The organism is Micromonospora sp. NPDC049060, assembly GCF_040649055.1.
In the GTDB taxonomy this organism is placed as follows: Bacteria; Actinomycetota; Actinomycetes; order Mycobacteriales; family Micromonosporaceae; genus Micromonospora; species Micromonospora reichwaldensis.
On sequence record NZ_JBEZEV010000043.1, the window covers coordinates 1 to 45,947 of the forward strand.

At 73.3% G+C, this 45,947-nt stretch carries 36 protein-coding genes and 3 pseudogenes; 15 read left to right on the forward strand and 24 right to left on the reverse strand.

Annotated elements, in window-relative coordinates:
* Nucleotides 1–180 (reverse strand): transposase (locus AB0B83_RS17225; RefSeq protein ID WP_357579021.1); only part of this gene is annotated, 180 nt, incomplete at its 3' end.
* A gap of 390 nt (nucleotides 181–570) precedes the next feature.
* A complete protein-coding gene (tnpA, locus tag AB0B83_RS17230) occupies nucleotides 571–1,005 on the reverse strand; it encodes an IS200/IS605 family transposase (RefSeq protein WP_357579022.1) in 435 nt (144 codons plus the stop codon).
* 25 nt (nucleotides 1,006–1,030) lie between these two features.
* On the opposite strand from tnpA, the gene AB0B83_RS17235 reads away from it, so the two are divergent.
* On the forward strand, nucleotides 1,031–2,266 hold the full coding sequence (locus tag AB0B83_RS17235; RefSeq protein ID WP_357579023.1) for a transposase: 1,236 nt from the start codon (nucleotides 1,031–1,033) through the stop codon (nucleotides 2,264–2,266).
* Nucleotides 2,267–2,800: 534 nt separating this feature from the next.
* On the opposite strand, the gene AB0B83_RS17240 is transcribed toward AB0B83_RS17235, so the two are convergent.
* Entirely contained in the window at nucleotides 2,801–3,979 is a 1,179-nt protein-coding gene (locus AB0B83_RS17240; RefSeq protein ID WP_357579024.1) for an acyl-CoA dehydrogenase family protein, read from the reverse strand.
* A gap of 140 nt (nucleotides 3,980–4,119) precedes the next feature.
* Here AB0B83_RS17240 and AB0B83_RS17245 point away from each other — a divergent pair, with 140 nt between their 5' ends.
* On the forward strand, nucleotides 4,120–4,626 hold the full coding sequence (locus AB0B83_RS17245; protein WP_357579025.1) for a DinB family protein: 507 nt from the start codon (nucleotides 4,120–4,122) through the stop codon (nucleotides 4,624–4,626).
* Between the two features lie 46 nt (nucleotides 4,627–4,672).
* Here the strand turns inward: AB0B83_RS17245 and AB0B83_RS17250 are convergent, their stop codons facing one another.
* The 5 genes and pseudogenes from AB0B83_RS17250 to AB0B83_RS17270 form a co-directional block, all read right to left on the reverse strand.
* Nucleotides 4,673–5,455 (reverse strand): alpha/beta hydrolase family protein, encoded by a 783-nt coding sequence (locus AB0B83_RS17250; RefSeq protein WP_357579026.1) that lies wholly within the window; start codon nucleotides 5,453–5,455, stop codon nucleotides 4,673–4,675.
* Nucleotides 5,456–5,477: 22 nt separating this feature from the next.
* Nucleotides 5,478–6,668: pseudogene (locus AB0B83_RS17255) on the reverse strand (spore photoproduct lyase family protein).
* 43 nt (nucleotides 6,669–6,711) lie between these two features.
* Entirely contained in the window at nucleotides 6,712–7,128 is a 417-nt protein-coding gene (locus tag AB0B83_RS17260) for a DUF4180 domain-containing protein (protein ID WP_357579027.1), read from the reverse strand.
* Nucleotides 7,121–7,576 (reverse strand): helix-turn-helix domain-containing protein, encoded by a 456-nt coding sequence (locus tag AB0B83_RS17265; protein ID WP_357579028.1) that lies wholly within the window; start codon nucleotides 7,574–7,576, stop codon nucleotides 7,121–7,123. The genes AB0B83_RS17260 and AB0B83_RS17265 overlap by 8 nt, the downstream gene beginning before the upstream one ends.
* 94 nt (nucleotides 7,577–7,670) lie before the next feature.
* Entirely contained in the window at nucleotides 7,671–8,270 is a 600-nt protein-coding gene (locus AB0B83_RS17270; RefSeq protein WP_357579029.1) for a DUF6058 family natural product biosynthesis protein, read from the reverse strand.
* Nucleotides 8,271–8,721: 451 nt separating this feature from the next.
* Here AB0B83_RS17270 and AB0B83_RS17275 point away from each other — a divergent pair, with 451 nt between their 5' ends.
* The 4 genes from AB0B83_RS17275 (at nucleotide 8,722) to AB0B83_RS17290 (ending at nucleotide 13,639) form a co-directional block, all read left to right on the forward strand.
* Complete coding sequence (locus tag AB0B83_RS17275; protein ID WP_311411120.1) at nucleotides 8,722–9,921, forward strand: RtcB family protein; 1,200 nt, start codon at nucleotides 8,722–8,724, stop codon at nucleotides 9,919–9,921.
* A gap of 120 nt (nucleotides 9,922–10,041) precedes the next feature.
* Nucleotides 10,042–11,139, forward strand: a complete 1,098-nt coding sequence (locus AB0B83_RS17280) for an SRPBCC family protein (protein ID WP_357579030.1) — start codon at nucleotides 10,042–10,044, stop codon at nucleotides 11,137–11,139.
* 222 nt (nucleotides 11,140–11,361) lie between these two features.
* Nucleotides 11,362–13,011, forward strand: a complete 1,650-nt coding sequence (gene abc-f / locus AB0B83_RS17285) for a ribosomal protection-like ABC-F family protein (protein ID WP_357579031.1) — start codon at nucleotides 11,362–11,364, stop codon at nucleotides 13,009–13,011.
* A 148-nt stretch (nucleotides 13,012–13,159) separates the two neighbouring features.
* Nucleotides 13,160–13,639 (forward strand): hypothetical protein, encoded by a 480-nt coding sequence (locus AB0B83_RS17290; protein WP_357579032.1) that lies wholly within the window; start codon nucleotides 13,160–13,162, stop codon nucleotides 13,637–13,639.
* A 10-nt stretch (nucleotides 13,640–13,649) separates the two neighbouring features.
* On the opposite strand, the gene AB0B83_RS17295 is transcribed toward AB0B83_RS17290, so the two are convergent.
* The 4 genes from AB0B83_RS17295 to AB0B83_RS17310 all read right to left on the reverse strand — a co-directional run bounded on the left by AB0B83_RS17295 (nucleotide 13,650) and on the right by AB0B83_RS17310 (nucleotide 17,305).
* Complete coding sequence (locus AB0B83_RS17295) at nucleotides 13,650–14,537, reverse strand: Gmad2 immunoglobulin-like domain-containing protein (RefSeq protein WP_357579033.1); 888 nt, start codon at nucleotides 14,535–14,537, stop codon at nucleotides 13,650–13,652.
* Nucleotides 14,534–15,937, reverse strand: a complete 1,404-nt coding sequence (locus AB0B83_RS17300) for an ATP-binding protein (RefSeq protein WP_357579034.1) — start codon at nucleotides 15,935–15,937, stop codon at nucleotides 14,534–14,536. The genes AB0B83_RS17295 and AB0B83_RS17300 overlap by 4 nt, the downstream gene beginning before the upstream one ends.
* Before the next feature lie 13 nt (nucleotides 15,938–15,950).
* Nucleotides 15,951–16,631, reverse strand: coding sequence for a response regulator transcription factor (locus AB0B83_RS17305; protein ID WP_357579035.1), 681 nt, complete (start codon nucleotides 16,629–16,631; stop codon nucleotides 15,951–15,953).
* Between the two features lie 95 nt (nucleotides 16,632–16,726).
* Nucleotides 16,727–17,305, reverse strand: a complete 579-nt coding sequence (locus AB0B83_RS17310) for a hypothetical protein (protein ID WP_357579036.1) — start codon at nucleotides 17,303–17,305, stop codon at nucleotides 16,727–16,729.
* 271 nt (nucleotides 17,306–17,576) lie between these two features.
* On the opposite strand from AB0B83_RS17310, the gene AB0B83_RS17315 reads away from it, so the two are divergent.
* On the forward strand, nucleotides 17,577–18,782 hold the full coding sequence (locus AB0B83_RS17315) for a snapalysin family zinc-dependent metalloprotease (RefSeq protein WP_357579037.1): 1,206 nt from the start codon (nucleotides 17,577–17,579) through the stop codon (nucleotides 18,780–18,782).
* A gap of 140 nt (nucleotides 18,783–18,922) precedes the next feature.
* Nucleotides 18,923–19,603, forward strand: coding sequence for a hypothetical protein (locus tag AB0B83_RS17320; protein ID WP_357579038.1), 681 nt, complete (start codon nucleotides 18,923–18,925; stop codon nucleotides 19,601–19,603).
* A gap of 151 nt (nucleotides 19,604–19,754) precedes the next feature.
* On the opposite strand, the gene AB0B83_RS17325 is transcribed toward AB0B83_RS17320, so the two are convergent.
* From AB0B83_RS17325 to AB0B83_RS17340, 4 genes and pseudogenes are all read right to left on the reverse strand, one after another.
* Nucleotides 19,755–20,405 (reverse strand): C39 family peptidase, encoded by a 651-nt coding sequence (locus tag AB0B83_RS17325; RefSeq protein WP_357579039.1) that lies wholly within the window; start codon nucleotides 20,403–20,405, stop codon nucleotides 19,755–19,757.
* A gap of 909 nt (nucleotides 20,406–21,314) precedes the next feature.
* Entirely contained in the window at nucleotides 21,315–24,140 is a 2,826-nt protein-coding gene (locus tag AB0B83_RS17330) for an ATP-binding protein (RefSeq protein ID WP_357579040.1), read from the reverse strand.
* Nucleotides 24,141–24,757: 617 nt separating this feature from the next.
* Nucleotides 24,758–25,144: pseudogene (locus AB0B83_RS17335) on the reverse strand (hypothetical protein); the annotation flags it as partial.
* Nucleotides 25,145–25,328: 184 nt separating this feature from the next.
* On the reverse strand, nucleotides 25,329–25,688 hold the full coding sequence (locus tag AB0B83_RS17340; RefSeq protein ID WP_357579041.1) for a hypothetical protein: 360 nt from the start codon (nucleotides 25,686–25,688) through the stop codon (nucleotides 25,329–25,331).
* Between the two features lie 190 nt (nucleotides 25,689–25,878).
* Between AB0B83_RS17340 and htpG the strand changes: the two genes are divergently transcribed.
* From htpG to AB0B83_RS17365, 5 genes and pseudogenes are all read left to right on the forward strand, one after another.
* Nucleotides 25,879–27,807 carry a molecular chaperone HtpG gene (gene htpG / locus AB0B83_RS17345; RefSeq protein ID WP_357579042.1) on the forward strand — a complete coding sequence of 643 codons (1,929 nt, stop codon included), beginning with the start codon at nucleotides 25,879–25,881 and terminating at the stop codon, nucleotides 27,805–27,807.
* Between the two features lie 606 nt (nucleotides 27,808–28,413).
* On the forward strand, nucleotides 28,414–29,685 hold the full coding sequence (locus AB0B83_RS17350) for a cytochrome P450 (RefSeq protein ID WP_357579043.1): 1,272 nt from the start codon (nucleotides 28,414–28,416) through the stop codon (nucleotides 29,683–29,685).
* Between the two features lie 58 nt (nucleotides 29,686–29,743).
* A pseudogene (locus AB0B83_RS17355) lies at nucleotides 29,744–29,950 on the forward strand (ABC transporter); the annotation flags it as partial.
* 371 nt (nucleotides 29,951–30,321) lie between these two features.
* Nucleotides 30,322–31,131: a methyltransferase domain-containing protein gene (locus AB0B83_RS17360; protein WP_357579044.1), complete on the forward strand. Its 810-nt coding sequence runs from the start codon at nucleotides 30,322–30,324 to the stop codon at nucleotides 31,129–31,131.
* A 176-nt stretch (nucleotides 31,132–31,307) separates the two neighbouring features.
* Nucleotides 31,308–32,240: a diacylglycerol kinase family protein gene (locus tag AB0B83_RS17365; RefSeq protein ID WP_357579045.1), complete on the forward strand. Its 933-nt coding sequence runs from the start codon at nucleotides 31,308–31,310 to the stop codon at nucleotides 32,238–32,240.
* 3 nt (nucleotides 32,241–32,243) lie between these two features.
* On the opposite strand, the gene AB0B83_RS17370 is transcribed toward AB0B83_RS17365, so the two are convergent.
* Nucleotides 32,244–35,183: a glycosyl hydrolase family 28-related protein gene (locus AB0B83_RS17370; protein WP_357579046.1), complete on the reverse strand. Its 2,940-nt coding sequence runs from the start codon at nucleotides 35,181–35,183 to the stop codon at nucleotides 32,244–32,246.
* A 344-nt stretch (nucleotides 35,184–35,527) separates the two neighbouring features.
* Here AB0B83_RS17370 and AB0B83_RS17375 point away from each other — a divergent pair, with 344 nt between their 5' ends.
* Complete coding sequence (locus AB0B83_RS17375; protein ID WP_357579047.1) at nucleotides 35,528–36,583, forward strand: LacI family DNA-binding transcriptional regulator; 1,056 nt, start codon at nucleotides 35,528–35,530, stop codon at nucleotides 36,581–36,583.
* Here AB0B83_RS17375 and AB0B83_RS17380 read toward each other — a convergent pair.
* The 7 genes from AB0B83_RS17380 to AB0B83_RS17410 are packed head-to-tail and all read right to left on the reverse strand — an operon-like array spanning nucleotide 36,576 to nucleotide 44,003.
* On the reverse strand, nucleotides 36,576–37,271 hold the full coding sequence (locus AB0B83_RS17380) for a putative N-acetylmannosamine-6-phosphate 2-epimerase (protein ID WP_357579048.1): 696 nt from the start codon (nucleotides 37,269–37,271) through the stop codon (nucleotides 36,576–36,578). The genes AB0B83_RS17375 and AB0B83_RS17380 overlap by 8 nt on opposite strands.
* Nucleotides 37,268–38,227, reverse strand: coding sequence for an ROK family protein (locus AB0B83_RS17385; RefSeq protein WP_357579049.1), 960 nt, complete (start codon nucleotides 38,225–38,227; stop codon nucleotides 37,268–37,270). Before AB0B83_RS17385 ends, AB0B83_RS17380 begins: the two co-directional genes overlap by 4 nt.
* Complete coding sequence (locus AB0B83_RS17390) at nucleotides 38,224–39,066, reverse strand: carbohydrate ABC transporter permease (protein ID WP_132239790.1); 843 nt, start codon at nucleotides 39,064–39,066, stop codon at nucleotides 38,224–38,226. Before AB0B83_RS17390 ends, AB0B83_RS17385 begins: the two co-directional genes overlap by 4 nt.
* Entirely contained in the window at nucleotides 39,056–40,003 is a 948-nt protein-coding gene (locus tag AB0B83_RS17395) for a sugar ABC transporter permease (protein WP_311411094.1), read from the reverse strand. Before AB0B83_RS17395 ends, AB0B83_RS17390 begins: the two co-directional genes overlap by 11 nt.
* A 12-nt stretch (nucleotides 40,004–40,015) precedes the next feature.
* The gene (locus AB0B83_RS17400) at nucleotides 40,016–41,299 is read right to left on the reverse strand and encodes a sugar ABC transporter substrate-binding protein (protein ID WP_132239792.1); all 1,284 of its coding nucleotides are present in this window, start codon (nucleotides 41,297–41,299) and stop codon (nucleotides 40,016–40,018) included.
* 23 nt (nucleotides 41,300–41,322) lie between these two features.
* On the reverse strand, nucleotides 41,323–42,918 hold the full coding sequence (locus AB0B83_RS17405) for an FAD-dependent oxidoreductase (protein ID WP_311411092.1): 1,596 nt from the start codon (nucleotides 42,916–42,918) through the stop codon (nucleotides 41,323–41,325).
* Nucleotides 42,919–42,950: 32 nt separating this feature from the next.
* Complete coding sequence (locus AB0B83_RS17410; RefSeq protein WP_357579050.1) at nucleotides 42,951–44,003, reverse strand: LacI family DNA-binding transcriptional regulator; 1,053 nt, start codon at nucleotides 44,001–44,003, stop codon at nucleotides 42,951–42,953.
* Between the two features lie 496 nt (nucleotides 44,004–44,499).
* On the opposite strand from AB0B83_RS17410, the gene AB0B83_RS17415 reads away from it, so the two are divergent.
* A complete protein-coding gene (locus AB0B83_RS17415; RefSeq protein ID WP_357579051.1) occupies nucleotides 44,500–45,858 on the forward strand; it encodes a hypothetical protein in 1,359 nt (452 codons plus the stop codon).
* The last annotated feature ends 89 nt before the right edge of the window (nucleotides 45,859–45,947 follow it).

Here is a 45,947-nt window from a genome sequence, read left to right on the forward strand (position 1 = left end):
ACTGCCGGCCGTCCCCGGCTTGGCATCGGCGTCGATGTCGGCCTGGCGAAGCCACTTGAACAAGGTCATCGGGTGCACCCCGAAGTCTTTGGCGATCTGCTCGACCGTCACTCCCGCCTCGCGGTCACGAGCGACACGCACGACGTCATCGCGGAACTCTCGGGGGTAGGGCTTGGGCACAGCGACATCCTTCCAGCCCGCCCACAGGGCAAGCCATCTCAGATGTCACCTATCGGTGCAGCAGACCCGACGTTCTTCGAAGCTTCTCAAAATATGGGTCCCTGCCGTTCGGCAGGACCTCCATCCCCCATCAGGAGACAGACTTGATCAGGCATTCGCTTTCGGTGGTCGCAGCCGCCGTCCTCGGCCTTTCCGCCGTGGCCGCACCCGCACAGGCCGCCCCGGCGTCGGCCCACGCGGTGGCGCTGTCGGGCTTCGGCGTCCAGGTCGCCCCCACACCACCGGCTGCACGACGTGGGTGCAGTGGGTGCAGGAGGGCAACAGCTACCGGGATGCGGGCCAGTGCTCCGGCCTTCAGGCCGGGGGTGAAGGCCCGCGCTGGGAGGGCCGCTAGGCCCGAGCAGTGTCTGATCCGGGACGGTTCTGTTGCTCGATGTACTGCTTCACGACGCTCAGTGGCGCCCCGCCGACGGAGCCCGCGAAGTACGAGCCTGACCAAAGTTTGTTGGCCCGGTAGTAGTGCCGCACAAGGTCGGGGAACTCCTGCCGAAGTCGGCGTGAGGACACTCCCTTCAGGGAGTTGACCAGCCGGGCCACCGCGACCTTGGGCGGGAAGTTGACCAGGAGATGCACGTGGTTGTTCTCGCCGTTGAACTCGACCAGCTCGGCTTCGAAGCTCTGGCATACGTCCCGCATGATGGTCTCCATGCGGGTCAGGTGCCGGTCGGTGAACACCTCGTGCCGGAGCTTCGTCACGAAGACCAAGTGGACGTGCATCGCGAAAACGCAGTGTCTGCCAGTGCGGATGCCTGCAAGTTCTGCCATAAACCAAGATGGTACAGTGCTTGTCGTGCAGTTCCGTTACCAGTTCCGCGTGTATCCCACGCCCGGTCAGCAGATCGAGCTGGCGCGGGCGTTCGGGTGCGCGCGGGTGGTGTTCAACGACGGGCTGCGGCTGCGCCAGCAGGCCCGGGAGGCGGGTGGGAAGTACCTCTCGGACGGGGAGCTGTCCCGGCGTCTGATCACCGAGGCCAAGCGGACTCCCGAGCGGGCGTGGCTGGGCGAGGTGTCGGCGGTGGTGTTGCAGCAGGCCTTGGCGGACCTGAACACCGCGTACCGGAACTTCTTCGCCTCGGTCACCGGCAAGCGCAAGGGCCGGAAGCTGGCCGCGCCCCGGTTCCGGTCACGGAAGGACAACCGGCAGGCCATCCGCTTCACCAAGAACAGTCGGTTCAAGGTTCTCGACAACGGCCGGCTGCGGCTGCCGAAGATCGGCGACCTCACGGTCCGCTGGTCGCGGACGTTGCCGTCGGAACCGTCCAGCGTGACGGTCATCCGGGACGCGGCGGGCAGGTACTTCGCGTCGTTCGTGGTGCAGACCGCCGAGGACGAGATGCTGCCGCCGGTCGACGCCGAAGTGGGCATAGACCTGGGCCTGACGCACTTCGCGGTCCTCTCGGATGGCACGAAGGTGACCACCCCGAAGTTTTTGCGCCGGGCGGCCCGCAAGCTACGCCGGTTGCAGCAGGATCTCTCCCGCAAGCAGCGGGGCAGCGCGAATCGGAAGAAAGCCGTCGTGAAGGTTGCCCGCGCGCATGCGCGGGTGACCGACACCCGGCGGGACTGGCAGCACAAGCTCTCGACACGGATCATCCGCGACAACCAAGCGGTGTACGTGGAGGACCTTGCTGTTGCTGGCCTCGGCCGCACGAGGCTGGCCAAGTCGGTGCACGACGCCGGGTGGGCCCGCTTCATCGCCATGCTGGAGTACAAGGCCGCCCGGTACGGCAGGGCGTTCGGCCGGGTGGACCGCTGGTTCCCGTCCACCCGCATGTGCTCCGACTGCGGCCGGATCGGCGAGAAGATGGCGCTGAACGTCCGGGAGTGGGACTGCCCATGCGGGGCTGTCCACGACCGGGACGTCAACGCCGCGAAGAACATCCTGGCCGGCGGACAGGCGGACAGGCTAAACGACCGTGGAGCGCAGGTAAGACCGGCATTCGTGCCGGCAACGCGCAGAGAAGCGGTAACCCACCCGGACGTTGCGCTTTCCACGCGCAGCGTGGAGGGAATCTCCGTCCTCTAGGGCGGAGAGGATGTCAAAGCGGTAACGTCGCCGAGGGCGTCTACCCCGTCGAGGACCCACTGCCCACGGCCGGCGTCACCGGCTGCGTCTCCTGGGCGGAGTGGGTCCACCAGGGGAGCAGCCACTACTACGGCCGCGGCACCGCCCAGTGCGACACCGGCACCTACCGGGTCCAGATCCAGTGCCGCAACGCGCAGACGGGCCAGCGATACGTGGTCTACGGCCCGGTGGTCACCGCCCCCAGCATCTCCACCACCACCTGCTACCAGGGCAACGTCGCGGACGCCGTGGCGGGCGTGCCGGCGTGACGGCTGCCGTGGCTGCGCCGCACCACGCCGCCTACTTCTGTTCACGGATCGTGACTGGCCGCGCCGGGTCTCGGCGGCCGGCGGCAGTCCCTGATCCGGCCTCGGCGTGCCGCTGATCGACGGACGGCGAGGTCTCCGGTAGCTGGCTCCTGGAAGGGCCCGTTACCGGAGACCTCGTGGCCCCCTGGCCGCCGACGAGGCGACAGGACGTGCCCGCGCGGCCCGCTCACTTGAAGGCGGCGTGACCCGTCAGCACCTGCCCGATGATCAGCTGATGCACCTCGGACGTGCCCTCGTAGGTGAGCACCGATTCGAGGTTGGCCGAGTGCCGGATGACCGGGTAGTCGAGGGTGATCCCGGCCGCGCCCAGGATGGCGCGGCACTCGCGGGCGATGGCGATGGCCTCCCGCACGCTGTTGAGCTTGCCCAGGCTGATCTGCCGGTGGTCGAGGGTGCCGGCGTCCTTCAGCGCGCCGATCTGCAACGCCAGCAGCATCCCCTTGCCCAGCTCCAGCCCCATGTCGGCGAGCTTGAGCTGGGTCGCCTGGTACGCGGCGAGCGGCTTGTCGAAGATCTGCCGGCTGCGGGCGTACGCGATCGTCGTCTCCAGGCAGTCGTGGGCCGCGCCCAGCGCCCCGAAGACGATGCCGAAGCGGGCCTCGTTGAGACACGTCAGCGGCCCGGACAGGCCAGCGGCCTCCGGCAGCATCGCGTCGGCGGGCAGCCGCACGCCGTCGAGGACGAGTTCCGAGGTCACCGAGGCGCGCAGGGAGAGCTTGCGGGTGATCTCCGGGGCGGTGAAACCGGGGGTGCCGGCGGGGACGAGGAAGCCGCGTACGCCCTCGTCGGTGCGGGCCCACACCACGGCGACATCCGCGACGGAGCCGTTGGTGATCCACATCTTGGTGCCGTCGAGCACCCAGTCGTCCCCGTCGCGGCGGGCCCGGGTCCGCATGCCGGCCGGGTCGGAGCCGAAGTCCGGTTCGGTCAGGCCGAAGCAGCCGATGGCCTCGCCGGCCGCCATCCGGGGCAGCCACTGCTGCTTCTGCTCCTCGGAGCCGAAGCGCCAGATGGCGTACATGGCGAGCGATCCCTGCACCGAGACCAGGGAGCGCAGCCCCGAGTCGCCCGCCTCCAACTCGAAGCAGGCCAGCCCGTACGCGACGGCGGAGGTGCCGGCGCAGCCGTAGCCCCGCAGGTGCATGCCGAGCACGCCGAGTTCACCGAGTTCGCGGGCGAGTTCCCGTACGGGCAGGCGGCCCTGCTCGTACCAGGTGGCGATCTCCGGGCGGATCCGTCGGTCGACGAAGCCGCGCACGGCGGCCCGGAGGTCCCGGGTGTCGTCGTCGATCAGGGCGTCGACGCCGAAGTACGCGAGCGCGGTCGCGGGGGTGGACAGGGTCACGGTCGGTTTCCTCCCGGGGCGTGCGGCTGCGTGCCCACGCTACGCGCGCCGGCGACGTCGGGCATGATCGGACGTTCCGGCTCGGAGACGACCGACCGTCGGACGGCGGGTGTGCCGTCACGCGAGGAGGGGAGTGGGTAGTGGCCACCGAACGGATCGGGCCGCCCGTCACCGGGGACGAGCGCGAGATGCTGCGCGCCTTCCTCGACTACCACCGGGCGACCCTCGCGATGAAGTGCGACGGGCTGTCCGACGAGGACCTGCGCCGGCAGTCGATGCCCCCGTCCACGCTGTCGCTGCTCGGCCTGGTCCGGCACATGGCGGAGGTGGAGCGGGCCTGGTTCCGCCGGACCATCGACGGCGAGGACGTGCCGCTGGTCTGGTCGGACTCCGGCGACTTCCAGGTGGCGTACGACGCGAGCGGCGCCACCCGCGCCGAGGCGTTCGACGCCTGGCAGCGGGAGGTCGCGCACTCGCGTCGCATCGAGCGCGAGGCCGGGTCGCTCGACGTGACCGGCCGCCACGCCAGATCCGGCGAGGACGTGTCCCTGCGCCTGGTGATGCTGCACCTGATCCACGAGTACGCCCGGCACAACGGCCACGCCGACCTCCTGCGCGAGGGCGTCGACGGCACCGTCGGGGCCTGAGCGCCGGGCCGCCCCGAGCACCGGCGCCGCTCAGCCGGCCGCCGGGTCAGGCGCCGGTGCGCAGCGGCAACCAGGCCAGCACGTCCTGGATCTTCGCGTCCCAGTACGCCCAGTCGTGCGCGCCGGGGGAGAAGTCCACGGTGAGCGGGACGCCGCGCTCGCGGGCCGCCGTGACGAAGGTCAGGTTGTCCTCGTACAGGAAGTCCTCGGTGCCGCAGGCGACGCGCAGCGCGGGCAGGTCGTCGCCCGTGGTCCTGCCGAGCAGGGCGAGGAGATCGTCGTCGCTGCCTCCGACGGTGCGCTCGCCGAAGGCGGTGTGCCAGACGGCGGGGTCGAGGGGCGCGGTGGTGGCGTGGCGGCGGGCGGCCACGTCGAGCGCGCCGGAGAGGCTCGCCGCCGCCGCGAACCGGCCCGGGTCGCGCAGCGCCCACTTCAGCGCCCCGTAGCCGCCCATCGAGAGCCCGGCGACGAAGGTGTCCTCCCGCCGTGCCGAGAGCCGGAAGAACCCGTGGCACAGCCGGGGCAGCTCGTCGGTGAGGAAGGTCCAGTACCGGTTGCCGTGCTCCTCGTCGCTGTAGAAGCTGCGCCCGACCTGGGGCATCACCACGGCCAGGCCGAGCGGCGCCACGTACCGCTCGATCGAGGTGCGGCGCAGCCAGATCGTGTCGTCGTCGGACAGCCCGTGCAGCAGGTAGAGCACGGGCGGGTCGCCCTGCGGGGCGGCACCGGACATGCCGACCTGCGAGGAGGTGCGCTGCGGCAGGATCACGGTCATGGAGGTGCCGAGACCGAGCACCTCGGAGTGGAAGTCGACGCGCATCAGGGCCACGGTCGTCGACCGTAGCCGATCCTCACGTCCAGTAGAGGACCCGGCAGGCCGGCAGGCGGGCGGCCAGCTCGCGGTCGAACCAGGTGCGCAGCTCGGCCATCGTGTCGCGCGGGTAGACGTACTTCACCGCGCCGAACCTGCCGTACCTGCGGCTGCGGGCGGACTCGTCCATCTCCAGCCTCGTACGCGGGTACCAGCCGAGCAGCACCTCCTTGCTGCCCGGGGTGAACCGGTGGGTGATCAGCTCGGCGGTCAGGTCGAGCCCCGGCACCCCGGCGACCGCGCCCGCGACCGCGTCGAGCAGCTCGCCGTAGTGCTCCCGCCAACCGGGCAGCGGCATGATCGGCGCGACGGTCAACCCCACCGGGTAAGCGTCGAGGGCGAGCCGGCGCAGCGCCGCCAGCCGGTGCGGCACCGACGCCGTGCCGCCCTCCATCCGCTCGCTGACCGGGCGGCAGTTCACGCTGAACCGGACCCGGGTACGCCCGGCGTGCGGCAGCCCCACGAACGTGCCCACGTCGGCGTACTTGGTGGTCCAGCGCAGTTGCACCGGGGCGTCCCAGCCGGCGAAGTGCTCCACCGCCCGGCGCCAGCTGCCGGTGAGGTGCTCCAGGGCCAGCGGGTCGGTGTAGCAGGACGCCTCGAAGGTGGTGCCCTCGGCGGCCCGCCCGGCGCTGCGGCTGGTCACCGTGCCCCGTCCGGCGTAGTCGGCCAGGCCGGCGAGGATGTCGTCCAGGTCGGCGTACACCCGCGTCACCGGCGGCCCCGACAGCGAGCCGGCGAGGTAGCAGTACTGGCAGTGCGCCGGGCAGCCCTCCGCCAGGTCGAAGCGCCAGTCCGCGCTGGGCGCGATGGGTTACAGCTTCCGGCGCGACGGCGGGCTGACCACGAGCGCCATGGTCGCCTTCGCCCGCGCGTACGTCTCCCGCTCGGTGGCCCCGCGGATGCCGGTGAGCCGGTTGGCGCGCAGCCGCTCGACCTCGATGCCCAGGGCCTCGACGCGCTGGACCACGCGCCGGCCGTGCGGGTGGTCCAGCGCGGCCGGCGTGGCGACCACCCGGCGCGGCAGCCACCGCCGCGCCGGGCGCGCCGGCGGTGCCAGCCCGGCCAGGTCGCGGGTCGGCGCGCGCTCGCCGCTGGCGTCGTGCGGCGCGGGCGGTACGTCGACGGCCAGCGGCTCGTTGACGTCCACCGGCTCGGCCTCCGGCCTCATCCGCGCCGGTTACCCGTCCCGCGCGCCGGCAACCCCGGGGCGGTCAGCCGCGCGTCGGCGCCCCGCCCGACCTGGTGGCGGCCCCACCGGATCCCGACGGCGGCGCCAGGCGGGCGTCGAGGGCGTCGAGGTCGGGGACGAACCACACGTGGCTGGAGCGGTTCGACTCGTGCACGAGGGCGCGCAGGGCCGAACTGGCCGCGAGGTGCGGCCCGATGTCGCCCACGACGGCCAGGCGCAGCCGGTAGTTGACGAACTTCTGCATGACCTCGCCGGCGAAGCGGGTGCCGAGGGAGAAGAAGGAGGCGTCGAGCCGGCTCACCGGCACGGCCACCACCTGGGCGCCGAGGAAGGCCGAGCCGATCAGGTCCAGCGCGTCCTGCTCGGTGGCCACCGGCGGGCCGTCCGGGTCGCACACCAGCACCGGCACCCCGGCCCGCTCCTGGATGACGTCAGGCACCGCCGGCCTCCCCGGTGAGCAGGCCGTTGTCGCCGTCGAGCACGGCGTCGACCAGGTGCAGCAATTCGGCGGTGGCCGAGGCGCCGCCCAGGATCACGATCTTCATGCGGTTCCGCTCCTCGTCGTGGACGGTCTGGATGCGCAGCGGGTGCGCGGGGTGGTGGGTGGTGTTCGCCGCGGCCAGGACGAGCGTGGCCAGCCGGTCGGCCGCGGCCCGGTCGACGCCGTCGATCTGCAGGATGCTCGACACCTCCACCGCCGTGCCGCCGACGGGACGGGCGGGGGCCTGCCGACCGGTCAGCGCGTCGAGGTCGGCGCGGGCGATCCGGTACTGCTTGCCGATCCGCACCGCCCTGAGCCGACCGGCGCGGATGTAGCCCCGCACGGTGCGCACGTGCAGGCCCAGCCGCTCGGCCACCTGCTCCACCGAGTACATTTCCTCACTCATCGTTCCCTAATCTAGTCACAACAGGGAAGGATGGGGAAGTCGATGTGATGCTTACGTCGGTTCCCGCCCGGGCCGATGACAGCCGCGGTCGCCGTCAGGGGCGCTCACGCAGGCGGGCCCGCACCGCGTCGACGTGGGTGTCCCGGGAGGTCGGGCCGCCGAAGCGCAGCCGGTCGTACGCGGTGAACGCCGGCGCCAGCGCGTCCAGTTCGTCGACCAGCGCGGACAGCCGCAGCGCCGTGGCGTCGTCGGTCGGGTCGGCGTCGAGGTCCGCCTGCGCCGCCCGGATGGCCGCCACCAGCTCGTCCTTGCGCCGGATCGTGACCGGGCCGACCGACCGCAGGCAGACGTACCGGCCGCTGAGATAGGCGTCCCACTCCGCGGCGCCGGCGTCCTCCTCGGCCCAGTGACCGGTGAACCACGCCTCCAGCGCGTCCGTCCCGCCGGCCTGCTCGGTGAGCGCGAACAGGTCCACGGGCACCATCTCCGCGCCGTCGGAGCGCAGGTATCCCGGTAGCGGAAGCCGCCGGTCGAGCATCAGCCGGCGTACGTCGTCCGCGTCGCACCCGCGTGCGGCGCACAGCTCGTCGAGCACCGCGAACTGCGCGCTGACGTACGCGTCGTCCGCCTCCGTCATCGGGTGGTCGCCGTTGACCTGCCGGTACCTTTCGGCCACCCGCCGCTTGAGTTGCATCCGAACCCTCATCTGCCGCGTCGTCGGGGCGCAACGGTAGTGGCCGGACGGTTCGGTGCCGGCCGAACGGAACGCGAATATCCGTTGCGGTCACCGTTCCGGCCGGCCTACCGTCATCGGCGCAAGGTCAAATGGACGACCCAGGGGAGTACGCCGTGTCGCAGCGCGCCCGCACCGACGCCGTGTGGCCGACGCCGCGCGGTGGTGCCCCGCTAGCCACGGGCACACGATCCTGTGGGCGGCGACGTCCCGGACAGGGGCGGCAACGGGGGCGGCGGCGCGTCTAGCGCCGGCGCGTACGCGCAGCCGCCCACCCCACCGGGGCCGGGCGGCTTTTTCGTCCCCCCGATCGCCGCCCACCTCCGTCCCGGCCGCGCCCCGGCGACGTCACCCGATCCCTTCCGGTCCCGCCGCGACGGCGGCGACCAGCCCCCGACACGAGGAGACGACGATGAGCTACACCCCGCTCGCGGGCACCCGCGCGCCGGTCCGGGTCTGGACCGACCCGTACGGCATCGAGCCGCAGGCCGCCCAGCAACTGCGCAACATCGGCGCGCTGCCGTGGGTGGAGGGCGTCGCCGTCATGCCCGACGTGCACTTCGGCAAGGGCGCCACGGTCGGCTCGGTCATCGCGATGCGGCAGGCCGTCTCGCCGGCGGCGGTCGGCGTCGACATCGGCTGCGGCATGTCCGCGGTGCGCACCTCGCTGACCGCCGCCGACCTCCCGGACGACCTGGCCGGGCTGCGCTCGGCCATCGAGGCCACCATCCCGGTCGGGTTCAACCAGCGGGAGAAGCCGGTCGACCCGCGCCGGGTCCGGGGCCTGGAGCAGGCCGGCTGGGACGACTTCTGGCGCCGGTTCGCCGGCCTCGACCGGCGGGTGGCGCAGTTGGAGACGCGGGCCCAGCGGCAGATGGGCACGCTCGGCGGCGGCAACCACTTCATCGAGGTCTGCCTGGAGCAGGGCGGCGCAGACGAGGGACGGGTGTGGCTCATGCTGCACTCCGGCTCGCGCAACATCGGCAAGGAGCTGGCGGAGCGGCACATCGCGGTCGCCCGGCGGCTGCCGCACAACACCGACCTGCCCGACCGCGACCTCGCGGTGTTCCTCGCCGGCACGCCGGAGATGGACGCCTACCGCCGGGACCTGTGGTGGGCGCAGGAGTACGCGCGGCGCAACCGGGCGGTCATGCTCGCCCTGCTCTGCGGGGTGGTACGGGAGCAGTTCCCGCACGTCGGCTACGACGAGCCGATCAGCTGCCACCACAACTACGTGGCGGAGGAGAGCTACGACGGCGTCGACGTGCTGGTCACCCGCAAGGGGGCGATCCGGGCCGGTCGGGGGGACCTGGGCATCATCCCGGGATCGATGGGCACCGGCTCGTACGTCGTGCGGGGCAAGGGGAACCCGGACGCGTACTGCTCCGCCTCGCACGGGGCGGGGCGGCGGATGTCGCGGGCGCAGGCGAAGCGCACGTACAGCACCGCCGACCTGGCCGCGCAGACCGCCGGCGTGGAGTGCCGCAAGGACGCCGGCGTGGTCGACGAGATCCCCGGGGCGTACAAGGACATCACCCAGGTGATGGCGCAGCAGGAGGACCTGGTCGAGGTGGTGGCGCACCTCAAGCAGGTGGTCTGCGTGAAGGGATGACCGCCGACCGGCGCCCCGGAGGGGTGGGCGCCGGTCGCCCACCCCCGGCGGCCCGCCCGGCGCACAGTGGGGATCCCCCCGTCCGGGGCGGGCCGCGATCGATACCCGTAGAGTCGCGCCGTGATCGAGATCGACGTGCAGGTGGACCTGTTCCACCCGGCGGACCGGGTGTGGCACGCATTGACGGATCGCGCTCTGCTCGCCCGCTGGTTCACCGAGGTCGAGCCGATGGCCGGGTCGCGCGGCCGGCTGCTGCTGTTCACCGCCGGCCTGCCCGGGTTCGACGCCGCCGTCGACGCGGAGGTGACCGACCGGCGGGAGCCGGAGCTGATCGCGTTGCGGTGCCTCGAGGGCGGCCGGCGGAGCCGGCTGTCCTGTGCCGTCGCCCCCACCGCCGAGGGGTGCCGGCTGTCGGTCCGCGAGGTGCTGGAGCACGGCAGTTGGAGCGACGAGCAGCGCGAGCGCCGCGAGGAGTCCTACCGGCAGGCGTTGACGGGGCGCCTGCCGGCGATCCTCGACTGGCTGGCCTTCCAGCAGGTCGACCTGCGCCGGGGCGAGCCCGGGATGACGACCGAGATGCCGGTGACCGAGGTGGTCGGCGACGAGCCGGCACCGGCCGCCCGGCGCCGTCGCTGGCCGCTGCTGGTCGCGGGGCTGGCCGGCGTCGTGCTGGCCGCCGGGGCGGCGGTGTGGGCGGTCCTGCCCGCCGAGCCGGACCCGGTCGCCGGCCCGGCCGCGACGCCGTCGCCGACCGCCAGGGCCATCCCGAGTCGTACGCCGCGGGCGACCCCCTCCGCCCGCCCCACGCGCAGCGCCACACCGACCCCGTCCCGCCCGAGCCGGACGCCGTCGGCGACCCCCTCGGCGACGCCCTCGCGTACGCCCACCTCGATCGCGCCGTCGGCCCCCGCCATGACCGCCCGCTACCGGACCGTGTCGACGAGGCTGCTCGGCTTCACCGGCGAGGTTGTCGTCGACAACCCCGGCAGCACGGCGGTGGACGGCTGGACGGTGGTCGTCACGCTGGCCGAGGGCGGCTCCCTGACCGACGTCAGCGGGGCGGAGCACCGGCGCGACGGGCAGGTCGTCACCTTCACCGGGCCGCCCGTGCCGCCCGGCCGCTCGCGGACCTTCACGTTCGCCGTGCGCGACGTCGACCAGCTCACCAGGGCGCCCGAGGACTGCTCGCTGGGCGAGGACCCCTGCGCGGGCCTCTGACGCCGTCGCGCGTACCCGGGGCACCGGGCCGCGCTGTTAGGATGGGCGCGAGTGATCGGGACAGGGAGACCAGACGTGGCGGGTGACGACGACATCTCCGGGTGACACCGGAAGTGCCCGGCCAGCGGCAGGCGTTCGACCGCCGCCGTGGCCGTGGTCCGTCGTCTTCGAATCCCGTCCCCAGGGCGCCCGGCGCGCCCACGTCACCCTGAGGGTCTCCGCATGTCCGACGCGTTCGTCATCTGTTCCCGCCTCTCCTTCTCCTGGCCGGACGACACCCCGGTCTTCGAGGGGCTGTCCTGCACGGTCGGTGCCGGCCGCACCGGCCTCGTCGCGCCGAACGGCGCCGGCAAGACCACGCTGCTCAAGCTGATCGCCGGCGAGTACCAGCCGACCGGCGGCTCCGTGACCGTCGACGGGGTGCTCGGCTATCTCCCGCAGAGCCTTCCGCTGGCCGGCGACCTGACCGTGGCCGAGGTCATGGGGATCGCGCCGGTGCTCGGGGCGCTGCACGCCATCGAGGCCGGGGACGCCGACGAGGAGCACTTCACCACGATCGGCAACGACTGGGACATCGAGGAGCGCACCCGCGCCCAACTGGACCGGCTCGGCCTCGACGACGTGTCCCTCGACCGGCCCCTGCACACCCTCAGCGGCGGCCAGGTCGTCTCCCTCGGCCTGGCGGCGCAACTGCTGCGGCGGCCCGACATCCTGCTCCTCGACGAGCCCACCAACAACCTGGACCTCGACGCCCGCCGCAAGCTGTACGCCGTGCTGGAGGACTGGAACGGTTGCCTGCTGCTGGTCAGCCACGACCGGGCGCTGCTGGACCGGATGGACCGCATCCTCGAACTCGACCGGAGCGAGCTCCGCTCCTACGGCGGCAACTTCACCGCGTACGAGGAGGCGGTGCGCGCCGAGCGGGAGGTCGCGGAGAAGAACGTCCGCCACGCCGAGCAGGAGGTCAAGCGGGAGAAGCGGGAGATGCAGCAGGCGCGCGAACGGGCCGAGCGCCGGGCCGGCAACGCCGCCCGCAACCTGAAGAGCGCCGGCCTGCCGAAGATCTTCGCCGGCACCATGAAGCGGGGCGCCCAGGAGTCGGCGGGCCGGTCGAACGAGACGCACGCCGCGCGGGTCGGCGACGCCAAGGCCCGGCTCGACGAGGCGGGCCGTGCCCTGCGCGAGGAGCAGCGGATCACGCTGGAACTGCCCGGCACCAGCCTGCCGGCCGGTCGCACGGTCTTCCACGGCGAGGGGATGCAGGTCCGCTACGGCGAGCGCGCCCTGTTCGCCGGTGACGGGGTGGACCTCACGATCCGGGGACCCGAACGGATCGCGCTCACCGGCCCGAACGGCGCCGGCAAGTCCACCCTGCTGCGCGTGGTCAGCGGCGACGTGCAGCCGGAGGGCGGCCGGACCAGGCGGGCCGACGGCCGGATCGCGTACCTGTCCCAGCGGCTGGACCTGCTGGAGGTCGACCGTACGGTCGCGGAGAGCCTGGCCGCGTACGCGCCCGCGATGCCGGAGGCGCAGCGGATGACCCTGCTCGCCCGATTCCTGTTCCGGGGCTCCCGCGCCCACCTCCCGGTCGGGGCGCTCTCCGGCGGCGAGCGGCTCCGCGCCACCCTGGCCTGCGTGCTGTTCGCCGAACCGGCGCCGCAGCTGCTCCTGCTCGACGAGCCGACCAACAACCTGGACCTGGTCAGCGTCGGCCAGTTGGAGAGCGCGCTCGACGCGTACGAGGGTGCGTTCGTGGTGATCAGCCACGACGAACGGTTCCTCGCGGCGATCGGCGTGGACCGCTGGCTGCGGCTCGCCGACGGCCGGCTGCGGGAGACGGGCGCCCCCGCCGGCCTCGCGCCGGAGTCGTGACCGGGGGCCGTCAAGGTCTCCTTGTGGGCGGGTTCCTTCCTCATTTCCGGCGACCCGCTCGTCGAGGAAGGCGTGCAGCCGGTCACCCCTGGGTCGGGTGGCGTCCGACGTGGCACGATGCGGGGTGGGCCGAGCAGGGGAGGCGGCAGTGTCGATGCCCGTTGCCGAGCTGAGTGAGCTGCGACGTCGCCTGTCGCGGGTGGTCCTCGTCCATGTCGCGCTCTCGGTCGGGTTCGCGCTGCTCGCGGCGGGCGGCGTGTCGTCGCCCGCCCGGCGGGCGGGGGCGTTCGCCGTGCCGTGGCTGGTGATCGGGGCCGCCGGCGCGCTCGGTGCGTTGCTCATCGCCGCCGCCGCGTGGCGGCTGCGCGCGGGCCTCACGGCGGGACGGTCGCCGGGGAGCCGGTGGGCCGTGCGGTGGGAGGCGTCGGCCCGCCTGGGCATGGCGCTCGCGGCGGCGGTGGCGCTTGCCGCCGGTGTCGCCGTGGCGCCCGCCGGGTCGGAACGGGGATTCGTGATCGGGGTGGACGCGGCCCTCGCCGGCGCGCTCGCGCTCTTCGCGCTGGCGGCCGGCGACGTTCGCCGGGCCGCCCGCTCGGCGGAGCGGACCGCCGCGTCGCCGGCCGGATGAACGCCCGGGCTCACCGCCGGAGGGTGGAGGTGAGCGTGACGGGCACCGTGACGACGTGGGTGCGCGTCCCGTCGTCCGCCGAGACCTCGTACACCTCGATCGCGCCGGCCTGCTCCCGGGGCACCCGGTAGGTCACGGCGACCCGGTAATCGCCCCGGCAGCCCGTCCCGCAGGTGGCCGTGGTGAAGGTGGTCGCCACCGCATGGCCGGCGGCGTCGAGCACCCGCACCGTGACGGTCGCCTCGAACACCTCGGCGGTGCCGGTGACGGTCACGGGGCTGGTGACGCGTTCGCCGATGGTCGGACCGGTCACCACGATCGGCGGCAGCAGGTCCGCGTAGTCACTCCGGCCCACCGGGGGATCGGCGGAGAGGCGCACCCGCCGCACGGTGGGGAACTGGGTGAGCGTGTAGACCACCTGCGCCTCGCGCAGCCGCCGCCCCACGGCGTCGCCGCCGGCCGGGGCGGGCGCGACCGTCGCCACGCCGTCGGCGATGCCGGTGACCTCGCCGCCGGCCAGCAGGGTGGTCAGCCCGGTGGCGGCCTCCACCGGCGTCGGGCCGGCGGCCAGCTCGGTCAGCGCCAGGCGGGACGTCGCCACGGTGGCCGGCCGGGTGCGCCGGGTGGGCGTGATCCGCCCGTCCCGGACGTACCACAGCTCGACGGTGACCGTCCGGGGGCGCGCCGGCGCGGCGGTGGTCGGCGCGGGCCCTGCGGATCGGCTCGGCTCGGCCGGCGGTCGCGGCGGCGCCGTGGTGGGCGGCGGCGCCGGTGCGACGGTGGTGGCCGGCGGCGGCGCGGTGGGCGCGGGGCCGAGCGAGCCGGACCGCGGCGCGGCGCACCCGGCCGGCAGGACCGCCGCGGCGAGCAGGGCGGCGACCGCCGTGTGTCGTCTCATCCCGCGTCGTCCGGTGCCGACGGCCGTGGCGCGGCCGGCAGGTCCAGGCGGAAGCGGGTGAGCACCGCCGGTTCGCTGTGCACGCCCAGCCGCCCGCCGAGCAGGTGGGCGTTGTCCCGGGCGATGGCCAGGCCCAGGCCGTTGCCCCGCCCGGAGCGGGCCGGGTCGACCTTGTGGAAGCGGTCGAACAGGCGCGGCAGGTGCTCGACCGGGATGCCCGGGCCCTGGTCGGTGACCTCGAAGACGACCAGCGGCCCGTCGCCGGCCACGGTGGCCCGGATCTCGCCGGCGCCGTGCTCGACCGCGTTGGCGATCAGGTTCGCCAGCACCCGCTCCAGCCGACGCGGGTCGGTGCGCAGTGGGACCGGAGCGCCGGCGACCACCACCCGGTCCGACCAGCCGCGCGCCGCGACGATCGCCCGCAGCAGCGCGACCGGGTCGACGGCGGCGACGGCGAGCCGTTCCCTCCCGGCGTCCAGCCGAGAGATCTCCATCAGATCCTCGACCAGCCGGCGTAGCCGGACCACGTCGGTGACCAGCAGCTCCGCCGCGCGCCGCGCGTCGGCTGGCAACTCGTCGACGTGCTCGCGCAGCAGCGACGCCGCGGCCACCAGGGCGGTCACGGGGGTACGCAGCTCGTGCGCCACGTCGGCGGTGAACCGCCGCTCCCGGAGCTGGGCCGCCGACAACGCCTCGATCTTCGACTTCAGCGCCTCCGCCATCTCGTTGAACGCCGCGGACCAGGCGCTGAACTCGTCGCGTCCCCGTACCGGCAGACGGGTGTGGAGCAGTCCTTCCGTGAGGGCGCGCGCTGCCAGGCTGGCCCGGCCGACCGGCTCCAGCGTGCGACGGGCAAGCGTGTGCCCCACCCCGGCGGCGAGCAGCACCACCAGCAGCCAGCCGGCCAGCAGCGCCGTCCGCAGCTGGTCCAGGTCGGCGGCGAGGCCGTCCTCAAGGGTCACGACGTACAGCTCGGCCGTCGAGCCCGGAACACGGCCGCCGACCACGAGCAGCCGGGGCCGAGCCCCCGGCGACGACCGTTCGTAGCCGAGCTGTCCGGCCGCGACAGTGGCCCGCAGCCCAGCGCCCAGCGGCGGCGCGTACGCCCGGTGGGAGGGCAGCTCCTCGCCGTCGACCAGCACCACGTGCCGGCCGCTGCTCTCGAAGCTGGCCAGCAGCTCGCCGCGACGCTCGTCGGTCAGGGGCAGGAACTGTCCGGCCAGGACGAGCCGGTAGCGGGCGTCGGCTGCGGCCTGATGCAGGGAGGCGTCGTAGCGGGCCTGGCGCAGCAGCAGCCAGGACCCGCCGGCCAGCAGCCCGGCGGAGACACCGGCGACGAGCACGAAGGCGATGGTCAGCCGGCGTCGCAGGCGACCCGGCGGGACGGCGCGGCCGGCCATCGCGTTCGCCCCCTCAGCTCGGCGACAGCTTGTAGCCGGCGCCGCGCACGGTCCGTACGAGCCGGGGGTGGGCGGGGTCGTCCTCGACCTTGGCGCGCAGCCGCTGCACCGCCACGTCGACCAGCCGCGAGTCGCCGAGGAAGCCGTGCTGCCACACCCGGTCCAGCAGCAGCTCGCGGGTGAATACCTGACCGGGGCGGCGGGCGAGTTCCAGCAGCAGGCGGAACTCGGTGGCGGTCAGCGCGAGATCGCGTCCGTCCTTGCGGACGAGGAAGCTGCCCGGGTCTATCTCCAGCCCGCCGACCTCGATGACGGTCGTGACGACGGGGTCGCTCGCCCGGCGCAGCACGGACCGGACCCGGGCCACCAGCTCGGGTAGGTCGAACGGCTTGCGCAGGTAGTCGTCGGCGCCGCACTCGAGACCGACGACGACGTCGACGGTGTCGGTGCGGGCGGTCAGCATCAGGATCGGCACGCCGCTGCTCCGGCGGATCTCCCGGCAGACCTCGAAGCCGTCGAGGCCGGGAAGCATGACGTCGAGGACGATCAGGTCGGGCGGCCGGGCGCGCCAGGCGGCGAGCCCCTCCCGCCCGTCGCGCGCGGTGTCGACCCGGAATCCGGCGCGGCGCAGCCCGAGGGCGGTGACCTCCCGGATGGAGGCATCGTCCTCGACGACCAGCACGCGGCCCTCCACCATTCGAGGGTAGCCCCGGGACGACCCGCGTCGACCTGGCGAAACGGACGGTGTCGGGGGTCCGGCCGGCGCCGGTACCCCCGCCACCGCGTTGGTCACTGCTGCCACTGGTGCGCCACGTCGAGCACGATCCGGCTGTGCGTGCCCGGTCCGGCCAGCACGGTCACCCGGAACGGCAGGCGGGCCCGCACACCGACCGCGACGGTCGTGTAGCCCTCGAAGCTGCCGCCGAAGACCACGTCCCGCAGGGTCGGGTGGCGCAGCAGGTTCGCGACGTGCTCGCCGACCCGGTACGGCACGGTGCCGACGTGTGTGTCGTCGTACGCCGGGGCGCGCAGGGAGACCCGCAGCAGCTCGTCGCCGGCGGTGTACGGGGACAGCGCCAGGCCCTCGCCCTCGGTCCAGGTCTCGCCGTAGCCGACGGTGTAGCCGCTGACCGGACCAGCGAACTCGAACACCACCCGGTCGAAGCAGTCGTGCCGTCCGACGCGTACGTCGACCAGCGGGGCGTCGCTCGGCGTGCCGGCCGACTTCGGCGCGCTGCCCCAGGTGATCCCGCAGTACGGCGCCTCGGTCGCCGCCGCCGTGGTGGTTGCCGCGGTGCCGGTGCCGGCGCCGGCCACCAGCCCGGCGAGCACCACGAGCAAGGCCGTGAGTCCACTTCTGATCCGCATGGTCTTCTCCCGTGATCTCGTTCCTCCATGGTGTCCGGCCTCGTGGCCGGGCCGTGGGATCCACGGTGGAACCGCTCGACGGCAGCAGCTTCGCCGTGCGGTAACGCAGGCGTAACAGACGCGGCGGCACGGGAATCGCGGGCAGGCGGGCCAGGCGGGAGCGCCGGTATGACGATTCCGTTATGCCGCATATCGGCGGTCCTCCCTCTAGCATTCACGTACATCGATGACCGGCGGTGGCACGCCGCCGGACAACCCAGGGAGTGCGTGTATGTTCCGACGACAACTGCTGCACGCGGCGACCGCCGCGCTGGCGGCGGTGCTGGCCGCAACCGGAATGCAGGTTGCCACCAGCGCGAGCGCGTCCGCCGACACGGGCGCGTCCGCCGCCCGGACCGTCTACTACGACGCGAGCCGGGCCGGCGAGTTCCGCACCAACTTCGACCAGGCCGCGGCCATCTGGAACAGCCGGGTCAGCAACGTCCAGCTGGTCGCCCGTACGCCGGGCAACGTCACCATCTACGTCGACAGCGGCTGGCCGCGCGCGCAGGTCACCAGCCTCGGCGCGGGCCGGGTCTGGATGGGCTGGACCGCCGTCAACCAGGGGTACAACCGCACCCGCATCGCCACCCACGAGCTCGGCCACATCCTCGGCCTGCCCGACCGGCGTACCGGGCTCTGCTCCGACCTGATGTCCGGCAGCAGCGCGCCGGTCTCCTGCACCAACGCCTACCCGAGCGCCGCCGAGGCGTCCCGGGTGAACCAGCTCTTCGCCGGCGGTCTCGCCGCGGCGGAGGCGCCGACCGGCACGTTCACGTGGGACGACGGCGACGACATCTCGCCGCAGGTGGTCAACGGGCGCCCGGCGAGTGAGAACTACCCGTGGATGGTGTACGTCTCCGGCTGCACCGGCACCCTGATCAAGGCCAACTGGGCGGTCACCGCCAAGCACTGCGGCACGCCCTCCTCGGTGCGGGTCGGCAGCATCAACCGCACCAGCGGCGGCACCGTCGTCTCCGTGATCCGGGCGGTCAACCACCCGAGCGTCGACGTGAAGCTGCTCCAGCTGGGCAGCTCGGTCAGCTACGCCCCGGCGCCGATCCCGACCACCTCCGGCGCGGTCGGCACCGCCACCCGCATCATCGGCTGGGGCCAGACCTGTGCTCCCCGGGGCTGCGGCAGCGCCCCGACCATCGCGAACGAGCTGGACACCTCGATCGTGGCGGACAGCCGCTGCCTCGGCATCAACGGCCCGTACGAGATCTGCACCAACAACACCAACGGCAACGCGGGCGCCTGCTACGGCGACTCGGGCGGCCCCCAGGTGCGCCGGATCAACGGGGCGTGGGCCCTGATCGGCGCCACCAGCCGGGCCGGCAACAACAACTCCACCTGCGCCACCGGCCCGTCCATCTACGTGGACCTGCCGTCCATCCGGTCCTGGATCAACACCCAGGTCGGCGGCCTGCCGGCCTGACCCACCCCGGTACGGGGGACGCCGCGTGCGGCGTCCCCCGTAGCGTCGTCGCCCCGGTCGTATGGCCGGGGCGTCACGCGGCGACCACCCGGAGTGCGGTACGGTGCCTGGCACATCGACCCCCCCTCTCGAGGTGAACCATGCGTGTCGTGGCCGCGCTCGCCCTGACCCTGGCGCTCGCTCCCGCGCCGACGCCGACGGCCTCCGGCGGGCCGGTCGGTGACCTGCTCGGCGGCGTCGGGCGGGTCGTCGACGACCTGCTCAAGGGAGGCGGCCGGGCCACCCCGGGGACCTCCCCGACGCCCGTGCCGTCCAGCTCGGCGCCGCCCGCCCCGTCCCCGGCCGGCCCGTCGGCCGCGCCGGCTGTCCCGGAACCCCCGGGCCGGTCCGCGCCCGCGTCCAGCCCCGGGGGTGCGTCCGCGCCCGCACCCGCCGGCGACAGGCCCGCCGGGCAACCCGCCGAGCGGGGGGCCGAGGCGCCGGTCCCGCCCGGTCAGGGCGCTGCCTCCGACGCTCCCTCGACGGTCGCGGCCCCGCCGCGCGAGGGCGAGGGGGGAGCGGACCGGTGGCTGGTCTACGGCCTGGTGCTGGGCGTCCTGGCGGTGCCCGTGCTGTTCGTCCTGCACCGGCGGCGCCGGCCCGCCGCCGCGGCGACCGGCCCGGCCGGCCCGGCCAACCCGCCGACCCCGGCCCTCGCCCCCGAGCCGGACGACGAGCCCGTGGCCGACAACGTGACCCACCTGCCGACGGAACTGAACGCGATCTACGAACTCGGCCGGCTCGACGAGCGGCTCAGCCAGGAGCGCAACCGCCGGTCCTGAGCCGGGTACGGGTGGCGACGGCGGACACCACGCTGGGCGGGACCGGGCAGGGGCGGGCGAGCCCTCGGCATGGCGTGACGAAAGGGCCGGCCCCTTGTGGGGCCGGCCCTTGTCGTTGGGCTTTCGCTGGGTGCGTGTTGCCGTTGTTGGGTCAGGCGGTGTAGCCGCGGGTGGCGATCCAGTCGGCGAGGTTGTCGACGCTCATCCGGTAGGAGGCCTGGTTGGGGTTGGCGGAGTCGGCGATGGTGACGGTGTTGCCGTTGTCGCGGTAGCCGACGACGCTGATGTAGTGCCCGCCTTCGAAGGAGTGGGTGGTGCCGTCGGTGTCGGTGGCGGTACCGGCGATGTTGGCGACGATGGCGTGGCCTTCGTCGATGGCGGTGACGATGTCGCCGCGTAGCTTGTCGGTCTGCTTGTCGTCGGCCTTGGCGCCGGGGATCTCGACGGACTGGTAGGCGTCCTTACCGGTTTCCTTGTTCAGCACCGGGGTGATGTCGTTGATGGAGTTGGTGCCGGCCTCGGTGGTGCCCATGCGCTGGGCCATGCCGTCGACGTCGATGTTCTTGCCCTGCACGCTGAGGGCGTTGCGGGCGGCGGCGGGGCCGCAGTAGTAGAAGTTGGGCTGTGCCTCGTAGCGCACGCCGAGTTCGCGCTCGCCGCCCTTGCGGTCCTGGGTGACCGTGGCGGACGCGGGGTTGGTGGGGGCGGCGAGGGCGGTGGTGACGGGGCCGGCGATGGCGCCGCCGGTGAAGGCGAGCCCGGCAGCGGTCAGAGCGGTCTTACGCAGGATGTCGGTACGCATGATGGCAGCACCTTTCGATCGGGGGTACGCGACACACACCACCGGGGGGACGGGTGGCGTCGCGGGCTGAGGGAAAGGTCGAGATTGTTTCGGGGGCCTGCGTCCGGCGGGGCCGGCCGGGCTCGTCCCGGGGATGCAACCGGTCGGGCCGGCCACACATTCCACCGTCTCGCGGGGTCGTCCGGGTGTGGCGGTCGCCCGCTCGGTGGCCCCGGGGATGTAACCACCGTGGGCGGCTGGTCATTCCGGCGGCCTGGCGCCCGGGTCAGGCGGAGGTACTCGGTGGTCCGGGGATGTAACCACCGTGGGCGGCTGGTCATTCCGGCGGCCCGGTGCCCGGGGTGCGGCGGGGGTACTCGGTGGTCCGGGGGTGTAACCACGCCGGCCCGGCCCGCATTCCGCCGACCACCGGCCGGCGGACGGGCCTGGTCACGCGGCCGATGGTGACAACGACCCGGCACCCCGGTCCATGCCCACCCGACCCGTGACGTCCACCACCACCGCCGCCGTCCGGGGCGGCCGGTGGAACACCATGGGTGTCACCGGGGCCGGGAGACACCCATGGTGTTCCACCGGTGGCCGGGTCGCCGGCGTCCCTGCTCTCGGTGCGCCTCCGGCCGGCCACCCTGCCATCACCGTGTCGGCCATATGTGGCGTATGTCCCGTTTGCGCACCCTGCGACGGAGCCCCATCCGGACGCGGGGCGTGAACCGGACGCCCCGCGCGGACGCTTCTTCGGCGGCTGCGGAGACCTTGGCAGAGTCGGGCCCCTGGCGGGGCCCGTTCCTTCCAAGATCGGTTAGTGGCCGGCGGGAGGTGCGACCTCGCGTGCGGAGGTGACCACCTGTCCGCGGAGGCATTCGAGCCCAACCAGGATCGGCGACGCGAGAGGTCCCGCCCGTGGCGGGGTCAGGCGGTGGGCGGCAGGCGGCGTTCGATGGTGACGGTGGTGCCTTCGGCGGTGGAGACCAGTCGCACGTCGCCGTACGCGTTCATCAGCGTGGCACCCCGCCCCCGGTCCATGGCCGGACGACGGTCCCGCCAGGTGCCGAAGTCGCGCACCGAGATCCGAACCGTGCCATCGGCCACCCGCAGTCGCACCCGCACCTCGGGGCGGGTGGGGCGTTGGGCGTGCTCGACGGCGTTGTTGACCGCCTCGGAGGCGGCCAGCAGGAGGTCGGCCATGGTGTCCGGATCGATGTCCAGGTTCTCCAGCGAGGCCCGCACGTCCCGGCGCATCGCGGCGGCGGAGGTGGGTTGTGAGGGGTACGTCCAGCCCGTGTCCAGCGCGGCCGGCTGCTCGGGAGCCGGCCGCCGGCCCCCGTTGTGGGCGTACTCCCCGTTCCCGCCGACCGACGGATCGACGCCTGGCGCGGCAGGCGGGCCGCTCACCGGACCGCCACCCACGTCCACGGGACCGTCACCCGAGGCCGGGGCGGGGCCGTCCGCCCCGCGTGCCGTGTCGCCGGGGCCACCCGAGTCGTCCTGGTGGTCCCGCCGGGTGCGGGCGCCGTGCAGGGCGGCCCGGACCCGGGCGATCAACTCGGCGGCGGCGAAGGGCTTGACGACGTAGTCGTCCGCGCCCAGGTCGAGCCCTTCCACGCTGGCGTCGCCGCCGGCGCGCGCCGAGAGCACCACCACCGGCAGCGTGCGGGTGCCGGCCTGCCCGCGCAGCCGACGGACCAGCTCGAAGCCGTCGATCCCGGGCATCATCACGTCGGTGAGCAGCAGGTCGGGCTGTTCCCGGCGGATCGCCTCCAGGGCCTGCCGGCCGTCACCGACCGTCTCCACCCGCCAGCCCTGCTCGCCCAGCAACCGGGCCAGGTACGCGCGCATGTCGGCGTTGTCGTCGGCGACGAGGATCCGCGCGTGCCGCAGCGCGTCCGCGGCACCGTACGCCGGCACCGGCGGCCCGGCCGGCGCGGAGGTCCCCGCCTGCGCCGGGTCGGCCAGCCAGCCGACCGCCTCCTGGACGGCGGCCCGGGCGGCGTCCCCGGCCCCGGCCAGGTCCGCGGCCGGCCCGGCGCGCCGCCCTGCGGCGGACCAGGGCAGCGCCACGGTGAACGTCGTTCCCGTCCCGATCCGGCTCTCCACCCGCACGTCGCCGCCCTCGAGGCGGGCCAGCTCGCGGACCAGGGCGAGCCCGATGCCGGTGCCCTCGTGGCTGCGCGACCGGGTGCCCTGCACCCGGTGGAAGCGTTCGAAGAGCCGGGGCAGATGCTCCTCGGCGATACCGATGCCCGTGTCGGCGACGGTGAGCCGTACCTCGTCGTCGTCGGCGGTCAGCCCGACCCGGATCCGGCCGACGAAGGTGTACTTCAGCGCGTTCGACAGCAGGTTGGTGACGATGCGTTCCCAGTTGACCGGGTCGACGGAGACCGCGCGGGGCAGCGGCGGGCAGTCGACCTCCAGGCGCAGCCCGGCGCGTTCGACGGCTGCCCGGAAGACGCTCGCCAGTTCGGTGGTGAGCCCGGCCAGGTCGACCTCGCGAGCCTGGCTGTGTGCCTGCCCGGCCTCCAGGCTGGAGAAGGTGAGCAGGCTGTTGACGAGGGTGAGCAGCCGGGTGGCGTTGCGCCAGGCGGTGTCGACCCGTTCCCGCTGCGTCGCCGGCAGGGGATGCTCGTTGTCGTTGAGGGCGTCGGCCAGCGGGCCGAGCATCAGCGTCAGCGGGGTCCGGAACTCGTGGCTGACGTTGGTGAAGAAGCCGGTCTTGACCCGGTCCAGCTCGGCGAGCGCCTCGGCCCGCCGGCGCTCCTCCTCGTACGCCTGCGCGTTGCGTACGGCGACGGCCACCTGCTGGGCCAGCAGCGCGTGGAACGACCGGTACGCCTCGTCCAGCCCTCGGCTCGGGCTGACCCCGAGCAGCAGCACCCCGAGGGGCTGGCCCGCCTCGGCGGACGGCAGTGGCAGGGCGCGGGCGGTGCCGACCGGATCGCCCCACGGCCCGGCGGGCAGGGCGAGCCGCCGCTCGACGCCGGCCACGTCGGTCGTCGTGCCGCCGGCGGCGGCCGCCAGCCCCCACTCGTGCTCCTCGCCCGCCGGCAGCGTGGCGGGCAGGGCCGCGGCCACCGGCTCCCCGCCGACGTGGGCGGCGCGGCGCAGCAGCGCGTCCTCGCGCAGGTAGATCGCGGCGAAGGGGACGTCCAGCGGGTGCCCGCCGATGGCCTCGGCGAGCCGGGCGCAGGTGCTCTCCACGTCGACGGTCCGCCCGTCGCCGCCGACGGACAGGTCACGCAGCAGGCGTAGCCGGCGCTCACCGACGACCTGCTCGGTGACCTCGCTGCACACGGTGAGCACCCCCACCGTGCGTCCCTCGTCGTCGCGGGCGGGAGCGTGCGAGACGCTGAAGTACGCCTCCTCGCGGTAGCCGGCGCGGTCGAGCAGCAGTTGCAGGGCCGGCACCCAGCTGGCGACCCCGGTCGCCATCGCCTCGTCGATCAGGGGGCCCAGCACGTCCCAGCCCTCGGCCAGGGTGACCCGCACGTCGCCGCCGAGCGCGTCGGGGTGTTTGTCGCCGATCAGAGCGGAGTACGCGTCGTTGTACAGCTGGGTGAAGCGGTCCCCCCACAGCAGCAGCATCGGGTAGCGGGACGAGAGGACCATCCGGACGGCGGCGCGCAGGCTCTGCGGCCAGCCGTCGACCGGGCCGAGCGGGGTGGCGGCCCAGTCGAGGCGCGCCATCAGCCGCCCGGTCCCACCGCCGTCGGCGAACAGGTCCCCCGTGGGCCGTGTCACCCTCGGTCGCACCTCATCGCAGCCCTCACTTCCGGGCCCCGACGACCCTTGCTGGTGTTACCCGCACATCCTGGCACCCAGCTTCAGCTGCACGTCCGCCGGCACCCCAGCGCGTGTCTGTACCCAGGCCTGCGCATCTCCACACCTCGACCGACCAGATCGGGCGGGCGGGGTCAGCCCTCGGCCGCCCGGCGGCGCAGCAGCTCGACCGCCTCGTCGACCAGGCCGCCTTCGGTGAGCAGCGTCAGCAGCAGCGGCAGGTGCCGCCAGTCGCCGCCGTCGACCGCCTGCCGCAGCAGGCCGACCGCCTCGTCATGCCGGCCCCGGGCGGCCAGCAGCGCGGCCAGTTCGTCGCGGGCGCGTGGATCGCCCTGCTCGGCGGCGATCCGCCAGTACCGTTCGGCCTCGTCGGTGCGGCCCTCCCCAGCGAGCAGCGCGGCGAGGCGGGCGGCGGCGTGCCAGTCGCCGTGCTCGGCACGGATCCGCAGTTCCTCCGTCCGCCCCCGGTCGGCCAGCAGGTCGACCAGGACGCTGCCCGCCCCGTTCGCGCCGGCCCGGTCGAGATCGCGCAGGTAGCCGGTCGGGTCGGGCACCGCCACCAGCCCGGCGGACTCCGGGCCGAAGAAGCGGCTGCCGCCGAACTCCCGCCGGAGTTGGTCGTCGAGGTCGTCGGCGAGCGCGATCATGGCCCGCAGGGCCAGCAGCAGATGGGTGGGCGCGAAGTCCTGCCCGAAGACGGGGATGGACGCCCAGACCGTGTCGCCGGTGCAGTACACGCGCCCGATCACGAGCCCGTTGGTGAGGTCGGAGAGCCGCCGGTACAGGGACTCGGTCTCCTCGACGCCGGTGAGCAGCGGAGAGAACACGTCGACCAGCGGCGGGTCGTCCTGCGCCCGTACGAAGATCATGGCCGAGCCGGCGCGGATGCCCACGTCGCCGTCGGCGTCGACGCGCAGCTGGTCCGTGGTGACGCCGAGGAGGCCGGCGAGCACGGCCCTGACCCGGTGGGTCAGCTTCCCGCCGTCGCCGTCCTCGGCGTCGGGGTCAGGAAGCGGGCCGGTGCTGCGTGCGGCGACCGGCCGTGCGGCCAGCGCGGCGGCGAGCCGCGTCCGGGCCGGTACGGGAACGGCCGTGGCGGTGGTGGCCGGGCGGGCGGCCAGCGCGGCGACGAACCTGCCCAGCAGGTCCTCACGCGGCGTCATCGTGCTCGCCGCTCGTGCCGTCCCGGCCGCTGTCGGCCGGTCGTTCCGTCACCCGGACCTGGTCGAACATCTTGGCGATCACCAGTGGCGCCGCGACCCCGAAGGTGAAGCTGGCGAAGGCCGTGGTGGCCAGGCCACCCGCCCCGGCCGCGGCGGCGAGGCCGGTGCCGGCCACGGTCCTGAGCAGCACCGCGAACACGACGATCGGGGCGTCCCGCCGGTCCCGCCACGGCCACTGCCACCGGCCCCCGGACTCGCTGGTCGGGCGCATCATCCCGGAGAGGTTCAGCGCCTCGGCCACCGCGCTGCCGACCAGTCCCCACATCGCGGCCATCCATAGAGACACATCCCTACCGTACTGACCGCCCGCCGCGGCGGTCGCACCAGCCCTCGGCTTCTGCGGCGGCCACGTCGACGCCACCTGTGACGGTAGGGCGCGGGGGCAACGCGACGCCAGCCGACGTTGCGCGGTCCCGTCGTCTCGCCGTCGGCGACGGCTCGTATCCTTTCCGCGAACCTTCGGTGGGCTTTCGAGGATGAAAGGACACGGTGTGAGCAACCGGGCCGAGACGTTGGAGTTCCAGGCCGAGGCGCGTCAGCTGCTCCAGCTGATGGTCCACTCGATCTATTCGAACAAGGACGTCTTCCTGCGTGAACTGATCTCGAACGCCTCGGACGCGCTGGACAAGCTGCGCCTGGCGTCGATGGTCGACAAGGAACTGGAGGCCGACACCTCCGACCTGCACATCGAGATCGAGGTCGACAAGGCGGCGCGCACGCTGACCGTCCGGGACAACGGCATCGGCATGTCCCGCGACGAGGTCGTGCAGGTGATCGGCACGATCGCCAAGTCCGGGACCGCCGAGCTGCTGCGCAAGCTGCGCGAATCCTCCGACGCCGGGGCGCGGCAGGAGCTGATCGGCCAGTTCGGCGTGGGCTTCTACGCGGCGTTCATGGTCGCCGACCGGGTGGAGCTGGTTACCCGCCGGGCGGGGGAGAGCGGCGGCACCCGGTGGGAGTCGGCCGGTGAGGGCACGTACTCCGTCGAGTCGGTGGAGGAGGCGCCGCAGGGCACGTCGGTGACCCTGCACCTCAAGCCGGCCGACGACGAGGACAACCTGCACGACTACACCGCCGACTGGACGATCCGGGAGATCGTCAAGCGCTACTCGGACTTCATCGCCTGGCCGATCCGGATGACCGTCGAGCGCCCCGGCGAGGGCGACGAGACGAGCACCGAGACCCAGACGCTCAACTCGATGAAGGCGCTCTGGGCCCGCTCCCGCGACGAGGTCGACGAGGCCGAGTACAAGGAGTTCTACAAGCACGTCAGCCACGACTGGGCGGACCCGCTGGACATCGTGCACATGCGGGGCGAGGGCACCTTCGAGTACGAGGCCCTGCTGTTTATCCCGTCGCACGCGCCGCTGGACCTGTTCGCTCCGCAGGGCCGCCGTGGCGTGCAGCTCTACGTCAAGCGCGTCTTCATCATGGACGACTGCGAAGCGCTCATGCCGAACTACCTGCGCTTCGTCAAGGGGGTCGTGGACGCGCACGACCTGTCGCTGAACATCTCCCGGGAGATCCTCCAGCAGGACCGGCAGATCCAGGTCGTCCGCCGCCGGCTGGTCAAGAAGATCCTGTCCACCGTCAAGGACATGAAGGCCAACCACGCCGAGCGTTACCGGACCTTCTGGACGGAGTTCGGGGCCGCCGTCAAGGAGGGCCTGATCGACGACACGGAGAACCGGGACACGCTCCTGGAGATCCTGTCGGTCGCCTCCACCCACGATCCGGCCGAGCCCACCGACCTCGCCGGCTACGTCGGCCGGATGAAGGACGGGCAGAGCGACATCTACTACGCCACCGGCGACTCGCGCACGATGATCGAGAACTCGCCGCACATGGAGGCGTTCCGCGCCAAGGGCTACGAGGTGCTGCTGCTCACCGACCCGGTCGACGAGGTGTGGATCGAGCGCGTCGGCCAGTACGACGGCCGGACGCTGCGCTCCATCGCCAAGGGCCAGGTGGATCTCGACACCGAGGAGGAGAAGAAGGAGGCCGAGGCCGAGCGCGAGCAGCAGCGCAAGGACTTCGCCGACCTGCTCACCTGGATGGGCGCCACCCTCGCCGACTCCGTCAAGGAGGTCCGCCTCTCCTCCCGGCTGACCACCTCGCCCGCCTGCGTCGTCGGCGACGCCCACGACATCACCCCGACGCTGGAGAAGATGTACCGGGCGATGGGGCACGAGGTGCCGACGGTCAAGCGGATCCTGGAGCTCAACCCCGGGCACCCGCTGGTCACCGGGCTGCGCAAGGCGCACGAGCAGGGCGGCACGGAGGAGTCGCTGAAGGAGACCGCCGAGCTGCTCCACGGCCTGGCGCTGCTCGCCGAGGGCGGGGAACTGGCCGACCCGTCCCGGTTCACCCGCATGCTCGCCGACCGGCTCGCCCGTACCCTCTAGCGGCACGCACGGGCCGGCCGGCGGGGTGCCGCCGGCCGGCCCGTGACCGGTCGGCTCGCACACCGGCCCGTCCCCCGGACCGCCGGGACGGGCCGCCCCGCGCGTCGGCCTGCTCGACGATCCCACCCGCCGCCCGCGTCGCGCCGCCCGCATGGCCCCGAGCCGTCCGCCGGAATATGCGCTCCCTGCCCAGGAAACTCCTTCGGGTAATCGGTCGGCCGTTCACGGAACGTGTCGTGAATCGTGTTTCTGGCGGGTATGAACGCCGGCCTTTCACGCCCCGGTACTCGGTCGATGCCACACCGCCTTTCCGCCCGGCCGCGCGGGACACGCGGGGCCGTGTCGCGACGCAGTGCCCGGCCGCCGGCCGTTGCGTCGTCTACCGTGTTCAACGTCGCGACCAGCGGGCAAGGAACATTCCGCAACTTGCAGGGCGACGTGGTGCGCGCGTGGCCGAAGGCGTGGAAATTGCGTACCGCCGCATTGAAGAACGCCGATATTGACTTGCTCCCGGAATTGGCGCACCGTGAAGCGTGCGGCGGTAACCGGAGCCCCGGGAGTCGTTAGGCGATTCCGTTCGCGGCCATGGCGCTCGAGGAGGCGGTCATGCGATTGGATCCGTTCGCGGGGGCGTATCTGACCGATCCGGCGCAGGTGTGGCGGCGGCTCCTCGACGAGCCCGAGGGGGTGCGCCACGACCCGGAGCTGGGGCTGTGGCTGATCACCCGGCACGCCGACGTGCGCCGCGCGCTCGGTGACGGGGAGGCCTTCGGCAACGCCCTCACTCTCGCCCCGATCTACGACGTCTGCCCCGAGGCGATGGAGTTCATCGCCCGCATCGACGCGCCGCCCACCACTGCCGCCGCGGACCCCCCGGTGCACCCCCGGACCCGCCGGGCCCTGCGGGCGACCTTCGCCAACACCGCCGAACGCGTCGAGCGCCGGTACGGCGCGATCGTCGAGCGCCGGGTCGACGAACTGGTGTCCCGGCTCGTCGGCCGCGCCGACGGGCGGGCGGACCTCGTCGGCGAGTTCACCACCGAACTGCCCCTGCTGGTCCTGCTCGACATCCTCGGCGTACCGGAGGAGGACGTCGGGCGGGTCAGGGCCTGGGGGGACGGCCAGATCGCGTTGCTCTGGGGACAGCCGGACCCGGCCGAGCAGGTCCGGCTGGCCCGGGACCTGTGGGAGTTCTGGTGCTACTGCGAGCGGTTGGTCGCCGCCCGACTCGGCGGTGGCCGGCACGGCGACGACTACGTCAGCCAGCTGCTGGCGTACCGCGACGGCGACGACGAGGTGCTCACGGTGGCCGAGGTGTCGAGCATCGTGTTCAACCTCCTGGTCGCCGGGCACGAGACCACGGCCGGGCTGCTCGCCCACGCGCTCGACCAGGCGCTGTCGGGCCCGGGCCGGTGGCGGGAACTCGGCGAGGACCCGCGCCGGATACCCGCGTTCCTGACCGAGACGCTGCGTTTCGCGCCCGCCATCGACGGCTGGCTGCGGGTGACCCGCCGACCCGTCACCCTGGACGGCGTCACCATTCCGGCGGGTGCGCGCTGCCTGCTGCTGATCGGCGCCGCCAACCGGGATCCGGCGGTGTTCGCCCGGCCGGAACAATTCGATCCGCACCGGTCCGACGCGGACGGGCACCTCTCGTTCGGGCACGGGCCGCACTTCTGTATCGGCGCGGCGCTGGCCCGGCTGGAGGCGGAAATGGCGCTGACCCGGCTCTGCCGAGCGGTTCCCGGACTGCGCCTGGCCCCCGGCCATCGCCGCTCGTACAAGGTCAACATCGCCTTCCGCGCGCACCGCAGCCTGCCGGTGGTCCTCGACACGACGGTACCGTCCGGTGCTCCGGCGGCGCCCGTCGCCGGGTGACCAGCCGTCTCGTGGCGGCGTCGGTCCTGTTCTGCGGGCGGGGGCGTCGGACCGTGCCGTGCGGCGCCCGATCGGCTGCGCGCGGACCCGTGGGGTCGCCGCGGCCCGGCCGGCGGCCTCCGGCCGGCGACTACGCTCCGAAGTCACGTCTTCACACCCGTCGACCGAGGGGTGGACCGTCGCGCGGGTCCTGGAGCTGCTGCCCCGGCTGGCGGCCCGGCTGCGCCATCGCGGCGACCAGCTCTCCGGCGGCGAGCAGCAGATGCTGGCGATCGCCCGGGCCCTGCTCGGCCAGCCCCGGGTGCTGCTGCTGGACGAGCCGTGCGAAGGGCTGGCGCCCGGCCTGGCCGCCCGGGTACGCGACCTCGTCGGCACCCTGGCCAGGACCGGGCTGGCCGTGCTCCTCGTCGAGCAGCAGCTCCAGCACGCCGTCGAGATCGCGGACCGGATCGCGGTGCTCGAGTACGGCCGGGTGGTCTACGACCGCCCGGCGGACGAGGCCCGGGCCGAGCCGGGCCGCCTGGCGGCGATGCTCAGCGTCGCCGCCGTCGCGGAGCTGCCGGCTCCCGACCGGTGCCCGGTGCCCGGCCGGCCCCGCGCACCTGACCCGACCGCCTTCGACAGGAACGAGCGACGATGCCGACAGACATCCGTGACACCGAGTACACCTTCGACAACGGCTCCCCGGAGGCGGTGCCCCAGCTACGGGCGCTGGAGTCCTTCCTGGACCCGATCACCGCGGCCCGGATCGGCGCCCCGGTGCTCACCCCGGGCGGCGTGTGCTGGGAGGTCGGCGCCGGCGGGGGCTCGGTCGCCCGGAGCATGGCCGGGGCGGTCGGCCCGGCGGGGCGCGTGCTGGCGACCGACATCGATGTCGCCCACCTCGCCCCCGCGGGAAACCTCGACGTCCGGCGGCACGACGTGCGCAGCGAGCCGCCGCCCGGCGACGCCTTCGACCTCATCCACGCCCGGCTCGTGCTGCTCCACCTGCCGGAGCGGCGGCGCGTACTGGCCTCACTGGCCGGCGCGCTGGCCCCGGGCGGGTGGCTGGTGGTCGAGGAGTTCGACTGCACGGCCCCGCTGCGCGTACTGACCGCGCCGAGCGACGACGCGGCGAAGCTCTTCACCCACGTGACGGACGCGATGCTCGGCGTCCTGCAGAGCCACGGCGCGGACCTGGCCTGGGCGCAGGACGTGCACGCCCACCTCGCGTCGGCGGGACTCATCGAGGTCGACACGGTCACCCACTCCGAGAGCTGGCCCGGTGGCTCGCTCGGCGCGTCGCTGTACGAGACGAACTCCCGGCAGTTGGCGCCGGAGCTGATCGAGGCGGGGGTGTCGCCCGGCCAGCTGGAGGCGTTCCGTCGGCTGCTGCGCGACCCCGGGTTCGTCGTGATGTCCTACCAGTTCGTGTCGACCCGGGGGCGGCGTCCGGCCCGGCGGTGAGGCGGTTCCCCTCGCCCGTACCGCCGCCGCGCCGGCGGGCCGGTCGGCGGGGCGCACGCCGAGGCGCCGCGCCGACCGGCCACACCCGCGCCCGTGGTCGGACCGGCCTCGCCGTACCGTCGGCCCTGCCCGTCGGCCGGGCGTGGAAACCGTGCCGGCCGGGTACCACGGCGGTCATGGGCACGAGCAGCACGGTCGGCGACGAGCCGGCGACCGCCGTCCGGGTGGGCACGGTCGCGGTCGTCGCACACCGGAAGAAGACCCTCGGCGGCGGCCTCGACGAGCTGCGCGCGGAGCTGGCGGGCGCGGGCGTCGAGGACCTCGTCTGGTACGAGGTGCCGAAGAGCCGCAAGGCGCCGAAGAAGGTCCGCAAGGCGCTGAAGAAGGGCGCCGAGCTGGTCTTCGTGTGGGGCGGCGACGGCATGGTGCAGCGCTGCGCCGACACCCTCGCCGGCTCCGGCGTCCCGATGGCGATCCTGCCCGCCGGCACCGCCAACCTCTTCGCCGCCAACCTGGGCGTGCCGGAGGACCTCCCCGAGGCCGTCCGCATCGGCCTGCACGGCCGGCGCCGCTGTCTCGACCTGGGCCGGCTCAACGGCGAGCACTTCGCCGTGATGGCCGGTGCCGGCTTCGACGGCGACCTGATCCGCGAGGCGGACCGCACGCTGAAGGGCAAGCTCGGTCGCCTCGCCTACATGTGGACGGGGCTGCGGCACGTCCGGGGCGAACTGGTCGGCACGCGGATCACCGTCGACGGCACGGAGTGGTTCGACGGCGACGCGAGCTGCGTGCTGTTCGGCAACGTCGGCACGATCACCGGCGGCATCCCGGCGTTCGACGACGCCCGCCCCGACGACGGCTGCCTGGAGGTCGGCGTGTCGACCGCCGACGGCGCGGTGGACTGGGCGCGCACCCTCGGCCGGATGGCCGCCGGCCGCTCGGAGGAGTCGCCGTTCGTGCGGATCACCCGGGGCCGCAGGATCAAGGTCCGGCTCGCCGCGCCCCGCACGTACGAGCTGGACGGCGGCGCCCGGGGAGAGGTCACGAAGCTCAAGGTGCGGGTGGTGCCCGGGGCGCTGACGGTCTGCTGCCCCGGGCCCGTTCCCTGAGCGTCAGCGGAGGCCGTGGATCTCCACCTCGAAGACCCGGGCCAGCCCGTCGGTCGGGCTGGGTTCGGTGAACACGAGCCGGACCTGTCGGATCCCGGTCGGCGCGCCGGCGAGGTCGACCCGGGCCGGGCTGGCGGTGTTCGCCCCGGCCGAACCGATGGTCGTCCAGGCCCCGTCGACCAGGGCCTCCACCCGGAACGCCCGCACCCGCAGGCTCTCCGAGCCGGCCACCCCGCTGTAGAGGTCGAGCCGCTGGAGCTCCGCCGGCCCACCGAGATCCAGGGTGAGCGACGGTGCCGGGTCGGCCGAGCCGGAGATCCAGCGGGCGCCCGTCCGGTCACCGTCCACCGCGTTGGCGGCGACGTTGCTGGAGAGCACCGAACTCGCCTGCACCGCGGCGCCCCGGGCGAGGTTCTCCCCGGCCACGCCCACCCGCAGGGTCTGCGTGATCTCCTGCCGGTGGTTGCCCCGGGTGAACGCGACGGTCAACCGGACCGTGCCGTCGGTCACCGCGTCGGCGGGGACCTGCACGCTCACCGCGACCGGCGTGGTGGCGCCCGCGGGCAGCCGGGTGGTCTCCGGCCGCGCCCGCACCTGCCAGCCGGGCGGCGCGTCGACGCCGACCGTCAGGGCGGTGAGCGGGGCGGGGCCGTCGTTGCGTACCCGCAGCACGGCGCTCCCGGCCCGGCCGGGCAGCACCCGGATCTCCGGCGTGTCCAGCGCGACGTGGGCGCCGGCCGGGTCGGCCTTCCTGCCGGTCACCCCGACCCCCAGGTACGCCACCTCGATCTCCGGCACCGTCCGGCCGGTCGTCACGTCGGCGACGGTGGCGCCCCACCGGGTGTTTGCCACGTTGTCCGGCCGGTAGCCCCGGGTGCCCCGGATCACGATGCCGCTGCTGTCGCGCAGTCCCACCGCGTACGGGTACGGGCCCTGCACGGTGGCCACCCGGAAGAAGACCGTGTTGCCGAACAGGACGTCGTGCACGTCGTCCAGCTCGACGGCCTGGGACCGCCAGCCGTAGATGTGGTCCTCGGTCTGCAGCGCGTGCAGCTGCCAGTTGCGGACGCGGCGCAGCACGACCTCGCGGTGCTCGTGGTGCTCGACGGAGACCTCGTACATCCGGCCGCGCACCGAGGTGTCCTCGACGAGGAACCCGTTGTCGGCCCAGCCGGCGACGCTCCAGATGTTGGCGAAGGTCCCGCCGCCGCCCTGCACCCAGAAGCTGTACCTGTGCCGGCCCCGGTACTGGTATCCGGGATCACCGGCGCCGGGGTCGCCGGGCGCGGTCTGCTCCGGGTGCCACTTCACGAACTGGGTGGCGATGTCGGCGAGGTAGCTGCGCTCACCGGAGCGCCAGTGCACGTGCACCGAGCCCGCGGTCTGCTGCGCGGAGTCCAGGCCGAGGCCGGTGACCTGGTTCCGCCCGCCGAGCGGGGTCTGGATCATCGCCTTGGGCCGCTGCGGGTCGGTGAATCCGGCGGCGCTCTCCGGCAGCTTCAGCCAGGTCTGGCGGGGGTGCAGGCCGATCAGGTTGTTCTGTGGCCGCAGCCGCAGGGTGTTCCCGATCAGGTACTGCCCCATCGGCACGTAGACGGTGTCGTGCTCGTCGAGGGCCCGCTGGAAGATGGCGTGGTCGTCGCTGGTGCCGCTGCCGACCGTGACGCCCCTGGCGGCGGCGTACTCGACCACGTTGACCCAGCCGTCGGTGGCCGGTGGCAGGGGCGCGTCGGTGCGCAGCAGCCGGGCGAAGCTCGGCGGCGCGGCCGCTGTCGCGGAGACCAGGACGCCGTCGGTACGCCGTTCGGTGTCGCCGAGCGCGTCGTCGACCCGGAGTCCGAGCGTGGCGTCGCGCACCAGGTACGACGGGCCGGGGCCGACCCAGGTGCGTCCGCTGGGCACGGTGGTCAGCAGCGCACCGGTGCCGGTGACCCCGGTGTCGACCACGTTGAGCTGGTTCTGGGCGCGGACGAGTTCCGGCTCGCTGCCACCCGCGACGGACTCGCTGTCGTTGAGGGTGATCGCCGCCCCGCTGATGTTCTCGAAGACCGAGTCCTGCACGTAGAGGCGCTGGGTCTGGTTCGGGGTGGCGACGATGCCGGCCGGCGAGTCGGCGAAGCGGTTGCGGATCAGGCTCAGCTTGCTGTCCGTGTGCAGCTTGACGGCCGCCTCGCGTTGACCGGTGAATGTGGTGTCCAGCAGCGTGGTCTGCCAGCCGGGCGAGGCGGCGAAGGCCAGCATGCCGACCGTGCCGCCGTACACGTTGACCCGTTGGATCAGGTTGGCGTTGTGGTCGATGCCGGCGTATCCCGTACCCACGTGGATGTCGAGGTCCTGGAGGACGAACATCTGGGCGCCGCTGAAGCGTACGGCCACCGCGGCGGGGTTGCCGGGCCCGATCCGGATGTCCAGGTTGACCAGGCCGGTGCCGAAGGTGTCGTTGTTGCCGAAGCTGCGGGCCGCGCCGGGCTGGAAGGGCCGGCGCAGCGCGGCGAAGAGGAAGGACTGGTTGCCGTCCTGGAAGCCGGGGGTGGACTCGCCGAGGACGAACTCGGGCCGCGCGGCGCCGAACCCGATCAGGCGTACCGAGGCGTGCAGGTCCACCTGCCGGGAGAGGCGGTAACGCCCCTGCGGCACGAAGACCACGCCGCCGCCGTCACCGACGGTGACGTTGCGTGCCCCGCCGACGATGTTGCCCAGCCAGTTCTCGCCGCCCCGGCGGGAGGCCTCGTCGATGGCGGCCTGCACCGAGGCCGTGTCGTCGCCGACGCCGTCGCCGTGCACCGGGAACTGTGCGCTGCCGAGGACGACAGCGGTCGGGTCGGTCGGCATGCTCCGGTAGACGGAGGTCGAGGCGGTCGGTGGGGTGGGGGCTGCCGCCGGCGGGGCGGCGACCGCCGGCGCCACGGCCGTGGCGGCCAGGAGGAGGGAACCGGCCAGCATGCCGACCCGTGCCCGGCCCGCTGGGGGTCGGCGGCCGGCTGCCCGCCGGGGTGGAGCTTGGATCATCGGTACGCCTTTCCTGCCCCTGTCGGGACCGGTCGGCGACCATGTGGTCATGCGCATAACCAGAATGTTTCCGCAGGCCCGAGCTGTCAAGGGTCGGGTCGCCAGAATATGAAACCCCCGCGTAACATTGACTTGCGCCGGCCGGTGGGCTGATCATTCACGGCAGCCCGCTCCCGAGACGTCGCCGTGTGCGATCGTGTGGTCATGCGCATGACCAGCCGGGGCGACGGCGCGGGAGCGGGCCCCCGGCGAGCGGCCGGGACACGGAGGTGACAACGATGCCAGGCACCAACGGACGGGCCACCCAGGCCGACGTCGCCCGGCTCGCCGGGGTCAGCCAGGCGACCGTGTCACTGATCCTCAAGGAGGGCGACACGGGTCGCCGACGCGTCGGTGAGCAGACCCGTCAACGCGTGCTCGACGCCATCCGGATGACCGGGTACGTCGCGAACCCGGCCGCCCAACGCCTGGCCGGGGGACGCACCCGGATCATCGGCGTCTTCACCTACGAGCCGGTCTTCCCGCGCGACAGCCGGGACTTCTACCACCCGTTCCTGGTGGGGGTCGAGGCGCAGGCCGAGGAGCTCGACTGCGACCTGCTCTTCTTCACCAGCACCCCGTCCCGGCAGGGGCGGCGCCTGCTCGGCGACGGTTCCCGCCGGCTCGGCGTCGCCGACGGCTGCGTCCTGCTCGGACGCCACGACGACAAGCGTGACCTGGCGGACCTGCTCGGCCGCGACTTCCCGTTCGCCTTCATCGGTCGACGCGAGTCCGACGCCGGCATCGTGCCGTACGTCGGAGCCGACTACGTGACCGCCACCCGCGAGGTGGTCGAGCGGCTCTTCGCCCTCGGCCACGAACGGGTCGGCTTCCTCGGCGACCTGCGCCGGGACGAGCCGTCGGCCGACCGCGCCCAGGGCTACCAGCAGGCGGTACGCGCCGCCCGCAGCCGCCCGGTCGTGCTGGACGGCGCCGGGTTGACCGGCGGCGAGGCACTCGACCTGCTCGACGACAACGGCCTCACCGCGGCGGTCGTCTGGCCGTCCGGGTTGGCCCCGCGGATCCGGGCGGCGGCGCTGGCCCGGGGGATGTCCGTCCCCGGGGACCTGTCGCTGGCCCAGCTCGGCGACGCCGAGGACGGCAGTCCCGGCGACATCGACTGGACCGGTTTCCGGATCCCCCGCGAGCAGATGGGCGCGGGGGCCGTGCGACTGCTCTTCGAACAGCTGGTCGGTCCCGCGCCGAGCGCCGACGCCCTGCAACGCAGCCTGCCCTGCGCCGTCGTGCCCGGGACCACCGCCGCGGCGCCGCGGCGCACCCGCGCCGTCAGGTGAGCCGGGCGCCCGCCGGGGTGGCCGGCACCAGGCGACGGGTGAGCCACAGCGGCGAGGTGATCGCGTTGCCCATCACCACGGAGTGGGCGCCCGCCGCGAACGCCTGCCCGATCTGCTCGGCGCTGCGGTAGCGGCCCTCGGCGATCACCGGCACCGCCAGCAGGTCGGCGAGCCGGGCCACCAGCGTCAGGTCCGGCCCGTCGGTCGGCGGGCTGGCCGGGGTGTAGCCGGAGAGGGTGGTCGCGACGGCGTCCGCACCGGCCCGCACGGCGGCCACCCCCTCCTCGACGGTGGAGACGTCGGCGAGGACCAGCGCGTCGCTGCGCTCCCGGACCGCCCGGACCGTGTCGGCGAAGCTGCGCCCGTCCGGGCGGGGACGGTCGGTGGCGTCGACGGCGACGATGTGCGCCCCGGCCGCGGCCACGTCGAGCGCGTGCGCCGCCGTCGGGGTGATGAAGACCCCTTCGACGCCCTGCTTGTGCAGCCCGATGACCGGCACGTCGACGGCGGCGCGGATGGCCCGGACGTCGGCGGTGCCGTTGGCCCGGACGGCGACCGCGCCGCCCCGTACCACCGCCGCGGCCACCCGGGCCTGCACGTACGGGTCGCGCATCGGGTCGTCGGGGTCGTCGAGCACCGGCTGGCAGGAGACCACGAGGCCGCCGGCCAGCTCGTCGAACACACTCACGTTCTCGTCCTCTCGTCGGTGACCACGGCGGAGCTGCCGTCCGCCTGCCGGCCGGGGCCCGGGAGGCCCGCCAGCCGGGCGGCGCCGACGACGACCGCGTCCGCGCCGAGCGCCGCCGGGAGCAGGGACACGTCCGCCCAGGCCGCGGGTAGTTCGGCGGTGAAGGCGGCGCGGGCGCCGGGGAACAGGGCGTCGGCCGCCCCGCCCGCGAGCACCACCGCCTGCGGATCGAGCAGGGCGACCAGCCCCGCGAGCGCCCGGCCGAGGGCCGTGGCGGCGCGGTCCACCACCTCCCGGGCGATCGGTTCACCGGCCGCCGCCCGCTCGGCCACGGCCCGCCCGGTGATCCGCTCACCGGTCTCGAGGGCGTACGCGCCGGAGAGTCCCGTGCCCGAGGCGATGCCCTCCAGGTGCCCGTACCGGCCGCACCCGCAGCGCAGCCGCTCGGCGCCGGGAGCCGGGAGGTGCCCCACCTCGCCGGCGCCGCCCCGGGCACCGGTGGAGATCCGGCCGTGCTGGAGCATCGCGCCGCCCAGGCCCGTGCCGACCGCGACCAGCACCAGGTCCCGCCGGTCCCGGCCCGCGCCGACCCAGCTCTCGCCGAGCGCGGCGGCGTTCACGTCGTTGGTGACCCGGACCGGCCGGGCCAGCCGCCCGGCCAACTCGTCGGCGACCGGTGTGCCGGCCCAGCCGGGCAGGCTGTCGGTGGCGTACCGGATGGTGTCGGTGCCCGGATCGACCGTGCCGGCGGTGCCCACGCCGACCGGGCCGGCGCCGCCCGAATCGAGCAGCTCCCGGACGAGCCCCGCGGCGGTGTCCAGCACGGCCGCCGGCCCCGACCCGGCCGGGGTGGGCGCCAGGCGACGCCCGAGCACCTGCCCGTCGGGTCCGACCAGCGCCGCCGCCGTCTTGGTGCCGCCGATGTCGAGGCCCACCAGGGCCGCCGGCACCGTCATCCCTTGAGCCCGGTGTGCGCCAGGCCCTCGACGAACTGCTTCTGCGCGATGACGAAGACCACCAGGACCGGCAGCGCGGTCATCGACGCCGCGGCGAGCTGGACGTTCCACATCGGGCCGCCGTAGGCGTCGACGAACTGGGTGAGCGCCTGCGGCAGGGTGAACTTCTCGGGCGAGGAGAGGAACACGATCGGTTCCAGGTAGAGGTTCCAGCTGTGCAGGAAGGTGAAGATGGCGACCGCGCCCAGCGCGGGCCGGGACAGCGGCAGGGCGATCTTCCAGAAGGTGGCGAACCGCCCCAGCCCGTCCACCCGGGCCGCCTCCTCCAACTCGCCGGGGAGGCTGATGAAGAACTGCCGCATGATGAAGGTCGCCAGCACGCTCGGCGCCCCGAGGATCGGCACCAGGATCAGCGGCCAGTGGGTGTCGACCAGGCCCAGCTTGAAGAACATCTGGAACAGCGGCACGATCGTCACCTCGCTCGGGATGAGCAGGCCGGCGAGGATCACCAGGAAGAGCACGTTCTGGCCACGGAAGCGGATCCGGGCGAAGGCGTACCCGGCCAGCGCCGCCACAGCCAGGGTGCCGACGGTGACCACCAGCGCGATGTAGAGGCTGTTCAGGTACTGCTGACCGAACGGCTGCAACTCGAACACCCGCCGGTACGCGTCCAGCTCCGCGTCGACCGGCAGCAGTTTCGGCGGGAAGGCGAAGATGTCCGCCACCGGCTTCAGCGACGAGGTGACCATCCACCAGGTCGGGAAGACGAACGGGACCGCCAGGACCATCAGCACCCCGTAGAGCACCAGCTTGGTCCGGCGCGACAGCTCACGACTCATGGTGGACCCACCTCTTACGCATCTGCCACTGGAGCACGGTGAGCGCGAGCACGATGACGAACAGGACGATCGACAGGGTGGCGCCGTAACCGAAGTGGTGGAACTGGAACGCCTGCTGGTACAGGTAGTAGACGAGCACCGTGGTCGAGGTGCCGGGGCCGCCCTGGGTGAGCACCGCGATCTGCGCGAACACCTGCAACGAGCCGACCACCGTGATGATCGACGTGAGCAGGATGGTCGGGCTGATCATCGGTACGGTGATCCGCCAGAACTGGCGCAGCCGGCTGGCCCCGTCCACCTCGGCGGCCTCGTACAGCTCGGCCGGCACGCCCTGGAGCGCGGCCAGGAAGAGCACCATGTTCAGGCCGACGTTCTTGAACACCTGCACCACGACGACCGAGAACATGGCGGTGCCCTCACCGCGCAGCCAGTTCGGCCCGTCCACGCCGACCGTGTCGAGCAGGCCGTTCACGCCGCCGTTGTCCTGCAGCAGGAACCCCCACACGATGGTCCAGGCGACCAGCGAGACGACCACGGGGGAGAAGAACAGGGTGCGGAACACGATCGTCCCGCGCAGCTTCTGGTTGAGCAGTACGGCGAGCAGCAGGGCCAGGCCGAGGTTGAACACCACCAGCCCGACCGAGAACAGGCCGGTGGCCCGCAGCACCGAGCCGAGGTTCGTGTCGTCGGCGAGGTTCGCGTAGTTCTCGGTGCCGACGAACTCGAACGTGCCGGCCAGCACGTTCCACTCGTGCAGGCTGTACCAGACCACCAGGATCAGCGGCAGGATCACGAAGACGACGCTGCCGAGCAGTTGGGGAGCGATGAACAGGTAACCGGTGAGCTGGTCGCGGCGGCGGCTGGTCCAGTACGGCCGCGACCGGTCCCGGGTGGGCGGGGCCTCGACCCCGCCCACCGTCGTGTCCGTCTGGGACATGGTCAGACTGCCCTACTTCGCCAGCAGCGGCTGGATCTTGGTGCAGACACCCTCGAGGACGGCCTTGACGTCCGCGTCGGCCTTCCAGAGCGGGTCGAGCCCGGCGCGCACCTGCTGGCTCAGCTCGGCCTGCCCGGCGTGACTGGGCTTCACCACGCCGTTGGTGATGCCGTCGATGACGACCTTCTGCAACTGCTCGGGCTTGAGCGTCGGGTTCGTCTTGGCCAGCGTCTCCGCGGTGAGCTGCGACTGGCGCGGCGGCGGGAAGAACTGGGCCAGCTTGGCCGAGTTGGTGGGGTTCGTCAGGAAGGCGAGGAAGTCCGCCGCCGCGTCCGCGTGCTTGCTCTTCTTCATCACGCCGACGCCGGCCTGGCCGACCACCGAGTAGTTGCCCTTCGGCCCGGCCGGCAGCGGCACCAGGTCCCAGCCGAAGCCGTCCGGCTTCAGCAGCGAGGCGCGGGAGATCTGGGTGACCGTCATGGCGGCGTCACCGGCGAAGAAGTCGGCGGTCGTACCCGGGCCGGGCAGCGCCTTGCCGGTGAAGATCGCCTTGTGCAGGGTGGTCATCGCCTCGACCATCTCCGGGGCGGCGAAGCCGCAGGACTTGCCGTCCTCGCTCCACGCCTGGGCGCCCCAACCCGTCCAGAGGGTCGACAGGTTGTCCCAGCCCTTGTAGTCGAAGTCGCGGATCACCAGGCCGGCCTTGCCGCTCGACGCGGCGGTGGCGCCGGCGACGGTCAGCGCGGTGTCCCAGTTCCACTGCCCGGCGGCGATCAGCTCGGCCGGGGTCTTCTGCCCGGCCTTCTTGAGCATGTCGGTGTTGACGAAGACGCCGAACGGCGAGGTGGAGAACGGGTACGCGTACAGCTTGCCCCCGTCCTGCCAGAGCTTGAGCGTGGCGGGGGAGATGTCGTCGTACTGGTAGCCCTCGGTCTTCTTGAGCTTCTCGTCCAGCGGCAGCAGCGCGCCGGAGGCGACGAAGTCGGGGGCCGAGTTCTCGAACACCCAGGCCAGGTCGGGCGCGTTGCCGCCGGCGATCTGGGTGGTCAGCGTCGTGGTGTAGTTCTCGAACGGCAGCGGGTCGAACTTGATGGACGCGACGTCCGGGTGGCTCTTGCGGTACTCGTCGGCGATCTCGTTGAACAGCTTGAGGTGCGCCTCGTTGGCCGACCAGACGGTCATCCGCAGGTTGGCGGGACCCTTGTCCGCGGCGTCGTCACCGCCGCCGCAGGCGGACAACGCGAGGACGCCGGCCAGTGTCGCCGCGACACCGCGCACAGCCTTTCCCAATCTCATGATCTTCTCCTCTTCGGGGGTGTTCAGTAGCCCGCGACCTGGGGCCAGCGCATCTCCACGCCGGCCGCCGAGAGGCGGTCCTGGAAGTCGGCCAGCAGGCGGGGGGTGCCGCGGACCGCGCGCGGGGACTCGCCCCGGGCCAGACAGAAGTCGGCGAGCAGGCCGGCGACCTCGCCGACGTTCCACTCGACCGGGTGCAGCCGGTAGCTGCCGTTGGTGATGTGGGTGGTGCCGATGTTCTTGCCGGCCGGGAGCAGGTTCTCGACCCGCTGCGGGATCAGCGCGCCCAACGGGATCTCGAACGGGCACGACCCGACGTCGATGTAGTTGTCGCCGCCGGTGGAGGGGTGCAGGTCGATGCGGTACATCCCGACGCCGATCGAGTCCGGGTAGGCGACCGCGCCGTGCTCGCCGCGCACGGCCAGCGACAGGTCCTGCTCGACGACCGTGTACTCGGCCCGGATGCGGCGCGACTCCCGGATGTAGGGCGCCTGCGCCAGGCCGTCGCGGCTGCCGGTCACGTCGCCGCGCAGGCGCAGGCCGGGGAAGCCGGTCCCGCCGTCCGGCCGGGGCGCCTCGGTCTGCATCCAGTAGAGCACCGAGTACGACAGCTCGCGGGCCTTGCTCAGGTGCCACGACGCGTTCGGCACGTCGATGACCGGACCCTCGAAGTAGTCGATCATCGGCCAGTTCACCAGCGTGATGTCGCTGTCGTACGCGCCGTCGGTGAAGTTGCGCCGGGCGGCGATGCGCCGGAACGTCCAGAGGTTGCCGTCGCCGGGGTTGAGCCGCTGGTCGGCGTTGACGGCCAGCGGGTCGTCGTCCGGGTTGGGCGTGAAGCTGCGCTCGACGATCTCCAGGGTGCGCGGGTGCGGCGACCGCCAGGACAGCAGCCGGTCGCCCCAGAAGTCGGGCTTGTAGTCGCGCCAGAAGTCGTAGTTCGCCGGCCGCTCGATGGTGTGGTCGCCGTCGACGTGGTCGAGCGCGAAGCAGACGGAGACGGCCTGCATGTTCATCGGCTGCGCCTCGGCCGGCGCGCTGGGCTCGCCGGTGTCGGCCTGCGACTCGAAGCCGGTGACGTACTCGGTGCCGGTCAGCGGCAGCAGCTCGCCGGTCTCCGTCGCGTCCAGGATGTACGGCGCGACGAGGTCGATCCGCTCGTCGCGGTCGCGGTGCGCGACGGTCACCCCGACCACCCGGTCCCCGTCGGTCTCCGCGGCGACCGGCCGGTACGGCTGGAGCACCGTCAGCCGGCCGGAGCCGAGGAAGGGCGCCAGCATCTGCTCGATGACGGCGACGGCCACCCGGGGCTCGTGGCAGACCCGGCTCACCCAGCCGGCTCCCGGGTTGAGGTCGGTCCAGGCCCGCGACCGCTCGGTGAGCGGGTAGTGCCGGCGGTAGTAGTCGCGGATTCCGGTGCGCAGGGCCCGGTAGCTCGCGGTGGCGCCGAACTGTTCGATCCAGGAGTGCTCGTCCGGCGGGACGGCCTGGCTGGTGAGCTGCCCGCCGAGCCAGTCGAACTCCTCGGTCAGGATGACCGACCGGCCGGCCCGGGCCGCGGCGAGCGCCGCCGCCACCCCGCCCAGCCCGCCCCCGACGACGAGGACGTCCGCACGCATCTGTACCACTTGCTTCCTTCCGGGTTGCACGGTCACCGCTCAGCTGCGGTGGACCGCCGATCAGGGGTGCCGAGGGTGTCGCCCTCGACGAGTTCGCAGGGCAGGAGCCGCTGCTGGATGCCGACGGCGCTGCCGTCGATGACGCTGGCGAGGACCTCGACCGACTGCCGGCCCATCTCCTCGCGGGGGATGCGGAATCCGGTGAACGCGAGGTCGGTGGGGACCGGGACCGTCGGGTCGCCGAGGGTCAGGATCGACAGGTCGCCGGGCACGCCCAGGCCGCGCCGCCGGCTGGCCAGCGCCAGCGCCACGGCGGTGGCGAAGTCCTCGACGAAGGCCACCGTGGTCCCGTCGGCCAGCAGGTCGTCGAGGATGGCCTCGGCGTCCCGGGCGACGGTCGTCAGGTGGCGGGCGCTCTCCGCGGCCGTCGCGGCCGCGGCGAACCCGCGCCGCCGGTCCGCCGAGGACTCCGCGGTCAGGTCCGTGTTCAGGTAGGCCAGGCGCCGGTGACCGCGGGCGAGGGCCAGGGCGACCAGCTCGCCCACCGCCGTCGCGTAGTCGGCACCGACGTACGGCACCGGGCCGCCGGCGTCGTCGCGACGGCCGACGGCGACGTACGGGAAGCCGTCGCGGTTGAGCCGGTGCAGCTCCGCGGCGTCGATCTCCTGCCCGAGCAGGATGCAGCCGTCGGCGAGGCGGAGCCGGTTGTCCTGGTGGAAGATGCGGCGCCGACCGTCGACCACCGGGGCGCTGGTGAACAGCAGCAGGTCGCAGCCGGCCCGTTCCGCGTACTCCTCGATGCCCAGCAGGAAGGGGTGGAAGAAGTCGCGGCTGCCGCTGGGGAAGGCGGGTTCGTAGGTGAAGACGCCGATGATCCGGTTGAACCGAGCGGCGAGCCGGCGGGCGACGGGATCGGCGGCGTACCCGGTCTCCGCGATGGTCCGCAGCACGCGGTCGCGGGTCTCGGGCGCGATGCGGATGTCGGCGTCGGCCCGGTTGTTGAGCACCAGCGACACGGTCGCCTGACTGACGCCAGCCAGCCGCGCGATGTCACGCTGCGTGACGCGTCGGGGTGTAGAGGGCACGACAGGTCCTTCCGGTGCGGCTAATGCGTATTAGCGCTCGGCGTTGGGGAGGAGCCTGGCGGGCCGACCGGGTTTGTGTCAAGAGGTGGACGCAGAGATTTCTCGGAGATGAATTCCCTGGAGTAATGCGGATTAGCTCCGGGCGGCCCGCCCCGCCGTCGCGACCGGGTGGCTCCCGGCGGAGCCGATGGGCCGCCCGGCCGAGGCTGGCGGCCGTCCCCTTGACAAGACCCGCCCGGGTCGAGCAGCATTCGAGAAGGATTGATGGTAATACGTATTAGCACCTGACCCGGGCGGCCTGCTCACCCTCGCGGTGGCCGACCGTCTCACGCAGCGTGACTTCGTGCCGCCCTGCGGCGTGCTGCGCGGCGTCCACACTCGTCACCGGGCGTACCCGTCCCCACCTCCTGGGCTCCTCCGTCGACGGCCCCGTACGTCGACGGCCCGCCCGAGCGGTGGGGGAGCCCCACCATCCCCCGACAGAGCAGGAACAGCGATGACGAAAGCACCCGTCCGAGTGCCCGGTCGCGCCGCCGTGGCGGCAGCCGGCGCGGGCATGCTGGTGACCACGCTGGCCGGTGCGGCTCCAGCCGCCGCCGATCCGGCCTTCGACTTCCCGCGCTTCACCTACGCGGGCACCGCGTTCGACAAGAGCGCCCTGACCTACAACCCGACAAACGAGTTCATCTTCCCGAGCGTCATCCGGGCCGCCGACTACTTCCCCAACCCGCTGGGCACCTACTACCTGTACTACGCGCCCCACGAGCGGCCCGGCGGGATCGCCCTGGCGTACGCGGACTCGATGAACGGTCCGTGGACCGAGTACCGGGCCAACCCGTTGATCGGCAACACCTGGCTGCCCCACTACTCCACGGTCAGCCACATCTCCTCCCCGCACGCCGTCTGGGTGGAGGGGGAGCGCAAGCTGTTCCTCTACTTCCACGGCGAGAACTCGATCACCCGGTACGCCACCTCCGAGGACGGCATCCACTTCGACTACGGCGGGACGGCGATCAGCCGCGACGACAGCACCGGCGGGGAGACCTCCTACGCCCGGGTGTTCGAGCACGCCGTGCCGCGGCTGGGCGGTCGGTACCTGATGCTCTTCATGGACAACCCGACCGCCGCGCCGCCCGGGCCGACCGGGCCGGTGTCCCGGCGGATCCGCTGGGCGGTCTCCCCGGACGCGCGCACCTGGACGATCCAGCCCGACCCGATCGTCACCCCGCAGGGCATCCAGGGCCCGAACGCCTCGGGCCCGTTCTTCCTGCGCTGGAACGGCCGCAACCTCGTGATCTTCCACGCGGCCGACGGCAACATGCACGCCGTGGACGTCGGCGAGAATTTCGACCGGGAGGTCCACCTCGGCGTCGTGCACGACTCGATGGTCGCCGCGCCCGACCTGGGGCGCTCGGCCGCGCCGACGTTCTATTTCGAGGGGCGCACCGCGCACATGTACTACGAGGCCGGCGGGCGGCTCACCGCGACGATCGGCCATGCCGTCGCCACCCTGGACCGGCCGGTGCCCACCCGCGACGTGGACTGCGTGGTGGACCGGCCGGTGCTGTGGCCGCCGAACCACCAGATGGTCGACGTCACCGTGACGGCGGACCTGCGCGACGGGGTCCTCGGCCCGTACGCGCTCAACCTGACGGCGGTGACCGGCGGCGACGCCGCGGACGTCAGCGGCTTCACCGTCGGCACCCCGGGCACCAGCGGTCGGCTGCGGGCCGAACGCGACGGCGCCGGTGGGGACAGGGTCTACTCCCTGACCTACGCGGGACACGACGAGATCGGCCGCCCGGTCGGCTGCACCGTGACGGTCACCGTGCCGCACGACCTCGGCCGCGACTGACCGGAGCAGGGACCGCTGGGCGCCGGCCGTGCCGTACGCCGACGTCCTCGCCCATGGTCACCGCCCTGTCACCGTTGGTTCCCCTAACC

Excerpts from the sequence above, each read along its gene's own strand:
- tnpA (WP_357579022.1), bottom strand. The coding sequence starts at position 1,005 with ATGGCAGAACTTGCAGGCATCCGCACTGGCAGACACTGCGTTTTCGCG.
- AB0B83_RS17265 (WP_357579028.1), bottom strand. The coding sequence starts at position 7,576 with ATGAGTGAGGAAATGTACTCGGTGGAGCAGGTGGCCGAGCGGCTGGGC.
- AB0B83_RS17270 (WP_357579029.1), bottom strand. The coding sequence starts at position 8,270 with ATGCAACTCAAGCGGCGGGTGGCCGAAAGGTACCGGCAGGTCAACGGC.
- AB0B83_RS17275 (WP_311411120.1), top strand. The coding sequence starts at position 8,722 with ATGAGCTACACCCCGCTCGCGGGCACCCGCGCGCCGGTCCGGGTCTGG.
- abc-f (WP_357579031.1), top strand. The coding sequence starts at position 11,362 with ATGTCCGACGCGTTCGTCATCTGTTCCCGCCTCTCCTTCTCCTGGCCG.
- AB0B83_RS17295 (WP_357579033.1), bottom strand. The coding sequence starts at position 14,537 with ATGAGACGACACACGGCGGTCGCCGCCCTGCTCGCCGCGGCGGTCCTG.
- AB0B83_RS17300 (WP_357579034.1), bottom strand. The coding sequence starts at position 15,937 with ATGGCCGGCCGCGCCGTCCCGCCGGGTCGCCTGCGACGCCGGCTGACC.
- AB0B83_RS17310 (WP_357579036.1), bottom strand. The coding sequence starts at position 17,305 with ATGCGGATCAGAAGTGGACTCACGGCCTTGCTCGTGGTGCTCGCCGGG.
- AB0B83_RS17315 (WP_357579037.1), top strand. The coding sequence starts at position 17,577 with ATGTTCCGACGACAACTGCTGCACGCGGCGACCGCCGCGCTGGCGGCG.
- AB0B83_RS17320 (WP_357579038.1), top strand. The coding sequence starts at position 18,923 with ATGCGTGTCGTGGCCGCGCTCGCCCTGACCCTGGCGCTCGCTCCCGCG.
- AB0B83_RS17325 (WP_357579039.1), bottom strand. The coding sequence starts at position 20,405 with ATGCGTACCGACATCCTGCGTAAGACCGCTCTGACCGCTGCCGGGCTC.
- htpG (WP_357579042.1), top strand. The coding sequence starts at position 25,879 with ATGAAAGGACACGGTGTGAGCAACCGGGCCGAGACGTTGGAGTTCCAG.
- AB0B83_RS17350 (WP_357579043.1), top strand. The coding sequence starts at position 28,414 with ATGCGATTGGATCCGTTCGCGGGGGCGTATCTGACCGATCCGGCGCAG.
- AB0B83_RS17360 (WP_357579044.1), top strand. The coding sequence starts at position 30,322 with ATGCCGACAGACATCCGTGACACCGAGTACACCTTCGACAACGGCTCC.
- AB0B83_RS17365 (WP_357579045.1), top strand. The coding sequence starts at position 31,308 with ATGGGCACGAGCAGCACGGTCGGCGACGAGCCGGCGACCGCCGTCCGG.
- AB0B83_RS17370 (WP_357579046.1), bottom strand. The coding sequence starts at position 35,183 with ATGCTGGCCGGTTCCCTCCTCCTGGCCGCCACGGCCGTGGCGCCGGCG.
- AB0B83_RS17375 (WP_357579047.1), top strand. The coding sequence starts at position 35,528 with ATGCCAGGCACCAACGGACGGGCCACCCAGGCCGACGTCGCCCGGCTC.
- AB0B83_RS17385 (WP_357579049.1), bottom strand. The coding sequence starts at position 38,227 with ATGACGGTGCCGGCGGCCCTGGTGGGCCTCGACATCGGCGGCACCAAG.
- AB0B83_RS17390 (WP_132239790.1), bottom strand. The coding sequence starts at position 39,066 with ATGAGTCGTGAGCTGTCGCGCCGGACCAAGCTGGTGCTCTACGGGGTG.
- AB0B83_RS17395 (WP_311411094.1), bottom strand. The coding sequence starts at position 40,003 with ATGTCCCAGACGGACACGACGGTGGGCGGGGTCGAGGCCCCGCCCACC.
- AB0B83_RS17400 (WP_132239792.1), bottom strand. The coding sequence starts at position 41,299 with ATGAGATTGGGAAAGGCTGTGCGCGGTGTCGCGGCGACACTGGCCGGC.
- AB0B83_RS17405 (WP_311411092.1), bottom strand. The coding sequence starts at position 42,918 with ATGCGTGCGGACGTCCTCGTCGTCGGGGGCGGGCTGGGCGGGGTGGCG.
- AB0B83_RS17415 (WP_357579051.1), top strand. The coding sequence starts at position 44,500 with ATGACGAAAGCACCCGTCCGAGTGCCCGGTCGCGCCGCCGTGGCGGCA.